Below are 50100 nucleotides of genomic sequence, written 5' to 3' on the forward strand. Positions count from 1 at the left end.
AGTAAAAAACGCATCATGGCAATTTTATATTGTGCCTTCCAATTATTGAGCATTGTGTACTGGATATGCAATCCACTTGACAGCTTCCGCCCGCGGCGGTACTTAGTCAAATTTTTCTGCAGTTTGACTCTACAACTGCCTCAGAGTAATCGGAATCGACTGGTATGGAACGCATCGATTTTCGATTGATCTGGAGTATTTCCGCTTTGTAAATAGACTTTTTGCGGAGTTGGTCGTCTTGAAGCTTTTGGCCCAATTCAGCACTGATGGTTGGATCTGACGCGGAAATGAACTTCGATTCTTGGAAGGCCGAAATCAATATTCTTCCTTCGAGCCGCCATGTGCCTCGTGCAGAGTCAATTAGTGTTATCGCCGGCTTACCACTAGGCGTGATCACAGAAGTGCTGGTGGATACGAAGGTCCGATCAGCCGCACGCTTAGTAACAGTAACAACTGTCATCACAAGTTGAGGTCCTTTCATAGACGTAGGACCACATTCCCAAGTCCCAGTCAGCAAATCCTGCGAGGGCGCTAAAGGTCCGGCACTAGCTGGGGAGACCCCGGCGAACAGAACTGCAATAAGCCAATAGTAAATGCATGTGACTTCTCCTTGACGTAATTGGATAATGAACAGCGCAGCCAGCTCAAGGATAGCCTGCAGTTATCAAACCCCGCCCTGGCAGCTTCCTTGAGCGGCTGATCACCGATCACCCACGTGCGCAAACCCAACACTTCTATCATATATTCCAATCGAATTCCTTGTCGGAATTGACACTGGACGCTCTTGCTACGGATGGCGATATGATGGGAATGCTACTGCAGTGCTATTCCCATCCAAGCGCGCAAGACAGGCGTCAATATCAGCAATGGATACCTCTGGGGGGATATCCAGCGCGTAACAACCAAGCTCAGGCAGTTCCGCGATTTGGCAGCCTAAAGCACGTAGTTCGGGGAGCATTGTTGCAATATTATTTCCTGACCCCGTTCTCAGTATCCACGCAGTAGTCCTACCTGACTGGGAAATTGGCTGCCATGATGCTACCTCATTCTCCAAGCCAAATGCTACCTCAATAATGTCGCCCACAGAAAGACCCTTTACAAAAAACGGAGGCGATTCTATGCGATATCCTCTTTCGACGGCCGTGCACAACACACCCTCAACAGCGACTGGAGGCCATTCATCGACAACATTGAGCCTGAAATGCAGTTCGATCGGCAAGCCATCTTTAGAAGCGATCATTTTTCCTCCCTATGACGTCCCTGATGACATGACGGACAAAGTATGACTGGCTGGCTCGTCTCCCGGGTACCCCCAATCCACCCAAGTTAAGCCATTGCAGCAATTTTTCTGAGTCATTGCCTTGTGCGGTTTGGGGCCTTGCTTGCGTGGTTTCGAGAGGTTTCCCCGATGTCGATAGGTCCGTCCAGCGACCAAGCCAAGCACGCCCCGTAGCAGTGCTCCGATCTTCCGTCCGATCACTCTTCCAAGCAGCAGGATGGGCATCAACGGCTTGAGCGCGGTATGGGCGTAGGCATGATTGATGCGTTTGTTCGCGGGCAATTCGGCGTCGACATGGGCGGTCAGCGCAACCAAGGCCTGCAGATTGTCGCAGACGATTTTGGCGGCAACATCCTGGGCTACGGCTTGCTGGGTCAATCCTGTGACGTGTTCCAAATTGAGGCGATGCTTGAGCCGTTTGAATGCTTCCTCGATGCCCCAGTGCCGGTGGTAAAGCTTGCCGAAGCAATCAGCCGGGTAGAGCTTGTCGTCGAACAGGTTGGTCATCAGAACGCGCTGCTCGCCAGTCGGCGAGACATTGCGCACCAGAAGCACGCGCTGCGGCTTGCGCGGGCACTCATAGTCGATCGCGTCCTGCTTGTCTGGCGCGCGCAGTATGACGATCCGCTCGTTCGCGCTTGAGCGCATGAAATCGCGTACGCAGGCGAAGCCGCTGCAGTTGTCGACACGCATGCAGAACTTGATGGCGCGCTGGTTCAACACTGCCACCAGCCAGCGGCAGGGATAGCCGCGATCGAGCAGCAGCAAATCGTCCGGGGAAAGCCGGTCGAGATGTTCAAACAGAAACTGCCGTTCGCCGCGCTCGTGGATGCTGTGCAGGGAGGCGGCGAGCATCAGGTCGGGACCCGGCAGAAACAGGCCGAACAGGATTTGATCGGCAAGGGCGGTGCGTTGGACATGTCTGGCGCGCAGACCGAAGCGTAGCGTCCAGGCATCGGCGACCAGGCGCAGAGCGCGCCAGCGCGGCACAAACTGATCCCGCTCGGCGCGCGCGATCAGCCAGTCGTTGAGCCGGGGGATAGCCGTCAGTGACAGCTTGGCGCGTGCTTGAGAGAACGCCTGTTCGGACACCTCGTGGACCAACTGAGCTTGGTGGCGCAGATGCGCGAAGAAGGTGTCCATCTCGGCTTGGATGCTCATGCGCATGCCCGTCAGCATGATGGCGACCAGCGTGGGCAACGGCAATTTGCGACAGCGTGAAAACGCAGTCGGATGATCGGAATGGCGTGCGTCGTTTAGAAATTCTGTCGAGCATAGTCGGGCGGCGAAGTCTTGAAACAAGGTGGTCAGAATGGACATGGCGAGCAGTGGAAGCAAAAATTCACACTGCCAACCGCGCTTCTGAACTGATGTCAAGTGTTTTTATGTCCATATGGAATATAAATCATCTAATTGCCCATTAAATGCTAACTTGAGTGGATTGGTACCTTATCCGGACGTCTTGGCAAAGTACACCGCGGCTTTTTCAGTATGACGATCCGCTCGTTCGCGCTTGAGCGATATGTCGCGCTCCTCAGTGACGCGCTTTAATTCTGCCTTCAATCGCCGCATCTCGTCGCTGGGCATCGACTATCTTGCGCTCCTCCTCTGGAACGCCGTAGTGCTTCACCCAGGCGTACAGGCTATGAATGCTCACGCCAAGCCACTCGGCCACTTCGCTGACCGGATGTCCTCGTTCCGGTTGGGCCACTTGCTTGACCGCCGCGATCTTGAATTCCTCTGTGTACCGCTTTCCACTCATATTTTCTCCTTGTGCCCAGAATCATGGCTCAGGAGTGTCTACAATAATCGTGGCGATTCAACCACACTAACCATCCTAACCTCATCGAGACTGGTGGCCACATTGGCTACGGCATCTGCCCAAGCGAAAGGCGCAAGGGTTATGCGACAAGAATGCTGGCCCTCGCTATTCCTGAAGCGAAGAAAATCGGACTTTCTCATCTCGTTCTCACCTGTAAGACGCGAATGTTGGATCCCGGAAAGTCATTGAATCGAATGGTGGCGTTTTTGAACGCACTACCTTCGATGAAGAGCAACTGGCGCGTCGCTATTGGATTAAGATTGGTGAGCTGTCAAGTCTCAACGGCCGAGAGCACGCTCGCGGCGGGGCATGTGCGCAAGGCAGGTCCCTCGTCCTCTCGGTTCAAGGACATTTTCAAGGAGCAGACCGGCGGGATCGGGCATGGCGGATCTATTTGCCGTACCAATAACGCGCATGCGCGATCCGATATTCTACCGGCGCGAAGCCGCTGGCCGAGTCAAGCGTGATCGCCCCCGATTCGTCCGTGCGCAAGCGGTCGACGCCGAGTTTTTCGTAGCGCTCCACCACCTCCGTCTTGGGATGATGGTAGCGGTTGCGATAGCCAACCTGGAACAGCACCAGGCGTGGCTGCACGGCGGCCAGGAAGGCCGGCGTGGACGAGGTACCGCTGCCATGGTGCGGCGCCAGCAACACCTCGGCACGCAGCAGTTGCGCCGACCCGGCGACCAGCTTCGCTTCCTGCGCAGCTTCGATATCGGCCGCCAGCAGGATCGAATGCGCGCCGGCCGTGATCCGCAGCACGCAGCCACGCGCGTTCGGTTTCAGGCTGGTGTCCGCATAGCTTTCCACGGCCGGATGCAGCATCTCGAAGCGCACCCCGTCCCACATCCACTGCTGCCCGCCGCTGCAGCGGATGTGGCGTGGCGCGGCCTTGACGATCGGATGATCGGGCCACAGCGACGACGACACCCACCCCACCCTGAGCGCGCCGAGCAGCGTGCGTCCGCCGCCGGCGTGGTCGATGTCGCTGTGACTGACGACGACGCCATCGAGAAAGCCGATGCCGCGCGCCTTGAGGTAAGGCAGGATCACCCGGTTGGCACCATTCGACTCGGGCGTGTAGGCCGGCCCGGTGTCGTACAGCAGCCGGTGGGTGCCGGTTTCGATCAGCAGCGCCATGCCCTGCCCCACATCGAACGCGGTCACATTCACCTCGCCCGACGCCGGCGAGGTGGGCTGGGCGGTCAGCAGCGGCAGCCATGCGGCCAGGCCGGTCCAGCGCAGCGGCCAGCCGCGCGGAGCGAGCATCCACAAGGTGCCGGTGACCGCGAACACGAACAGCCACGGCTCGGGAGCCGGTGCGCTCCACACCGCAAAGCGCAGTCCCGAGCACCATGCGAGCACCCAGGCCAGCGCCTGCACGGCGTAGTGCGCGACATTGAGCAGCAAGGTGGACACCGGCGCCGGCAGCATGCTGCCCGCCAGCGCGAGCGGCGTGACGACGAAGCTGACAACCGGGATCGCCAGCGCGTTCGCCAGCGGGCTGATGATGGACACCTGCGCGAACAGCAGCATCGTCAGCGGCACCAGCGCGAGCGTGACCACATATTGCGTATGCGCGCCCACCAGCAGCATGCCGCGCCAGCGCGACCGCCTGACGACGGTGCGCCCGCTGGTCGCGAACAGGATCGCCGCCACGGCCCCGAACGACAGCCAGAAGCCGGGCGCGGCGATCGCCCACGGGTCGAGCACGACGACCACGCCGAGCGCCACGCACAGCACATGCGACACCTGCGTGAGGCGTCCAAACCAGAGTGCGGCGGCGACCACGGTCAACATATATAAGGTGCGCTGCGCCGGCACGCCGAAGCCGGCCAGCAGCACGTACAACAGCGCGACCGTGGCGCCAGTCAGGGCGGCCACCTTCGGCGCCGGCAGCAGCAAAGGCAGTTGCGCACGGGTGAAGAACGAGTGCCGCCACAACGCCGAGGCAAGCGACGCAAACATTCCCGCCACCATCGTGATGTGCAGGCCGGAGATCGAAATGAGGTGACCGATGCCGGTGCGGTTAAATACGTCCCAGTCGGCCTGGCCGATGGAACGCTGGTCGCCGACCACCAGCGCGACGATCACGCCGCCGTATTCCTTGTCCGGCAGCGCGCGCAGGATACGCTCGCGCAGCGTGGCCCGGCAATGTTCGACGACGTTCGACAAGCTGAAAACGAAGCCGTCCAGGCGCCGGTTGCTGCCGCCTTCCGGCCGTACATAGCCGGTGGCGCGCACGCCCTGCTCCAGCAGCCATGCCTCGTAATCGAAGCCATGCGGGTTCGCGTTGCCATGCGGGCGTTGCAGGCGCACGACCAGCTGCCAGCGTTCGCCGGGCTGCACGTCTCCAATCGCCTGCGCCGTATAGCCGGCATACCACGCCAGCGACACGCGCGGCGGCACCGCTACCGGCTCGCCGAGCACGCGTTCCACCTTGAAATTGAAGCGCACGCCGTCACTGAAGCGGTACGGCAGGCTGTCGACGATGCCGACGAGCGTGATGTCGCGGCCCTCATCGGCCTTGGCCAGCGTCGGCGCCAAGGCCAGATGGGCGGCCAGCGCGGCCCAGCAGAACCCGGCGAGTGCGCCGGCCATGGCCAAGCGCGCAACACCGCGCAGAAAGCAAAGCAGGACCGCGATGGCGGCGCAGGCCGCGATGGTCGATGGCGTCGGCAGCGCCGCCTGGATTTGCAGCACGGCGGCGCCACAGGCAAATCCCAGGATGGCGGCGCGCATGGCTCCCCGGTGGCGTGGACAAAACCCCCAGCATGCCACCGGGCGCCACGCCATACTTTGGCGCGCGTCAGTCTTTTGCCACCTTGTGCAGGAATCCTGCGATGGCGGGCACCAGGGCTGGCGCCAGCGGCAACGTGGGGTCGGTGTAGGCTCCGGTCTGGCGCTCCTTTTCAGGCGGCGCTTCCTTCAACCCCAGGCACACGCAGAGCAGAAGGCAGGCACTCCACTTCAACAGGATCAGAGGATTCACGGATGGCTCCCAGGTCGATCAGCCGACCAACCAGAAATAACAATCATGCAATGATGACATTCGAGCCACCTTGGCACATTGCGCGTCTACCCCGGCGCGCGCGTGCGCTGCCCCATCGCTTCCGCATCCTTCATCGGCGGCAAGCCGAACATGCGGCCATATTCGCGCGTGAACTGCGACACGCTCTCGTAGCCGACCGCAAACGCCGCGCTGCTGGCCGACACGCCGTCCGACATCATCAGGCGGCGCGCTTCGATCAGCCGCAAGTGCTTCTGGAATTGCAGCGGCGAGAGCGAGGTCGCGGCGCGAAAGTGATGGTGGAACGACGATGGGCTCATCCCGGCGCTGGCGGCCAGGCGTTCGACCGGCAGCGCTTGCGCAAATTCTGCCCGCAGCAGCGTGACCGCGCGCGCCACCCGCTGCGCATGGCCGTCCGGACCGGCGAGCCGGCGGATGGCCGTCCCGTGCCGTCCCGCCAGCAGCCAATAGTGCAGTTCGCGCACCAGTTGGGCATGCAGGACCGGCACCGACGCCGGCCGTTCAAGGAGGCGCATCAGCCGCAGCGCCGCGTCGGCCACCTCGGCATCGGTCGGCTCGACCACTGCGCCATCGGTGCGCGGCAGCGCCATCATCTGCGCGGTCAGTTCGGACAGCACGGCCGGGTCCAGGTCCAGCACCAGCGAGATATAGGGTGCTTGCGCGCTCGCGCGCGTGACCTGGCTGATGGTCGGCACGTCCGCTGTAATCAGCAAGGAGTCGCCGGGATGGTAGGTCACGCACGCGTTCCCCATGGCGACCTCCTTGCTTCCCTGTAGTACCAGGCAAACCAGCGGGCGCGCGATCGCGTGCAGCAAGCCGGTAGGCGCGGTGGCGCGGATGGTTGTCAGGCCGGCGATGGGCGTTTGCGCCAGGCCGTCGGCGTTGGCGTGCGCGTCCACGTAGCGGCGCACGGTATTGAGCAGGGTCTCGGTCATGCCGCAATCCTAACCGATTCCGAACCGGTTCCCGAGCGTCGCCGGCGCGGCCTGGAGGAATAGGCAAACAACCGGGAGGTTCCGGCTACGTGGCCCGGGCCTTCGCGTCCTAAGATGAACTTCCCCCACACAGCAGGAGTTCAGCATGACCAAGATTGCCATCGTTACCGGCGCCAGCCGCGGCCTGGGCCGCAACACCGCCTTGAGCATCGCCCGTGGCGGCCAGGATGTGATCATTACCTATCAGTCGCGTGAGGACGAGGCGCGCGCCGTGGTGGCCGAAATCGAGGCGATGGGACGCAAGGCCGTCGCCTTCCAGCTCGACATGGGCAGCGTCAACGCCTTTGCACCCTTCGCCGCCAAGCTGCGCACCACCCTGCGCGACACCTGGCAGCGCGACAGCTTCGACCACCTTGTCAATAATGCCGGCCATGGCGAGTTTGCGCTGATCGAACAGACCACCGAAGCGCAATTCGACAGCCTGGTCGACGTGCATTTCAAGGGCGTCTTTTTCCTCACCCAGGCGCTGCTGCCGCTGATCGCCGACGGCGGGCGCATCGTCAACCTGTCGTCGGGCCTGACGCGCATTACCTTGCCCGGCTATGCGGCCTACGCGGCGGTGAAGGCGGCAATCGAAAGGCTCAGCGTGTACATGGCAAAGGAGCTCGGGGGCCGTGGCATTGCCGTCAACACGGTGGCGCCGGGTGCGATCGAGACCGATTTCGGCGGCGGCGCGGTGCGCGACAACCCGGAGCTTAACCGGGACGTGGCCGGCATGACGGCGCTGGGCCGCGTGGGCCTGCCGGACGACATTGGGCCGATGATCGCCAGCCTGCTGTCGGAAAATAACCGCTGGGTCAACGCCCAGCGCATCGAAGTGTCGGGCGGCCAGGGCATCTGAAGCAGCGGCCGCCAACGGCTACCGGAGCGGCAGGCGGGGAAGCGCGGCCAGCGCATTGGCGCAGGTCGCGGCCCGCACTTCATCGACCGGCAAGCCGCGCAGCTCCGCCAGCACGGCGCCAATGGCGGGCAGTTGCTCGGGGCTGTTGCGGCCCGGGTCAATCCAGGCCGGTGAAATATCCGGCGCATCCGTTTCGAGAACGATCGATGCGAGCGGCAGCGTGGCAGCCAGGCGCCGGATCTGCAAGGCGCGCGTGAAGGTCATGGCGCCGCCAAACCCCAGTTTGAATCCCAGGTCGATGTAGACCTGCGCCTGTTGGAAGCTGCCGTTGAACGCGTGCGCGATGCCGCCGGCCGGGCGAATCTGGCGCACATGCTTGAGCACCTGGTCCTGCGAGCGGCGCACGTGCATCAGCACCGGCAGGCCCATGTCGCGCGCGATGCGCAACTGCTCGCGCAAGAAATGCTCCTGCTTCTCGCGCATGGCCGGTTCGCACAGCATCGGGATGAAGAAATCGAGTCCGATCTCGCCGATGGCCACGAAGTTCGGGTCGGCCATCGCCCCTTCCACCGCCGCGCGCAAGGCCAGCAGGTCATCTTCCGTCGCGTTGGGCACATAGATCGGATGAATGCCGAGCGCGTAGCTGGCATTCGGCGCGCTGGCGGCCATCTGGCGCACGGTGTCGAAATTACCCCGCTCGACCGCCGGAATGACGATCATCGACACCCCTGCCTCGCCCGCGCGGCGTGCCACGTCCAGCGATTCGGTGCCGAATTCGTGCGCGTCCAGATGGCAGTGGGTGTCGATCCACATGGTCACAGTTCGGCCGGTTGCAGTCCGTGTTCGGTCAGGCGCAGCACGCGGTCGCAGCGGCGCGCCAGCTCGATATCGTGGGTGACGATGACGAACGCGGTGCCCAGCGTTTTGGACAGTTCCAGCATCAGGTCGAAAATCTGCTGCGCGGTGGCGTGATCGAGGTTCCCGGTCGGCTCGTCGGCCAGCACGCAGCCAGGCTGGGTGACCAGCGCGCGCGCAAGAGCGACGCGCTGGCGCTCGCCGCCGGACAGCTCGCCCGGCACGTGCACCACGCGCTTGGCCAGGCCCACGCGTTCGAGCACGGCACGCGCCTTGTCGATGGCGGCCGCACGCTTTTCACGGCGGATCAGCAGCGGCATGGCGACGTTATCGAGCGCCGAAAACTCCGGCAGCAAATGGTGGAACTGGTACACGAAACCGAGCGCCGCGTTGCGCAGGTCGCCGCGCGCGGTTTCCGACAAACTGGCGAAGTCCTTGCCCAGCAAGGTCACCGAGCCGGTGGTCGGCGTATCGAGGCCGCCCAGCAGGTGCAGCAGGGTCGATTTGCCCGAGCCGGATGCGCCGACAATGGCCACGCGTTCGCCGCGATAGATACTGAAGTCGACATTGGTCAGCACCGGCACCGAGTAAGTGCCCTGGGTGAAGGTCTTGCCCAGTCCCCGGCAGGCCAGGACCGGCGTGTCGCCCGATTTGTTCAGATCACTCATAGCGCAGCGCCTCCGCAGGTTTCACGCGCGACGCCGTGTAGCTCGGGTAGAGCGTGGCGACAAACGCCAGGACGACGGCCACGCCGCCGATCTTGGCCACGTCGGGCCAGCGCAAATCGGATGGCAAGGCGCTGATCAGGTAGATATCCTTGGGCAAAAACTGTACTCCTAATATAGATTCAATAAACGGGACGATGACATCGATGTTCAGCGCCACCAGCACGCCCAGCCCCATGCCGGCCAGGGTTCCCATCAGCCCCACCAGGGCACCCTGGATCATGAAGATCTTCATGATCGAGCGCGGCGACGACCCGAGCGTGCGCAGGATGGCGATGTCGGCCTGCTTCTCGGTCACCGTCATCACCAGCGTGGCGATCAGGTTGAAGGCGGCGACCGCGATGATCAGGGTCAGCACGACGAACATCATTTTTTTCTCGGTCTGCACGGCGGCGAACCAGGTGGCATTTTGCTCGGACCAGTCGCGGATGCGCAAGCCGCCCGCCATGCTGGCCTTGAGTTCCAGCGCCACCGCGGGTGCGGCGTGCATGTCGGCGATGCGCAGGCGCAGGCCCGATGGCGCGTCGAGCCGTTCCATCTTCTGCGCGTCTTCCAGGTGCACGAAGGCGAAGCTGGCGTCGTATTCGTAATGGCCGGCTTCAAAAATGCCGACCAGCGTGAACGTGCGCGTGCGCGGCAGCATGCCGGCCGGCGTGGTCTGGGCCTGCGCCAGCAGCATGGTCACCTTGTCGCCAATGCCGATGCCGAGCGAGCGCGCCAGCGCGTAGCCCATGACGATGTTGAACTGGCCCGGCACCAGTGCCGCCAGGCTGCCCTGGCGCACCTGGCCGGCGGCATCGGATACCTTGTGTTCTTCCAATGGCAGGATGCCGCGGATGACGGCCGGGCGCATCACGCCATCGCGCAGCAGCATGCCCTGGGTTTCGACGAACGGCGCGGCACCCTTGACGGCCGGGTTCTTGAACGCGTCCTGCATCGCCGCCTGCCAGTTGGGCATGGTACCGCGCGGGTCGAACACTTCGATATGGGCCAGCACCGACAGCATGCGGTCGGTGACTTCTTTCTGGAAGCCGTTCATCACCGACAGCACGACGATCAGCGCTGCCACGCCAAGGGCGATGCCGGAGACGGAAATAAGGGAAATAAACGAGATAAAGCTGTTGCGGCCACTACGCTTGCCGGCACGCGTGTAGCGCAGGCCGACCAGCCATTCGTACGGTAAGTTGTGGATGATGCTCATGTGCCCCGGCAGTGATTGATTGCAAGTGCGCAGTTTGCCACACAAAGCGCATCCCGGGCAGGGTTGCCACAATTGAATCACGCGTTGCCGCCGTGGTTTTTACAAAAAATCGTGGAACCTGCCGCCCGCGCCGCACTCCAACTCACTATTGGAGAACAACGGGAGGGACATCATGGCATTCAGTCTTTTCGATTCAAAAGGCGTGGACATCGACAGGCAGCGTTTCACCTGGCGCGAGCTGGTGCAAAAACCGATCAGCAAGCTCGACGACGATGCATTCACGCGCATCCGGGTCATCCTCGTCAACGGGCTCGAGACCGAGGCGCTGCGTTTCGGTCACCTCGCGGCGCGCTTCAACCGCGAGCTGCGCCTGCCGCTGGCCAAGGTGCGGCGGTCCGAACAACACCAGGCCACCCTGGTCAACTGGCTCATCGCGGCCGACCATTCGCCGCTGGAAACCACAGTCGCCTACGAGCAGGTGGCCATCGAAGTCACGGCGGCCATCGCGCAGAGCGAGCCAGACCCGTACCTGGCGCAAGTCTACCGCTTCGGCCTGCTGGAAGACTTCGACCACCTGTACCGCTATGCGGCGCTGCTCGACCGGCTGGAGGGCAAGGATGCCAACAATATCCTGCAAAGCTACACCGACATCCTGCCCGGCCGTCCAACCGCCGAGCAGCACCGCGCACCCGCGGACGACTTGCGCGAGCCCTACAACGCCGGCACGGCCGCCTTCCAGACCAAGGTGAACGCGCTGACCATCGTGGCGAGCGAATACCAGACCCACGACTACTACATGAACATCGGCCCGCTGTTTTCCGACCCGCTGGCGCGCCAGCTGTATGCCGAAATCGCCTCGGTCGAAGAACAGCACGTGACCCAGTACGAATCCATGCTCGACCCGGGCGAATCGTGGATCGCGCAATGGCTGCTGCACGAAGCGGCCGAATGCTACACCTATTACAGCTGCGTCGAGCAGGAAAGCAATCACCACATCCGGGGGATCTGGGAGCGTTTTCTCGACTACGAACTGGGGCATTTCCACATGGCGTGCGAGGCCTTCAAGCAGTTCGAGCGGCGCGATCCGGCCGAAATCGTCACGAGCGACTTTGCCGCCCCGCTCGCCCTGCGCAGCCAGCGTGATTTCGTGCGCAAGGTATTGGTCAGCGAAGTCGACGTGCGTACCGACGGCCCCCGCTTCGTCACCAGGGAGCTTGAAAGCCCGCTCTCGCTCAGCTACCGCGCCATGCTCAACGCCGACGGCTCACCGAGCGACATGGTCGCCGCCGGCTACATCTGGCGGCCCGGGACCGAGCTCACTCGCAGGGGCATGCTGGCTGCCGCCGGCGTCACCGCGCCCTGAGCGCTTTTGGGAACAGGAGACAAGCCATGAGTCATATACAGACCGAAATACAGACTGAACACGTAGGAATGAACCGCACGGGCATCCAGATGTCGCCCATCGACAGCAAGGCCATGCAGGATGTCGAGCCGGCCGTGACCGACAGCGATGGCGTCGACGAAATGGCGCTGGCCGAGCTACGCAGCGAGTACATCGCCAACGCCGACACGCTGGGATCGGTGCCGCTCCCGGGCACCATTACCGGCGCCATGACGATGGGGGTGTCGATGCTCAAGGGCGACAGTCCGCAGATCCTGCTCGACAAGCTGGGCGAGCGGCTCGCCTTCGAGCGGACCGGCGCGCGCTTGTACGATGCCCTGATTACCAAGTGCGAGGTGATGCTGGCCAGCGACATCAGCATGACCATCGAAGACCTGGAGCAGATCCGCGCCGATGAAGCACGCCATTTCCTGATGCTGGCCGATGCCATCGAATCGCTGGGGGGCGACCCCACATCGCAGACACCAAGTGCCGCCCTGGTCGGGGTGGAGTCGCTCGGGCTGGTGCAGGTATTGAACGACCCGCGCACCAGCATTGCACAGTCGCTGCATGCCATCGTCACCGCCGAGCTAAGTGACAAGGCCGGCTGGGAAACCCTGGTGGCGCTGGCGGACGAGCACGATCTCTCGGACATGGTCGAGCGCTTCACGCAGGCGCTGAACGAGGAACGCGAGCATCTGGCGCTGACACAAACCTGGTACGAAGAGGCGATCGGGCTGACGTACGGCGATGTGGAGGTCGACGAACTGTCGGTGCAGCCGCAGTCGCAGCCGCCGCCTTGAGCCGCGGCGCGGCTGGAGGCTGCCACCGCTATGTTCGGCGCGAACTGCCAGATCGGCGCGACTGTGGGAAACAGTCTTGCCGGAGCGCATGGGCGCGCCACGGCGCCCTGCCCTGTAGCGCTGGCGCGAGCGCAGCGCTACGGCTGTCTAGCCTTTGCCCGACATCTTGACGACCTTGTTGTTCACGCCGGAGATATTCTTCTTGGGTTCCGCGGTGGATTGCCAGCGCACGCTGTTATCCACGCCTTCCACGGTCAGTGGCGCTTTCGGAGCCAGTTGAATCGTGACGGAGTTGCCCGAGCCCGATACTTCCAGCGCTGAGCACACGCCTGTGAACGTAATCACGTTGTCCGTGCCTTCGATGATCGCGCGGCGGCCCTCGCACGGGAACGAGCGTTGATGTCCATTGCCGCTGACCTGAATCTGGTCCTTGCCGGACGCGATGGCGCCGACGCTGTCTTCTTCGTCAGCCATGGCGGCACCGGCGCCGCCAAAGGCAGCCATTGCCGCGACACCCACTGCAATCAGAGTACGTAATGACATAGCAATCCTTTTCATCAAAAATGTTTGCATAAATACTAAACCATCAATATGCATTTGGCAATATTAATGCATTTTGCATGGCACGCCAGGATTTTCGGGTTTGCCGTTTTGTCCTACAATGCTGGATGACCCAAATTTCGCTTGTCCTGCCGTTCGCCCTGCCCCCTCCCGAGCTCGCCCCCGATTTGATCCGCGCATTGCAGGCGCCCGCCCTGGCCGCACTCGTCAGCCGCACCGCGTCGCGCCAGCAACTGCCCGTCGATGAAGACCTGCGCGCCCTGCCCCACGAAGCCTGGCTGGCGCGCGCGCTGGCCGTGTCCACCGACGGCACACCGGCCTTCGCCGGCGCCGTCATGGCCGGCTACGGCCTGGCGCCGGCGCAAGGCAGCTGGTTCATCGTCAACCCGGCCCACACCCAGATTGCCCGCAGCCACCTGCTGTTGGCCGATATGCGCCGCCTGCAACTGTCCGAAGCGCACGGGCGCGCCCTGTTCGACATCGCCAAGCCCTGGTTCGACGAATCCGGCATGACGCTGCTGTACGGCGACGCCGGCACCTGGTTCCTGCGCGCCGACGACTGGGCCGGCCTGGAGACATCGACGCCCGATTCTGCCGTCGGCCTGAACCTGACCGACTGGATGCCCAAGGGTGCGCCGTCGCGCGCATTCCGCAAGCTGCAAAATGAAGTCCAGATGCTGTGGTTCGAGCATCCCGTCAACGCCGAACGCGAAGCGCGCGGCCTGATGGCGATCAACTCGTTCTGGCCATGGGGCGCCGCCCCGGCCAGCGCCAGCGTGGACACCTCCATCCTCGCCACCAGCGAAGCCCTGCCGTGGATGACGGCGCTGGCCGGCCATCCCCAGGCTACCCCCGCCACCCCGCTCGACACCATGAGCGGCGAGTCGATCCTGGTCTGCGACGCCCTCACCGAAGCGGCCATGGCCACCGACTGGGCAGGCTGGCTGCAGCACATGCACCGCCTGGAGCAGTCCACTTTCGCACCCGCGCTGGCCGCGCTCAAGGATGGCCGCCTCAAGCAGCTGCAACTGCTCCTGAGCCACCGCACCAGCCAGAGCGCCTTTACCACCACCGGTTTTTCGCAACGCGCCTTCTGGCGCCGCCCGACCTTAGACAGACTGCTGCCATGACCCGTATCACCACTCGCCCCTGCTCCTTCCGTACGTCCGAAATGCTGCGCCAGACCGGCGTGCATCCCGTGCTCGCGCGCCTGTACGCCGCGCGCGGCCTGACCGACGCACGCGAACTATCGAGTGAACTGGGCAGCCTGATGGCGCCGGCCGGCCTGCTGCACATCGATGCCGCCGCCGTGTTCCTGGCCGACGCCATCAAGGCCGGCAAGAAAATGACCATCGTGGCCGACTACGATTGCGACGGCGCCACCGCCTGCGCGGTCGCCCTGCGCGGCCTGCGCGCCATGGGCGCCACGGTCGACTACATCGTCCCCAACCGCTTCGAGTACGGCTACGGCCTCACGCCCGAAATCGTGGAACTGACCGCGCGCGAAAAGGCGCCGGACATCATCATCACCGTCGACAATGGCATCGCCAGCATCGACGGCGTGCTGGAAGCGAAGCGGCGCGGCATCGACGTAGTCGTCACCGACCACCACCTGCCCGGCGACACGCTGCCGGAGGCGCGCGTGATCGTCAATCCGAACCAGCCCGAATGCGGCTTTCCCAGCAAGCACCTCGCTGGCGTGGGCGTGGTGTTCTACGTGCTGCTCGCCCTGCGCGCCGAACTGCGCAAGCGCGGCGTGTTCGATGCCCAGACCCAGCCCAAGCTCGACAGCCTGCTCGATCTGGTCGCCCTGGGCACCGTGGCCGACGTGGTGCGGCTCGACTCGAACAACCGCATCCTGGTGGCGCAAGGACTCAAGCGCATGCGCGCCGGCCGCATGCACGCTGGCGTGGCCGCGCTGTTCCGGGTGGCCGGACGCGAAGCGCGTAGCGCCTCGCCGTTCGACCTGGGTTTCGCGCTCGGTCCGCGCCTCAATGCCGCCGGGCGCCTGGAAGACATGTCGCTCGGGATCGAGTGCCTGGTCACCGACGACGACGGGCGCGCCTGGGCCATCGCCCAGCAGCTCAACGAGATCAACCTGAAACGCCGCGAAATCGAGGCCGACATGCAGGACACAGCCCTGCTGCACCTCGACGCCTACCAGCCGGCCGACAGCAACACGATCAGCGTGTTCGACGAATCCTGGCACCAGGGCGTGATCGGAATTGTCGCTTCGCGCCTGAAAGAAAAATTCTTCCGCCCGACGATTACCTTCGCGCCCGGCGCGGAAGGCTGGATCAAGGGTTCGGGGCGGTCGATTCCGGGCTTCCACCTGCGCGACGCGCTCGACCTGGTGTCGAAGCGCGCACCGAGCCTGATCGACAAATTCGGCGGCCATGCGATGGCGGCCGGCCTGACGATTCGCGCCGACGCGTTCGAGGCGTTTTCCGCCGCGTTCGAGGAAGTCGGGCGTGCCTGGCTCAACACGCAGCAGCTCGAACGCATCATCGAAACCGACGGTCCGCTGGAAGACGCTTACTACACGACCGAATTCATCGGCCTGATGGATGGCCAGGTGTGGGGCCAGGGATTTGCGCCGCCGGTGTTTTGCGACGAGTTCCGGGTGGTCAGCCAGCGCATTTTGAAGGAGCGCCATCTCAAGCTCCAGCTCGAGCGCAACGGCCAGCGTTACGATGCGATCTGGTTCGGCCACACCGCCTCGGTCGGCGAGCGCGCGCGCGTCGCGTTCCGCCTCGACGCCAACGAATATAACGGCGTCACGCGCGTGCAGCTCCTGGTCGAACACGCCGAGCCGGCTTAAGCGCGCCTGTGCGCCTGGACCGGCCGAGCCAGTCCAAGGCCGCCGGTCCATCGCGAGCGTTGATCAACAGCGCAACGCGCGACGGTACGCAGATCCCGGCCCAATCCAGGCGCGGCAGCGTCGGGCCGGCGAGCGCATGTGCCGTACATCGGTGCGTGCGCCCTCAGGACAGCCGGGTCAAGCACGTACCCGTGTCGCTCAGCCGGTTCCAGTCGAGTTTCCAGCATGTGATGCCGGTACGCCGCGCTATTGCGGCGGCAAAATCGTGGCTCGCTTGCTCGTTGCGAAACCGCCTGAGCAAGCTCAGCTCTGGCGGCGCGCGCCGCTTTTGCTTCTCTTTCACATCCCATGCATGGCACAAGGCGACCGAGTAATAATGGACCTCGTCCGGCACTTCGCCGTAGATATGGTCATCACAAATCAGTGCCAGATCCGCGAACGCCAGCCTGGTTTCCTGGTTCGGCATGCTTGCGTCGGTGTAGCGGATGTACTTGTTCCAGCTGCGATCATCGAAATCGAGCCATGTCATCGTTTCCCACACAGATCCCTCTTTGAAGCGGGCCACCACGTAAGCCCAACTACCCACGCCCACAACGCAGGCAAGGTACAGCGAAAACAGAATATCCTTTTGCCAGATGATCTTGGATAGCCCGCCGAAGGGAACAAGCAACAGGACGGCGCCCGCCACCGCGTAAATCACGGCACCCAACATCGCATCGCCTGCGTGTTCCTTGAGTGTCCATTGCTTCGATTCAAGTTCCCAGCGCTGGCCTTCACTGGGGTCCGCAAACGCTTCGCCGGCACACGCTTCCTCACTGGCGGCATTGTCGCTGCGCTCGATCGGCCCGTTTCTGCTCACTGGCGCGTCGTTCAAGACAGCTTGTCCAGCAGCGCCGCGCCGCCTTCAAGCTCGGTCTCCCTGAACTGCCAGCACGCAATTCCACAGCGCGCCGCCATGGCGCGGGTGAAGGCAAGGCACTCCTGCTCGCTGTCGAAGTGCTCCACCTGCGTCAACGGCCAGGGGTGCCGATTACGGACCAGATCGCTCACCCTACTCAGCACGCTGGTGTAGCCCATCTCGTCCTCGTACATTTTCGCAACGCAAACCGCCGCCACGCCACTGAGCGGAATCGTTCTCGATTTCAGCGGCTCGCTGCCGTCGGCACACTGCCTGCGTGTATTCCACGTGCGGTTCCCGAAATCGATCCATTCGCGCGATGTCCAGACCTGGCCCGGCTTCGACTTTTGCTTCACGAAACCCCACACGGCAGCCGCTGGAACGGCGACCAACCAGATGGCCTGCGTGACGCTATTTTCCCCGACGATGAGTTCCAGGAACCACGTCAGGAGTTTCGCCAGCGCAAGGGCAACAACGCCGTGAATAAAGGCCGCCGCCCTCGCCATCACCAAACGGTCTTGTTCCGTCGCTTCCCGCGATGCGAAGACCCAGTGATCCGGTTCATCGTGGCCAGGCGCACCCCGGCCATCGGCGAATGCGTGATTGACGGCGCGGGGAGTACGCACTTCAGGGATATAACGGGGAATGTTGGACACGTCTGCCTGGCACTACGCATGGTTGAATTGTCTATATTATGAGGCTTCGCCAATCCGGAACAAAAACAATCTGGGCTCCCGCCGCAGTGCTACGGCCCTGGTGTTGCCTGTCAGGGCGGCCGCGCTAGCGCGAACCAGCGAGCTGAAAAGGGTCGAATCATGCTTTGCGCGGCCTCATCAACAGTTTGATGGCGATTGGCTTGCATGCGACACGAATATAGAGTATAAATACTCCATAACCGGAGCCCATCATGAATCTTGCCTTCGCATATCCAAAAAGTCGCTTCGAGCCGGCCGTGCTCATCGACCTGAACGCGCGCACGGAGCGGGAGCGCTTGTCCAAATCCGCCCTCAAGGGTTTTTTTGCCCTCATGACCGCCTGGAAGCTGCGCGACGAAGATGCCCGCGAACTGCTCGGCGGCATGTCATCCTCCACCTTCTACGAGTGGAAAAAGAACCCCGACCGGGTCCTCGAAGTCGACCGCATCACCCGCATTTCCTATCTGCTCGGCATCTACAAAGCCCTTCACATTCTGTACGGCGACAAGCTGGCCGACGAATGGGTCACCCTCCCGAATACCAATCCCATCTTTGCCGGACGCACGCCGCTGTCGCAAATGCTGGCGGGCGGCTTGCTGTCCATGCAAACGGTGCGCAAGCTGCTCGACGCACGCCGCGGAGGCCTCTGACTTGACGGTCATTCCCAAACTTACCAATTTGCGGCAGTTCGATACCTGCCGCCTGATCCCGTCGCGTTTTGCCGATGTGGAAGATTCTGTGCTCAGCCCACTGGCCGAGGATCGCGACGTCTTGCGCGACCTGTTCGACATCGACAACGCCACCAATGAACGCCTGCGCGGCGAATATGGCAGCCTGCCCGGCATCGGTGTCGATGAACTGGTCTTCGGCGTGCCGAATTTCCGCATCATCAACGCGGCGTACACCTATCCGCGTCCGGAAGGCAGCCGTTTCAACGATGGCGAGCGCGGCGCGTGGTATTGCGCCTTCGAGGCCGAAACCGCCCTTGCTGAAATCACTTTCCACAAGACCGTGGAATACCAGGAAATCGGCCGCTTCGATGACAGCGTGACGTATCAGGCGCTGATCGCCGACTTTACCAGCACCTTCCACGACATCCGCGGCGTCGATGCATTCACAAAATATCTCGATCCGGGCAGCTACATCGACTCCCAGGACCTGGCCACGCAACTGCTCGACAGCGGTTCGATGGGCGTGATCTACCCCAGCGTGCGGCGTCCCGAGGGCACCTGCCTCGCATGTTTCCGCCCAGCGCTGGTTGGCAATGTACGCAAGGGACAGGTTTACCGCCTCACCTGGTCCGGCTCGCCTACCCCCGTCATCGACATCATCTGAACCATCATCCCCACCTGAACTATTGAGTAACTGTATGAATACCAAGCCTGAAAACGACACCGAACTGCGCGCCAAGATCAACCTCGAAACCGCGCGCATGCCCTGGTCCGAACTGCTGCGCCACTTTGCCCAAGGCAATGTGGTGTTCGTCAGTGCCGATCTCGACCTGGTCGATGTCGCCGTGCGCATTTCGCACGACGACAAGGACAGCATCGGCCGCTGGATGGGCGACGGCAAGGTCGGCAAGGTGTCGGATGCGCAGGCGCAAGCCTGGACCGACAGCGACGCCATGTTATGGACCTCGGTCGTCCATCCTTTTATCCTGGTGCAGCCGGAAAAAACCGTGCTGCACTGAGCGCCTAGCGCCGCTTCAGGATCGATCCCAGCACACCGCGAATAATTTCCCGCCCGACCTGGGAGCCGATGCTGCGCGCGGCCGACTTCACCATCGCCTCCACCGGCGATTGCCGTTTGCCGCTGCTGCCGCCGAACAGGCCGCCGAGCATGCCGCCCAAGGACGTGTCGGGCGCGCGCTCGGGCACCTCGCTGCGGGCGCCGCCGGCCGGGGTCCTGGCACGCGGCGCAGGCGTGTGCGCCTGTTCCGCAGCCGCCGCGCGGGCGGCAATCAATTCGTGCGCCGATTCGCGGTCGATGCCTTGCTCATACACGCCGGCCACCACCGACTGCGCCATCGCGCGCTGGCGTTCGGCCTCGTCAATCGGTCCGATCTGCGATGCCGGCGGCAGGATGTAGGCGCGCTCGACCATATTCGGCCGCCCTTTCTCGTCGAGGAAAGAAACCAGCGCTTCGCCCAGCGCCAGTTCGGTGATGACCTGGGCGGTATCGAGCGCCGGATTGGGGCGGAATGTTTCCGCAGCGGCCTTGACGGCTTTCTGGTCGCGCGGCGTGTACGCGCGCAAGGCGTGCTGGACACGGTTGCCAAGCTGGCCGAGCACGGTATCGGGAATATCGAGCGGATTCTGGGTGATGAAAAACACGCCGACGCCTTTTGACCTGATCAGCCGCACCACTTGCTCGATCTTTTGCAGCAAGGGCTTGGGCGCTTCACTGAACAGCAGGTGCGCCTCGTCGAAGAAAAACACCAGTTTCGGCTTGTCCAGGTCGCCAACCTCGGGCAGGTTCTCGAACAATTCCGACAGCAACCACAGCAAGAAAACCGCATACAGGCGCGGCGCATTCATCAGCTTGTCCGCAGCGAGGATGTTGACGACGCCCTTGCCCTGGGCGTCGGTTTGCAGCAAGTCATCGATATTGAGCATCGGCTCGCCGAAAAAGCGGTCACCGCCCTGCTGCTCGAGCGCCACCAGGCCGCGCTGGATGGCGCCAATGCTGGCCGCCGAGATATTACCGTACGTCGTGCGGAAATCGGCCGCGTGGTCGCCCACGTGCTGCAGCATGCTGCGCAAGTCCTTGGTATCGAGCAGCAGCAAGCCATTGTCATCGGCGATCTTGAATACCAGTTGCAGCACGCCTTCCTGGGTATCGTTCAGGTTCAACATGCGCGCCAGCAACAGCGGGCCGAGGTCGGAAATCGTGGCGCGCACCGGATGGCCGGCTTCGCCAAACACATCCCACAAGGTCACCGGGCACGCGGCCCACGCAGGCGCGTCGACGCCCAGTGCGCCCAGCCGCTTTGTCATCTTTTCCGACGCGCTGCCAGCCTTGGCCATGCCGGACAGGTCGCCCTTCACGTCCGCCATGAACACCGGCACCCCGATCCCGGACAGCGCCTCGGCAATCACCTGCAAGGTCACGGTCTTGCCGGTGCCAGTTGCGCCCGTGATGCAGCCGTGGCGGTTGACCAGCGCCGACAGCAAGTCGAGCACCAGCGGCGGTTCGGATGCATTGTTTCTGGCAATGGGCAGCAGCATGGACATGGTGGCAATCTCCTCGGCGCGGTCGGAAATCAATAGTACATCATGCCATCGGCGGGATTGTCAGCCGTTTCCCGGCAACGTTCCGAATGTGGTCCAATACGCCTGCGGCGCCTTGCCGCGGCTATTTTTGATGGAGTTCCCTATGCGTTCGATCGCGTTTCTTTTTGCGGCGTGCCTTTGCGCCAGTGGCGTCCAGGCCGCCGCCGGCATGACCGCCGGCGGCGTTGTTTTGCTGCAGCCTGAAAAAGTCATCGGTGCGCGGGTCAGCGTGGATAAGCTCGCCCCCTATCTCAAGCAAGTCGACGCTGTCGCTGGCCGCACCTTGCGTGCGGCGAATGCCGGGCCGGCCAGCGGAGGATTCCTGGTCGTGGCCATCCGCCCGGCCCAGCAATCGAGATTCTGGCTGGATTTCGATCCGCCCTTGCCGCAGGCGGTCGCGGACGCGCTGCTCGCCGCTGCCAAAGACGTGCGGCCGCCGGCGGTGAACGGCGGAACCGTCGTGCTCGCAATGAAATATGGTGTCGCTGGAGGAACTGTTCCGTCGCGTCCGACGCCCTCGCCAGCGGAGTGGGCGACCGAAGCCAAGGCGGCAGGAAAGCCGCTGGACATCGGCGATCTTGTCGACCGCATCTGGAAGTAAGCCGGGAAGCAAGCCAAGGTGACCTTGGCTTGCAATGAATACAAACAAACCGCTCCGGCACGTGACGCAAGCGCGCCACGAGTTCGGCAATCACAGCGGAGTCAGCGATGGACCTGCGCAGGAAAGCTGGCGTTGACGTATTCCAAGGCCGGCGACGCCATGGGCATCGATCGCATTACCGGCTGCATTGATCCGTCAGGTCGTCCTTTCCACGAAACCCATCCCCACGAACACGCGTTCAGCATTGCCGCGTTCGGCCTGGAAGTGATGCATGCGGCGCTCGGATTTGTTCTTGCCCTCCTCCGCCGTCGCCAATTCCCCCAGCTTGCTGAGCAACAGCTGCGCCGCCAGCCGCTTGTTGGCATGCTGGCTGCGCTCGGTCTGCACCTTCACCGACAAGCCCGACGCCACATGGGTTGCCCGGATCGCGCTATCGGTCTTGTTCACATGCTGCCCGCCCGGCCCGGAGGCGCGCGTCGCTTCATACCGGATCTCACCGAACTCGGTCGACACCGCCGGCGGCGCGAACGCAGCGCCGCTCAGGAACCAGTTCTTCCGCTTGTGCATCTTGCGGTAAGGACTTTCGCAAATCCACTGGATGCTGCCACACCAGCGCGCAGCCAGTTCGCCTTCAAGTTCCGCAGGTCCGTCCAGCTCCAGCAGCACCGAGCGCAATGTTCCACCCACGGGTCCGTCCAGCTGCTCCACCACGCTCACCGCCACGCCTGCCTTGCGCGCCTCGCGGTTCAGTTGCGCAAGCGCCTTGGTCACCGCCAGGCAGCACTCCACCGGGCCGGTATTGGCCGTAATTTGTAACCAGATCATCAGCAGCACTCCCCACGCGTTTTGTAGGTCAGCACTGGCTTGCTTCTGGATACCACCCTCGCCAGTCCTGCGCCCACAAGCGAGCCGAGCACGCTGTCGACATTCTTGTACGCCTGCGGCGCCTCCTCGTAAATCAGGGCACGGTCATTGCAGATGACGCGCCCGCCCATCGACGTACGGCTCAACTGCGCCGGCGTCGCCAGTTTGTCCAGGCGGCCCTTGCAATCGGTCCGCTGCCACTTGCGCCCTGCTCCGTGCGCCAGCGAATGCAGGCTCAACTCACCGGCCGACAGCACCGGTTCGATCAGATAGCTGTAGTCGTCGCGCGAACCGGGCAGCATGACCAGCCCCTGGTCGCTCGGCGTGGCACCTTTGCGGTGCAGCCAGCCTGCCTGCCCATCAATACATGCCGGCGTCACCGTGTTGTGGTGAACGTCGAGCACGCGCACGGCCTCGCAACGCAGACGCTGAAAAATCCGCGCCGCGATCAGCGAGCGGTTGACCTCGGCGTATTGCAGCGCCGCGTCGTGCTCGCGCAAATAGGCCAACGCTTCCGCGCTGCCATCGACCAGGCCGGCGTGACTGTGCACGTCAACGTGGGCACGCAAAATCACCTGGCCCAAGCCGCGCGAACCGCTGTGCACCAGCAGTTGCAGGCATTTTCGGGTCAGCGCCGTGCGCCCCAGGACCTCTTCATCTTCGACAGCATCCATGACCTGGAGTTCCGCGAAGTGATTGCCACGGCCAATGGTACCGAGCGAGCGCAGCGGTGCCAGGTCCAGGCCGGCCGCTGCCAGCGCTGCCGACAGCGCATCCATGCGCGCCGGCCAGGACGGATCGAGGCGTTCCAGGGCGGCCCATTCTTCCTCGTCGATCACATCGTCGAGGTTGCCGATCTGCTTGTCGATCTTGTCGAGCTTGGCCTTGCCGGCCAGGATATCGGTTTGCCACAGCGCCATGCCGCAGCCGATGTCATTGCCGACCAGTGCCGGATACAGGCGTCCGGTGGAAAAGAATGCGGCCCCGACGGGATAGCCGCGGCCCGGATGCAGGTCGGGCAAGCCGACCACGCGCTGCATGCCGGCCAGTGCGGCCGTGGTTTTGGTTTGTTGTATTGCTGCGTCTTCGAGCCACAGACGGTCGGACGCGATGATCGAAATACGATCAGAAATTTGCTGAACAAAATTGCCCATGTGATGCCAATCCAAAAAAATTCGATACGGGATTGGGCGCTGGCGGAGCGCTGACGATTAACTCGTCAAGAGAGGGCTAAAACGATGCGACAGACGGGCGAATGCCGTCGGTTCAGTGCAGGATGTAGCCAGCCAGACCCAGAAAAAGAGCGTTTATGTTCAGTTTTTGCATGATCGATCTCCTTTTCTAACATGGTTGGCCTGCTTGGGAGTGCGATAGTAGGTGATTTTTTGCGGCGATGCAAGTGCTAATTTGCCATGATTGATACATGGGCGGCCGTTGTTCCCTAACCGGGGTCTGACCCCGGTCAGGACCCCGGTTAGGGAATACTGCGCGGCCGTTGCTTAACCGAGGTCAGACCCCGGTTAAGCCACATGCCGGCTTAGCGCACGGCGCAGAAGCCGAACGATTGCGTGCCCTTCGGCTGCACAGTCGCGTTGTACGCCTGGCCCGATGCCGTCAAAACCGCACCGGTCTGGGTGTAGACCGCGTTCCACAGGTTATTGATCTTGCCTTGCACCGGTACCTGGATCTTCCACACCACCGGCGTCGTGCCGTTGTTGGTCACCGCAACATCGGCGCAATAGCCAGCCGTCCAGTCGGACGAGATCTTCACCACTGCCGTGACCGATGGTGTCGGCGTCGGCGTCGGCGTCGGCGTCGGCGTCGGCGTTGGCGTTGGGGTTGGCGTTGGCGTTGGGGTTGGCGTTGGCGTTGGCGTTGGCGTTGGCGTCGGCGTCGGTGTAGGCGTTGGCGTCGGTGTTGGCGTTGGCGTTGGTGTTGGCGTTGGCGTTGGCGTTGGGGTTGGTGTCGGCGTCGGTGTCGGCGTCGCACCCGCCCACAAGTTTTTCAGCAATGCCATCTTGTCCGGCCAGACAGTATTCCAGTCATCCTGCAAGATGCCGCCGGTGTCGCCGCTGTTCGGATTGAGGGTCCAGTAGAACGAGCTGATCATGCCACGTTCTTTCAGGTATTTCACCAGCGCGTCCTGCCAGACCTTGTCTTTCGGATGGCCGCCGCCGTGGCCGTACTTGCCGCCCCACTCGCCCAGCACCACGGGATAATCCTTGGCGAACTTGCCCCACTGCTGATCCCAGATCGCAGGCATGTTAGCCGGGAAATTGGCGGCCCTGAAGTAATCCATCTCGAACACGTCCGGACCGTACACGTGCGGCGACAGCACCAGCTTGTTGCGCGGGATGTCCAGCGGCTTGCAGTTCATCGGCTCCAGGTTGCCGCCCCAGAAATGGCCGAACTGGCCCTGGCAACCGCCCGGATTGCTGCCGATGCCTTCGACGAAGATCAGCAGGTTCGGATTGACCGCCAGGATACGCTTCGATGCGCGCTCGGCCGCGAGATTCCAGTCGGTCTTGATGTTGCCCGTACCCCAGCTGGCCTGGCCGTGCGGCTCATTCTTGATGTCGAGCGCAATCAGGTTGCGCAGGCCGGAGTAGTGCTGGGCCAGGTATTCGAGGTCGGTCAGCCACTGTTCTTCGGTGTACTGCGGCGTCGTCCACAGTTCCGAAATCGCGTTGCAATCCGGACGATGGTGGTCGAGCAGGATGTAGATGCCGCGACGGTCGACTTCTTTCAGGAACACGTCGAGCCACTGGCGCGAGTTCAGTCCCACCAGGTCGGGATTGGCCAGCGCGTCGATATTCGGCTTGACCGACGATGCGCGGAAGGTGGCCGGGCACACCGGAATACGCAGGGCGTTGAAGCCGTTCGCTTGCACCTGGTCGAGCATGCTCTTCCAGTTGCGCGTCCACAGGCCGTGCACCGTGCCGTCAAAGGTCTCGAAACCGAACCAGTTCACGCCCTTGAGCACGACCGGACGGTTGGCATCGTCCAGGATCTTGTTGCCGGATACGGTAAAGGCCTGGCCGGCCGTGGCCGCGAAGGCCAGGGCCAGCGACAGTGCTAACTTGCTTACAACTTTCGGGGTAATCATCGTGCGTCTCCAATATAAGTGAGATGACTTGAAGCGGGCCGGTTACAGCCCGGCTGGTAGCGGCCGGAAACCGGTCACCACTGCGACCGCGGCACCCGGGAAGGTGCCGACGAGGGCGTTGTAGCCTTCGGCCGACTTTCCGTAACGGTTGCGGGCAACGGCCAGCGCAAGCTCGTCTTGCGGCAATTTGCCGCGCAGTTCTTTGAGTGAAGACACTGTTTCCAGCTCGGGCGCGCCGCGCGTTCCCGCCAGGCGGTACAGCACGCCGGTCAACTCACCCTGGTAACGCTTGTAGGTATCGACCGCTTCCAGGTCGTTCAGCACATCGCTGTTGGTCGGCAGCGCACTGGCGCGCACCAGGCTGGTCCGGGCCTGGTCGATAAAGGCTTGATCGAGTCCGCCCGCGCGCGCCGCGCCTTCGAGCGCGCTACTGGCCAGGCGCGCGCGTTCGGCGTGGATCTGGGTCAGGTCGCGCCAGGCGTCGGTGCCGCCCGCGCGCGCGGCGCTGAGCGTGTTGTAACTGATGCCGGCGCCTACCCCGGCGACGGCGAGTACCACCGCGAGCCCTGCGAACCCGGCTTGTGTTGAACGAATCGTCATGGTCGTCCTCCTCTGTTTTCAACTGCCTGTTTCAAACGCAAAAAATCCGCGCGGGCCAAGCATGGCCCGCGCGGACGACTAACAATTACTTCACAGCGATGGTGCAGCTACGGCCAGCCCAGCTCACGGCGGTCGGCAGCACTTTGGCGCCGCTGTATGCCAGTTGCATGCCGAACTCGACATTGCCGCCAGCGGCGATGGTCGCATTCCAGGCCGCTGGGGTAGCGCTGAACGCACGGCCGCTCTGGGTCACGGTGGCGCCCCACGAGTTGCTCAGGGTCACGTCGTTGGACGCGGTCCAGTTCAGTGTCCAGCCGGTGATCGGCGCGGCACCGGTGTTACGCAGGACAACCCGTGGCACCTGGCCAGCACCCCAGTCGTTGGTGGTGTCGAAATCGACAGCGCAACCGCCGGTCGCCACATCCTTGTCCGCTTCGGTGGCCACGGCGTTGACGGCGGCTGCCGTCGGCGCGGTGACTGCGAAGGTGGCGCTGCCGTTCAGGCTATCCGCGTCAACTGCGGCGGCAACCGTCACTGCCTGGGTCACGTTCCAGTTTGCTGGCGTGAAGGTCAGCGTGGCACCACCGGCAACCGACAGGTCGGTGTCGCCGGTCAGGCGGGCTACGCTGACCGTGACGTTGGCTTTCGGAGCGGCACCCAGGCGGACCTGGAAGTTGCGCGATGCGCCTTCCGGTACGCTCAAAGGCGCGCCGCTGACAACCAGGGTCACTGGAACCACCACGTCGCGGTCCGCTTCGGTGGCCACCGTGGTGGCGCTCAGGTAGCCAGGCGCCGTGAAGCTGAAGTTGGCGCTGCCGTTGACAGCATCGGCATCCACCGCACCGTTGATCGACACTGCTTGCAGCACGTTGTAGTTAGCAGGCGTGAACAGCAGGGTGGTCTGTGGCGTGGTCAGGTCGACGTCGCCGCCGGCTGCCTTGGCGACCGCTACCGTGACGTTGGCGGCAGGCGCCTTCGACAGGCTGATACGCACGCTGTTCGAGCCGCCTTCAGGTACGCTCAGCGCATTGGTGCTGGTGACGATCGACGGCGAGTCGGTACCGCCGACAATGTTGGCGTAATCGGCCAGCGCATTGGCGATATCGGCCTGGGCCCAGAAGCGGTGGTAGCGCCAGGTTGGTGCAGGACCGCCGTCCAGGTAGGCTTTCAGCTTGGGCCACTGTGGATCGTCCTTGTATTTCGGACGGATGCTCAGGAACGTTGCGCTCGAATCGATGGTCGCGCCCTGGCCGTTGGTGCCGGTCCAGCCCTGTGGAATGTAGACGCCCGAACCGGTAGCCGGATCGTATGCCTGGGTGAAGCGCTTGTAGTCGGCGCGCGTTTCGTCAACCACCAGGCCAGCCGTATCCTGATGCTTGGCCCACATGCGGTCCAGCAGTTGCTTGGCCAGCACTTTGGCAGCTTCGTTGTTGGCTTTGGCACCGTAGTAGATCAGGGTGCGGGCCAGGGCGGCGGCGATACCGACGTCATTGGTGCTGTCGACGATTTTCACGCGCAGGCCGGCATTCGCGCCAGGGGTTGCCGCGTTCCAGGTGTCAGGCGCGCCGCTCCATGCCAGGGTGTTCGGGATGGTGTAGGTGCCGTCCGCTTTCAGGACCGTGTTGGCCGATGCCCAGGCAACCCATTTGTCCAGGACTGCCTTGGCGCGGGCGTCGCCGCTGGCGTAGTAGTACTCGGCGACGCGCTGCATCGACCAGGCCTGGAAGCCGAACCAGGTGTTCGACGCCGGATCGTGGTAGACCGGTTTTTCATCGTAGAACATGCCGTGGAAGGTCGGGGTGCCTGCCGGTGGGGTCAGGTAATCGCCGCCCCAGCTGTTGGTCGCGCCGCCGGCGATCGCGCCGTCAGCCGATTGCAGCCAGCGGTAGAATTCCATCTGGCGGGTCAGGCTCTTGCCCCAGTCGCCAGCGGCGGTCGGCGACAGTGGCTTGAAGTCGGCCTGGGTCGACAGTGCCCATGCTGCCAGCGGATTCTGGTAACCGAAGTGGTTGTGGCTCGAACCGATGCGCCATGCCCAGCCGGCGTTGGAATCGGTGGCGCCGCCCCATGCGTAGTACCAGCTCATCAGATAGTGCTGATTGTCGCGTTCGCCTTGTGCATCCTGCTGCCCATTGCCGCCTGGGCACGAATTGGCGTTGGTGCAATTGCCGATCTTTTTGAAGTACTTGTCGAACATGGCGTAACGCAGGAAGTCGCCCATCTTGGCCGCTTTGGTGACCAGGTCGGCCACTTGCGCGCTCTTGCCTTGCTGCTTGGCCCAGACCGAGGCCCAGTACACGGCTTGCACGGCGCGTGCATCGGCGTCAGGTGCATTGGTGTAGCGGAATTGCTTGGCGCGGTTGTTGTCGCCGATGAACAGGCCGAGGAAGCCTTCGCCGCCGCCGTTTTTACCCCATTTGAAGGTTTCGCACGATGGATGCGGCACGGTTTCCCATACCGATTCCTGCGAGCCGCGCTGGAAGGTGTTGATGTACGAAGGACGCGTGGTGCCGTCGCCGCACTTGCCATAGCCGTACCAGTTATCGACGTCGACCAGCCAGTGCATGCCGTAGATATTGCTGGTGCCGTAAGCCGATTTCAGTTCGTTGGCGATCGGATCCTGGCCGACCGGTACGCCGCCGTTCAGGGGCGCTGGGTAGCTTTTCGGCAGGTCGTATTCGGCGGCGTAGGTCGCAGGTTTGCCCGGATTGTAGAAGCTGTTGGTCGGCTGGTCGGACTGCGATGGAATGATGTACTTTTCCATGTTGGCCCAGGCCGCGTTCAGCGGGCCCCAGTCGCCGCTGGCGCGGCCGTACTGCGCTTCCATCCACAGCCAGTAGCTGTAGGCTTCCGACGTGGTTTCGTGGCCGTGGTCCGGTGCTTCGACCATCAGCGTTTCAACCGAGTGATACGGTACGCCTTCCTTGCTGAAGTAACCGTTCGCAGGATCTTTGATCTTCTTGTACTGGGCCAGGAAGCGCTGGGTGTATTCCGCATCGGCGGCGGCGTGCGCCGTTGCCATCATCGGCAGGCTGATCGCGGCGGCGGTGGCGGCCGTGATCGACAGGGCCAGCAGGCCGCGCATCGCGCTGCGCGCCAGGCTGCGGCCGCTGCCGCTGTTGCGCAGGGCATCGGTAACGGCGTTCAGTTTAATTTTGGACATCGAATTCATTCAGGAGTCTCCTCGCAATTGTCGTACTTTATGGCGTCCGTGAGTCACGTACGCCGGCATGGTTGCCGCCCTCTTCCCGGTTGCACCGGTGCCGATGGCGGTGGTTTCAGTTTCTGGCCCGTGTCCCGGTCCGTGGCGGGCGGCCACGGCGCGGAACCCGTTGCGCCGGCCGCTGCCTGCCGGAGCAGGAATCGACTTGCGCCCGAAGGCAGGTGGATGCCTTCGCTGTCTGCATGTGCCGCACCTTCCACTGCCCAGAGCAAGGCTGCGGCGCATACAGGGCCTGCACAGAGGAGCCGGCCATGCCGTCCCCGCTTTACACAGGCTTGAAAACGTTTTCAACTGTTTTTCAAAAAAAACGATCAAGTGACCGTTTTTTATCCAGATTCCCTGGCGGCGGACATGTCCGGGCCAAGGCTATACATCGGGTAACGAAACCAGCAGTTACTGAGGTATGGACGCAATGTATCCGCTGCAAAGGTTAAATGTCAAGAACACAAAAATGGGTGTTTTTGCATTGCACATATAGCAATTGCTGAGCGAAAACAGGTGTGTTCCGGGCGGAGCATTTGTGAGCCGTTTCCAGGAAAAAGAACAAGTATCTCCCTCAACAGCGGGGCTTTCATGTGTTTCATGGAAAATACATAGAGAAAATGCGCCGAAATAAGCACAAAATTAAGATGCTTGGTGTTCAAGATCTCCTGCAAGAAGGAAATGTAAAATTCCGTAACGTGCATGTGCCGGACAGTGCGCTGAACAGCTTCCTGGCCTACTCAGCACGCGTGGTGAAAAACTGACGCGCGAAATTTCATCACTCTTGAAATCGCTTTCATGCTAAGTATCTTTTTTGATAGGCGTTACCTGCCGCAGGCCGGCCCCGATGCCGGTTTTTTGACGTTCCGTGGTGCTAGAATGTTGTGTCTTTCATATTCAAACCACGTCGGAACACGCCCGCATGCCGCCCTGCCAGCTCGACCACATTAGCGTCACCGCCTGCACGCTCGACCAGGGCGCAGCCTGGGTCCGCGATGTTCTCGGCGTCGTTGCCGCTGCGGGTGGAAAACATCCCGCCATGGGCACCCACAACCTGCCGCCGCGCGCGAACGCGATGCCCGCCGCGATCGGCATGCACGCGCCGGTGACGGTGGTGCGGCTCGATGCAGGCGCCCGGCCTTATCTGCGCGCCCATATCAACACGCCGGGCGGACTGCGCATGCTCTGAACGTCCTGGCGACACACATCAACGAGGAAAAAACCGATGAAATTTCTGAACATCGCCGTGGCCGTTGGCGCCGCGCTAGGCTGCACATTGGCGTACGCCGCCAAGGTGACCGAACTCAAACCGGCTGAAGTGGATGCCTTCCTGTCGCGGCCCGGATACGTGGTCTTGCAACTCACCTCGCCGGACCGCGGATGCAAATACTGCATCGGCGCCGACCAGACCTTCGACCAGGCGGCGGCCACGTCCACCGACCGCAACACCGTGTTCGCGCGCGTGCAGTGACCCGTGTGGTACAAGTTTCCGAAGATGGGAGCACGGCTGGAAAACGGCGGAATACCGCGCCAGATCGTGTTCAAGGATGGCAAGGAGCAGCGCAGCGCGGGCGGCAGGCCCGAAAGCGCCACCGCGCTGCTGGCCCATATCGAAAAAATCCGCAGCCTGCCGCCCGCGCCGGGCAAGGATGTGACCTACGAGGCGCAGGAGTCCGCGCCAGTGCCCGCACCAGCACCGCAAGCCCCGCTGACGGCTGCGCAGCAGGACGCGCTGCGCCTGTACACGCGCAAGGACCTGTTGAAAGAACTGGTGGCGGCATGCGGCAAAGTCGCGCCGCCCAAAGCGGCCGCTTACGAACGTGCCCTCCAGACCTGGACAGTGGCCCATGCCGGCGCGCTTAACGAAGCGGCCATGCTCAAGCTGTCGCGCACCAGCCGCGACGACGCCCGCGAAGAAGCCACGCTGGCGCAGCGCGAAATGCGCGATGTCGAAACATGGATGGCGAAGGATCTGAACATCACGCGGACCAAAGGGCCGGGCGAGGAAAGCTGCAACGGCCTGGCGGCCTACCTGGAGGCCGGCAAGCGCTAACTTAATGATCCTGCGCGCGATGCGTCATCGCGTGCGCCGCTTCACGCAGCAGCTGGGCGGCGCGCTGCTGGTCGGGCGCGAACCCCAGCGCGCCTTCCTGCACGTACATGGCCATTTGCTGCAGGGCCTCGGGATGCTCCAGTTCCGCGGCCGCCTCCAGCCAGCGCCGCGCCGCCGGCAAGTCCGCCGCACAGCCCTCGCCCGCCGCCAGCATGGCCGACAAGGTGAACATGGCCGGCGCATGGCCGCGCCGGGCGCTCGATTCGATCAGCGCAAGGGCGCGCAGCGGTTCGCGCGCGGTGCCGATGCCGTTGCGGACCATGCGGCCCAGGTCATACGCGGCGGCCGCATCGTGCCCCGCCGCGTCCTGCAAACGCGCCAGGCCGGCCGGATCGAGCGGCTGCGCGCGCGCCGCAGCGCAGCCGCACAGCAGCGCCGCCAGCAGCAGGCGCCGCATCATTTCGACAGGTCGAGCGCGTACAGCGCGAAACCCTTGCCCAGGCCATCGTCGGCGCGCAGCAGCGACACATTGCCAAGGCCGGCCTGCTGCGCCAGCGGCAGCATCGCCGGCGCCGAATGGAACACCACCGGCCCGGCGGTGCGCGTTTTGGCGAAACGCCAGCTGCGCTGCTGGCCGTGCTGCGCGCGCGTAAGGTTCTTCACGTCCTTGATGTAGGCGATCAGTACATCACGGTTGGCGTCCGGCGCGGCAATTGCGGTCTTGCTGCCGTCCAGGCCCGGAAAGCCGCCACCGCCGCTGGCGCGGTAGTTATTGGTCGCCACCAAAAACTCGTTCGAGGCGTTGACCGGCTTGTCGCGGAAGCGCAGGTTCTTGATGCGCTGGCCCGGTGTTTTGGTGACATCGATTTCGTAACTGACTTCCTTCGACGTGAGCGCATCGAAGTTATAGGTCGGGAACGCGGTGTTGATCAGCTCCTGCGGCGCCGCCAGTTCCGGATCGATGGTGTTGAAGCGCTCCGCCGCCCGCTCCAGCCAGTCCTTCAGTTCCCCGCCATTGACCTTCACCGCGTACAGCGAATTCGGATACAGGTACAGGTCGGCCGCATTGTTGAGCGCCAGGTTGCCCGCCTTTACGTCGGTGTAGTCGGTCACGCCGGCCGTGCCGCCCTTGAACGGCGAGGCCATCGACAGCACTGGCAAAGCCGCGTACTGCGGCATATTGGCCTTCACATACTTCATCACATAATCGGTCTGTGCCTGGTTGACCACGGTAACAGCCGACACGTCGCCCACGTCGGCAAAATAAGTCGACATGCGGAAGTCGGTCGCGCCGACCGGCGTCTTGACGTAGCGGATGGTCGCTTCGTGCTCGCTTGCGACCATCGCGGCGATGGCGGGATCGGGCGCGATGAACGATTTATCGGCCTGCTGGGCGGCGCGCGCCTCCACCGTTGTCTTGCTTGCGTCGACCACCCAGCGCTGGCCGTCGTACGACAGGTGCAGGCCGATCACGCCGAGGTGCTTGCCCCACAGGTTGGCCATCACCGTCGGCACGCCGTTGACCAGGCCCTTGACCTTGTCCACCCCGGGCAGGTTGAATTGCGGGACCGTGCTGGCCGCATTCGGAAATGGCAGGTGCGAGTGCCCGATCAGCATGGCGTCGATGCCGGGCACCTTGGACAGATGCCAGTTCCCGTTTTCCATCGACGGCGCGTAGGTGCTGTCGTCCAGGCCACCGTGTGAAATCGCCACCACCAGATCGGCGCCCTTGGCGCGCATCTCGGGGATGAATTTGGCGGCGGTTTCACGCAGGCCCTCGGTATACACCTTCCCGTCCAGCCAGCGCTTGTCCCACGACAGGATGGTCGGCGGCGCGAAGCCGATGATGCCGACTTTGAGCGTGGCCGTCACCGGCTTGCCGTCGGCGTCCAGCGCCGCGATCTGTTTTTCGATGATGCGGTAAGGTGTAAACAGCGGCTGGCGCGTCTTGAGGCTATAGACGTTGGCCAGCACCTGCGGAAAGGCCGGCCCGGCGCAGCGCGGCCGGGACGCATCGACGCCATCGACCTCGAAGCGGTTGCCGGTCACCTGGCTCAGATAAGCCAGGCCGTAATTGAATTCGTGGTTGCCGATGCCGCCGCCGTCGTAACCGAGCTTGTTCATGACCTTGTAGATCGCCAGCGTCTGGTCGCACTTGAGCGGATTCGCCAGTGCCTGGTAGTCGGCCAGCGCCGTGCCCTGGATGGTGTCGCCGTTATCGAACAGCAGATTGTTCGGGAACTGCTGGCGCGCCTGGGCAATCAGCGAGGCGGTGCGGTCCAGGCCCAGCGACGGTTCGGGCGCGAGCTTGAAGTAATCGTAGCCGACCACGTTCGAATGCAGGTCGGTGGTTTCCATCACCCCGACCAGCGCGGTCGAACCGGTGGGCGGCGTGGCGGCGCCGGCGACGGCGCACAACATCAGGGGCACGGCGGGAATGCAAATTTGATAACGCATAGGGGCGATTTCGGCGGGTGGCAGGGGAATATTCGCTGCATGATACGGCAGCGCCGCCACGCCGATCAAGCCAGGTGCGCCGGGGCGACCGGAAATGTGGCGCGCTGGGGTATAATCGAAGGTTCGATTTAACCAATTCAATAAGACCGGAAACGCCATGGAAGCCGAACGCATTAACGCCCTCTCCGCCCTGCTCAACGACCTGACGGATCGTGAAGCCGAACTTCGGAGGTATCTTTGACTTCGATAAAAAGTCAGAGAAGCTCGAACAAGTCAACGAAGAACTAGAAGATCCGACCGTCTGGAACGATCCGAAACGCGCCCAGGATCTCGGTAAAGAGAAAAAGGCGCTGGAAGGCGTCGTGCATACGCTGATCAAGGCCGACGCCGACCTGAAAGACGCGAACGACCTGTTCGCAATGGCGCGCGAAGAAAACGACGACGACACGCTCGAAGCGGTCATCGTCGACGCCGACGCCATCAAGGCCGTGGTCGAAGCGATGGAGTTCCGCCGCATGTTCGGCAACCCGATGGACGCCAACAACTGCTTCATCGACATCCAGGCCGGCGCCGGCGGTACCGAAGCCCAGGACTGGGCCTCGATGCTGCTGCGTCAATACCTGCGCTATTGCGAACGCAAGGGCTTCAAGGTCGAGATTCTCGAACAGTCCGACGGCGAGGTGGCCGGCATCAAGACCGCCACCCTCAAGGTCGAAGGCGAGTACGCCTACGGCCACCTGCGCACCGAAACCGGCGTGCATCGCCTGGTGCGCAAGTCGCCGTTCGACTCGGCCAACGGCCGCCATACGTCGTTCACCAGCCTGTTCGTGTACCCGGAAGTGGATGACTCGATCCAGATCGACGTCAACCCGGCCGACATCCGCGTCGATACCTACCGCGCGTCCGGCGCCGGTGGCCAGCACATTAACAAGACCGACTCCGCAGTCCGCATGACGCACGGCCCGACCGGCATCGTGGTCCAGTGCCAGAACGACCGCAGCCAGCACCGCAACCGCGCCGAAGCGATGGAAATGCTCAAGGCGAAGCTGTACGAGCACGAACTGCGCAAGCGCATGAGCGAGCAGCAAAAGCTCGAAGACTCCAAGACCGATGTGGGCTGGGGTCACCAGATCCGTTCCTACGTGCTCGATCAGTCGCGCATCAAGGATTTGCGTACCAACTTCGAAACGGGTAACACCAAGGGCGTGCTGGACGGCGACCTGGACGACTTCATTTCGGCCTCCCTCAAGCAAGGCGTGTAATTCATGACCGCTACCCGACGCGCATTCATCTTCGACATGGACGGCACCATCGTCGACAACATGTCCTTTCACACCGAGTCCTGGATTGCCTTTTTCCAGCGCCGTGGCAAGGACATCGACGCCGACGAATTTTTCCGCGCCACGGCCGGCCGCCAGGGCAAGGAAATCATCCGTTCGGAGATGGGCGAACACCTCAATGACGACGAGGTGCGGGTCCTGAACGACGAAAAGGAAGTGGTCTACCGCGAGCTGTACGAGCCGCACCGCAAAACGGTGGCCGGCTTCGACGGCCTGATCGCGCTGGCCAAGGAGATGAACGTGGCGCTGGCCGTGGCGACCGCCGCGCCCAACGCCAACATCACCTTCACGCTCGATGGCCTGGACCTGCGCCGCCACTTCGACACCGTGGTCGGCGCCGCCGATGTCGCGCGCGGCAAGCCGCATCCTGACGTGTTCCTGCTCGCGGCGGAGCGCTGCGGCGTCGCGCCCGAGCACTGCATCGTGTTCGAGGACGCGCCGCTGGGCGTGGAAGCGGCGCGCCGCGCCGGCATGCGCGCCGTGGTGCTGACCACCACCCTGCCCGCCGACGCCTTTGCCGAATTCGACAACGTCATCCACATCGCCAGCGATTTTTCCGAACTGACGATCGACGCCCTGTTTTCCTCCTGATTTACATTCGCATCAACCCACAAAGCGACACTCACCATGACTACGGACATCCAAGACCAAGCCCCCGCCCCGGCAGATGAAAACAAACTGATCGCCGAACGCCGCGCCAAGCTGGCTACGCTGCGCGAAGGCGGTATCGCCTTTCCTAACGATTTCCGTCCGCAGCACAAGGCGGCGCAACTGGTCGAGGAATTCGGCGGCAAGACGCGCGAAGAACTCGAAGCGACCGAGGTGCCCGTGGTCCTGGCCGGGCGCATGATGCTCAAGCGCGAAGCCGGTAAAAAAGCCGTATTCGCAACCCTGCAGGATTCGTCCGGCGCGCGCGCCGACGGCCGCATCCAGATCTACGTCACGCTCGACAAAACCGGCGAAGCCGCCATGGAAGCGCTGAGCCACTACGACCTGGGCGACATCCTGGGTGTCGAAGGCACGCTGTTCAAGACCAAGACCGACGAACTGACGGTCAAGGTGTCGACCCTGCGCCTGATCACCAAGTCGCTGCGTCCTTTGCCAAGCAAATTCCATGGCCTGTCGGACCAGGAAACCAAGTATCGCCAGCGTTATGTGGACCTGATTACCAACGACGAAACGCGCCGCACGTTCAAGGCCCGTACCGCCGCCATGTCGTCGATCCGCCGCTTCATGGAAAAGAACGACTTCATGGAAGTCGAAACGCCGATGCTGCATTCGATTCCTGGTGGCGCCGCCGCGAAGCCGTTCACTACCCACCACAATGCGCTGGACATGGAAATGTTCCTGCGCATCGCGCCGGAACTGTACCTCAAGCGCCTGGTGGTCGGCGGTTTTGACCGCGTGTTCGAAGTGAACCGCAACTTCCGCAATGAAGGCGTCTCGCCGCGCCACAATCCTGAATTCACGATGATGGAATTCTACGCGGCCTACACCGACTACCAGTGGATCATGGACTTCACCGAAGCGGTGATCCGCCAGGCCGCCATCGATGCGCACGGTACCGCCGAACTGACCTACGGCGGCAAGCCGCTGGACTTGTCCAAGCCATTCCGCCGCATGACCATCGTCGGCGCCATCAACGCCTACGCTCCGCACTACACCGCGGAGCAGTTGCAGGACGCGGAATTCATCAAGGCCGAACTGCTCAAATTCGGCGTGAAGCCGTTTTCGACCGCCGGCCTGGGCGCGCTGCAACTGGCGCTGTTCGAGGAAACCGCCGAAGCGCAGCTGTGGGAGCCGACCTTCATCGTCGACTACCCGGCCGAAGTATCGCCACTGGCGCGCGCGTCGGACACGGTAGCCGGCATCACCGAGCGTTTCGAGCTGTTCATCGTCGGGCGCGAGCTGGCTAATGGCTTCTCGGAGCTGAACGACTCCGAAGACCAGGCGGCGCGCTTCCTGGCACAGGTCGCGGCCAAGGACGCGGGCGACGACGAGGCGATGTTCTACGACGCCGACTACATCCGCGCGCTGGAATACGGCATGCCGCCGGCCGGTGGCTGCGGGATCGGCATCGATCGCCTGATCATGCTGATCACCGATTCGCCGAACATCCGTGACGTGATTCTCTTCCCGCACTTGCGCCGCGAAGAGTAAAAAACAAAAGCGGGCGCCATGCCCGCTTTTTTCATTGGCGCAGGCCACCATCACCGCGCCCTGGAATACACAAGCGTGCGCGCCTTCGCTGCGCTCGCCAAACCACCTCAACCCCAGCATCCGCCCGACACCCAAGGGGAAGCCGCGACGTGCTGGAGCGCACTGCGCGATCTCGCACTCGCTTGCCGCAACAGTGATGCAAGCGCGCCCACCACAACCGCAATCGCCGGCATCGCCGCGCAAGTGAGCACCTTCGCCAGTGCGGCTGTCATGATGGCGCTATTGTCGACTTGGGTTGGCTGTCGGGAACGCCAAACGCGTCGCCCTCCTGTTGCCGCGCAGGGGCCGCGTCGGCGGTGAGAGAAGCCGCGTCGGGATAGGCAAGCAGGCGCAACGCATTGATCACGACCAGCAGCGTTGAGCCTTCATGGAATATCACGGCAGTACCGATGTTCAAGCCCAGGATGGTCGCCGGTATCAAGACCGCGACCACGCCCAGGCTCACCCACAGGTTTTGCTTGATGATGCGGCTGGTGCGCCGGGACAGGCCGACCGCGAATGGCAACTGCGCCAGGTCATCGGCCATCAACGCGACATCGGCGGTCTCCAATGCGACATCGGATCCAGCGGCTCCCATGGCGATGCCGACCGTGGCATTGGCCATTGCCGGCGCGTCGTTGACGCCGTCACCGACCATCGCCACTTTGCCGTGCTTTTCAGCCAGGTCCTTGATGGCAGCCACTTTTTGCTCCGGCATCAGGTCGCCGTGCGCTTGCGTCAGTCCGACAGTCTTGGCGACGGCGTCGGCCACTTGCTGGTTATCGCCGGAAATCATGATGAGCCGCTCGATGCCCAGCCTGCGCAGGGCCGCCATGACGTCCGCTGCCGCAGGCCGCGACGTGTCCATTACGCCAATCACACCAAGGAAGCGTGCACCCTTTCGCACGATCATGGTGGTGCGGCCTTCGGCTACCAGCTTGTTGTTGGCCGCGTCGAGTGGGCCGGGAAGGGCCGCCCCTTCCAGCTCTGAAAACAGGACCGGTTTTCCAATGTAAACCAGCTCCCCGTCGACACTGGCCTGCACACCGCGCCCGGTGATGCTCTTGATGTCGGTGACTGTCATGGTGGCAGCCTTGCCCCCGAGCCGCTCCTTGGCGCCGGCCACCACGGCCGATGCCAGCGGATGGTCGCTATGTTCTTCCACGGCCAGCGCCACCGCGAGCAGTTCGTCCTCGGTCGCCCCTTCGGCGGCAAGCGCATCGGTCAAGGCCGGCTTTCCTTCGGTCAGGGTACCGGTCTTATCGAAGGCGATGGACGTGAGCGTTCCCAGGTTCTCCAGCGGCGCGCCACCCTTGATCAGCACGCCGCCGCGCGCTGCCCGTGCGATACCGCTCAGTACCGCGCTCGGCACGGAGATCGCCAGCGCACATGGGCTGGCGGCCACCAGCACCGCCATCGCGCGGTAAAAACTGTCGGCAAAAGGCTCATCGATGACCAGGAAGGCGAACATCAACAGACCTACCAATCCCAGTACGGCAGGCACGAACATACGCTCGAAGCGTTCTGTGAAATTCTGGGTCGGCGAGCGCTGCGCTTCTGCATCGGTGACCATCTTGACCACGCGCGCCATAGTCGACTCGCTTGCGGGGCGGGCCACCATCACGTCAACGGCGCCGCTACCGTTGATGGTGCCGGCAAACACCCGGTTTTCGGCAGGAGCCCGATCGAACGCCTCCACCATTTGGCTTGGATCGGCCGACGGCTGCTTATCGACCGGAACGCTTTCGCCCGTCACAGGCGCCTGGTTGACGCTGGTGGTACCGGTCACCACCACGCCGTCGGCCGGCATGCGCTCGTTGGGGCGGACGGCGACGATATCGCCGCGCTTGAGCTCGGCAACTGGAACGCTCACGAGCGCCCCCTCGCGGCGCAGATTCGCCGTCTCCGGCGCGATCTTGGCCAGCGCCTCGATGGCGCGTCGGGCGCGTCCCATCGCATAGTGTTCAAGTGAATGACCCAGGCTAAACAGGAACAACAGCAGCGAACCCTCCGCCCATTTTCCCAGCGCAGCGGCGCCAACGGCGGCCACCAGCATCAGCGTATCGATTTCAAAGCGGCGCGCACGCAGATTCCCGATCGCCTCCATGACCGTGAAATAGCCTCCGAAGCCATACGCGGCGACATACAGCGCGATCGGCAGCCACTCCGGGCCGGCCCCACTGCGTCCGCTTAGCCAGCCTGCGATGAGCATGACGCCGGCGAACAGCGCAAAAATCAATTCGGATTTCTCGCCGAAGGGTCCGTTGCCAGCGTGATCGTGGCCGGCATGCGCCGCCCCATCGGCGTCAGCATGTCCGTGCGCCGCGTGGTCTTCGTGCGCAACATCGGCGCCAGGCCGATGCGCATCTTCGTTGCCGGGTGCGGCGCCGGCTGCTTGCGGTGGCGCTGCGGGACTGCCGATCTTTTGCCGCAACAGCAGCTCGGAGACCAGGGCGCGGTCGTACTCGATTGAAACGGCGCCCGACGCGGCCACGTGAGCCTCGAACACGCCTGGAAGACGCCGCAGGCCAGCCTCAAGGGTGCGCGCGGCGCGCGCGTGCAGGGGCACTGCGGCACGCACGACAAGATGCGAGTACGCCGACGTCAGCTGGGCTCCCGCCGCATCGATCAGTTCTCGCAAACGCTGGATGGTCAATGCTTGAGGATCATAATGCACGCATAAATTGGCCTTGCCGTGCTCCGGATCGGTGATATGGACGCGCTCGATCCCAGGGCGCCCGGTCAGCAAATCAATCAATCGGAAAATGCATCGATCCGCAGTGTCGTACACGTCGGGAAGGATCAGTTGCAGGTCGACCTGTGTTTTCTTTGACAGCGTCATGTTGATAGTGTCTTTCTTTTAGTTTTGGCCGGGTCGTGCTTGAAAAGCCTGTCGAGGGCGGATATTGGCAAAAATCAATTCCGCCTGAACAGGCTCCCATGGTTAACAAGGGATTACCGTGCGCAGGCGCACCGAGCATGGTTCCATCACACTTGCCATCTTCCCGGACCAACGCAAGCGTGCTCAGATATTTGGCGCGGCGGATATTTCTGAAGCACTGTTCGAGCGTTTCCGGGCGATCATCCCGTAGTCACAAGGTGCTTGCAGCAGGCACTGACCAAATAATCGAACGATCTTAGGCGCGCATGGTCCACTTGTCAGCGCGCATCCGCCTCGCACCTCACCATACTCCACCGTTCGAGCAAACATTCTATCGAACGCCACCGCACCATCGGTACACTCCTTGGCTCCATTGCAATATTACAAACAAGCGAGGAAGCCCCATGTCCACCACCACGTACGTCCCTTACAACGACAACCTGGAACAAAAGCAGGTAAACGAAGACCAGATTATCGACAGCGTGGTCGAATCGATGATGCGCGTAAACACCCGCGTGTTCGACAAACACCGCCACGCCAAGCGCGATGCCCACGCCAAGTGCCACGGGGTACTGGTCGGCCACGTCACCGTGTATGACAACCTGGCCCCGCACTTGGCCCAGGGCGTATTCGCCCGCCCCGCCACCTATCCGGTCGTGATCCGCCTCTCCACCGCGCCCGGCGACATCCACAGCGACAAGCTGCCGTCCCCGCGCGGCATGGCGATCAAGATGCTGGGCGTGGACGGCCCGCAGTTCCTGCCCAAGCGCCAGGACGCGACCACGCAAGACCTGCTGCTGGTGAACCACCCGGTGATCGCCTTCGGCCACGCCGCCGCCTACCTCAAGACCCAGAAGCTGCTGGAAAAGCACGCCGACGACCCGGACATGGTACGCCGCATCGTGGCCGCCCTCGCCCGTGGCGGCAGCAAGGCCATGCACGCGCTGGGCATCGAGAACCCGGTCGTCGATACGCTCGGCGCCCCCAACAACCACATCCTCGGCGAGACCTTCTTCAGCATGGCAGCGGTGCGCTACGGCGACTACGTGGCCAAGCTGTGCGCGGCACCGCTGTCGGACAACGTGCGCGCCCTCACCGGCCAGCCGCTCGGCGACGATGCCGACGACTCGGCCCTGCGCAACCTGGTGGTCGACTTCTTCGCCGGCCAGGGCGCCGAGTACGAGCTGCGCGCGCAGCTGTGCACCGACATCGCCACCATGCCGATCGAAGACGCCTCGATCGAGTGGCCGCAGGAAGCGTCGCCCTATCTGCCGGTCGCCAAGCTGACCATCCCGCCGCAGCAGGCGTTCAGCCCGGCGCGCCGCGTGTTCGCCGACGACATCCTCTCGTTCAACCCGTGGCACTGCATCGAGGCGCACCGCCCGCTCGGCTCCATCATGCGCGCGCGCATCAAGGCCTACGAGGCGTCGTCCATGTTCCGCCACGAGATGAATGCGCAGCCGCGCATCGAGATCGACAGCATCGGCCAGGTACCAGATTAAGTAGTCAAGCAGTCCAGGCAGTACCATTTTTTAAAGACTTAAGGAGCAATCATGAGCGATACCACCCCACAAAATACATCTTCCAATGACCTCGCGGACATCAAGCGCAAGGTCCAGGAGGTCCTGGGAGACGCCCCCGACCTGCTCAAGCTCGCGCTCGAAAACATGCTGCGCGAGCAGGACCCGAATACCGAAGGCCACGCGGGATCGGCCGGCCGCATCGGCCGCCAGTCCGGCAAGATCTCCGAACTGACCGCCATGGCCAACCTGAAGCCGGGCGGCGCCGACCGCCTGCGCCGCATCTTCAAGCTCGTCAACGGCAACTTCAACGGCGCGCAGAAGGTCTCGACCCTGCACGACATGCGCTTCGTGTTTTTTGAAAACGATACCAAGATCCTCTTCGCCACCACCTACGACGGCGACTGGGATACCTACATCGAAGACTTCGCAACCAAGATTCCCGACCTGATGGATTTGCTGTTTTCGTCCGTCGAAGGCTGGCCGGGCATCACCGATCCGGGCGTAAAGGACTTCATCGCCGGCCATCAGATCACCGCCGACGGCTGGTACGTCGCCAATCCGAACCTGTCGGTGGTCGAAACGCGCCGCCTGCAAAAGCAGAACGACGCGCTCCAGGAATTCCTGGACAAGATTGCCTGAGGTTTCCATGACGATCATCGACACCCTCAAGAACCTGGTCCACTCCTCGCCAACGCTGGAGCTGGACGACATCCAGGCCACCATCCTCTTCAAGCGTCCCGACCCTTACTTCGGCACCCACGTGCTGCTGAAAATCGACGAGGCCGCGGGCGGGCGCGCGCTGCTCTCGCGCCTGGCGCCGCACGTGCGCAGCGCGGCCGACGCGCGCACCAATACCACCGCATGGATCGCCGTGGCCGTGAGCCACGCCGGCCTGGTGGCGCTCGACATCCCCGAGGAGTCGCTGGCCAGTTTCCCGGCCGCCTTCCGCGCCGGGATGGCGGCGCGTGCCGACCGCCTGCAAGACATCGGCGCGAGCGCGCCGGCCAACTGGGAAGCGCCGTACGGCAGCGGCGACGTGCACGTGACGATCTCGATCTTCGCGCCCGATGAAGCATCGTGGAAGCACGCGCTGGCCACCGCGCAGAACGAATTCAAGGATGTCCAGGGCGTCACCTTGCTGGGCATGCACGACTTCGGCGCGCAGCCGGACAGCCTGAACCCGTTCGGCTACCGCGACAACATCAGCAACCCGGCCATCGATGGCGGCATCGAAGACCTGCTGCCGGGCCAGGGCGCCGCGATCAAGGCGGGCGAACTGATACTCGGCTATCCGGGCGAATCGGGCGTGCCGATGGCGATGCCGCAACCGCAAGCGCTGGGGCGCAACGGCACCTTCGTCGTGATCCGCAAGTACCAGGCCGACGCCGCCGCGTTCAACCGCTTCCTGCGCGACAACGCCGACGACGAAGCCGGCCAGGAACTGCTGGCGGCCAAGCTGGTGGGCCGCTGGCGCAGCGGCGCGCCGCTGACGCTGGCGCCGGAAAAGGACGATCCGGCCCTCGGCGCGGACCCGAAGCGCAACAACGACTTCACGTACAAGGACGACCAGGCCGGCCTGCAAGCGCCGCACGGCTGCCACATGCGCCGCATGAATCCGCGCGACAGCAAGCTGGCCGTACTGACCGACGTGAACATCCACCGCATCATCCGCCGCAGCACCACTTTCGGTGCGCCGTGGCGCGCCGACCTGCTGGAGGACGACGGCCAGGAACGCGGCCTGTTCTTTATCGGGATCAGCGCCAAGGCGCCGGAAACGGTGGAGTTCATGCAGGCCGAGTGGGTCGACCATGGCAACTTCATGGACCTGGGCAAGGAGCGCGATCCGATCCTCGGCCAGCAGGATGAGGACAGCACCTTCACCATCCAGAAACGCCCGGTGCGCCAGCGCATCCACGGCATCCAGACCTTCTGCACGGTGCGCGGCGGTGAATACCTGTTCATGCCCAGCCTGACGGCATTGCGCTGGCTGGCCGGCGAAGGCCGCGAAACGGCCTGACCGCAGCGCTACCCCATACCCGGCGCCGTGCCATGGCGGCGCCGGTTGCAGGCGCGTATCCTCTTTATAATGGAGGCTCTCTTTTTCAGGACGAGCCTACATTGTGAATACCGACGCCAGTTCGACGCCCTTGGCACGCCTGCGCAGCATGGTCGCCGCGCGCGCCGTGAGCGAAGGCCGCACCGATTCCATCTGGCCAGGCCTGCGCTACTACCGCTTTTCCACTCCTCTCCGTTACGACAAAATCCAGACACTCGCGCCGGGCATCGTCGTCGTCCTTCAGGGCCGCAAGTGCGCCCGTCTCGGCGCCAGCACCCTCGCCTACGACGAAATGAGCTGCCTCGTGCTCGGTGCCGAAACACGCTGCGAAGGCACCGTGGTCGAGGCCAGCCCCGGCCTGCCCTATCTCGCGATCCACATGGACCTGCCTCCCGACCTGCTGGTGAAGACCTTCATCACGCTGGCCGACGCCGCACCCTCGTCAACTGCGGACGTCACGCTGAACTACGTCGCACCGGTCGACGAGCGCGTGCTCGACGCGTTTACGCGGTTGCTGCCGGCGACGGACCTGGCGATCGACCGCGTTCTATCAATCTTACTAACAAGGCAGCCATGTCACCCCATAATACCCGTCAGGCGCGCACATTCAATGCCGCCGCGATCACTGCGCTCGTTTGCATAACGGGCCTGAGCGCCTGCGGGGGCGGCAGCGACGGAGGTACTCCAACCCCGACACCGCCGGTGGCCGTGCCAGTGGCGCAAGCGCCCGTATTCACATCGCAGCCACAGAACCAGTCGGTGCAGCTTGGCCAGGGCGTGACATTCAGCGCCGCAGCCAGCGGCACCGATTCGCTCAGCTACCAGTGGAGCCGCAATGGCGTGGCCATCCCCGGCGCTACCGCGTCGACCTGCACCCTGGCGGCAGCCCAGTCGAGCGACAATGCCGCCGTGTTCAGCGTCGCCGTGCGCAACGCTGCCGGCAGCGCCGATAGCGCAAAGGCAGCGCTCACCGTCACCAGCACCGGCCTGATAGCATTCGCCGGCGCCATCGCGGAAAAATCCGGACCGGACCCGCCTCCCGCCTTCGACATGATGGGCGGCCTGTCCATCGACGCCACCGGCAAGCTGTTCGTCGCGGGCGGCTATAACGTCACCAAGGTCACCAGCGCCGGCGCCGTCAGCCGCCTCCCGGTCGACCCGGTATGCAATACCTGGGCGGCGCGACACGACCAGGCAGGCAACGTCTACGTGTCCTGCTGGGCAGCCATCTACAAGGTATCGCCGGCAGGCGTCGTCAGTCTGGTCGCCGGCAACCGCGACGCGCGCGGCAGCACCGATGGCCAGGGCGCGGCAGCCCGCTTCGACAACCCGCAAGACATCGCGGTCGATGCCAATGGCATCGTCTACATCAGCGACCAGGGCCGCGAGACGGCCAGCTTGCGCCGCATCGACGCCGCCGGCAACGTGAGCACCATGGCCCTCCACACCTTCCGCGACGGCACCGGTGGCGGCAAGCCGATCACCCTGCGCACGCCTTCGGCGCTGGCGATTGACGCCGCGGGCAACCTACTGCTCATCGAAGGAAACCTGATCTACAAGATCACGGCGGACGGCACGGCCACCATCATCGCCGGCAGTGCGGACGGCGGATGGGCCGATGGCGACGCCTTCAACGCGCGCTTTTCGTCCCCCTCCGGCCTGGCCATCGATGCCGCAGGCACGCTGTACGTCAGCGATACCGGCAACGCCAGCATTCGCAAGATCACTTCCGACGGCAAAGTGCTGACGATCGCCGGGCGCTTCGAGCAGATTGGTTCGGCCGACGGCCAGGGCAACAAGGCCTCGTTCAACCTGCCACGCGGGATCGACGTGGACGCTGCCGGCAATGTGTTTGTCAACGATGCCGGCAACAAGACCGTGCGCAAGATCACGCAGGCAGGTGTCGTCACGACCGTGGCCGGCACCCCGGTTCTGCCACGTTCGAGCGGGTCGATCGACGGCCTCGCCCAGGACGCGCGCTTTTACGCGCCCAAGGGCATTGGCGCCGACGCGGCCGGCAACGTCCATATTGCCGATTCGCTCAACCACGCCATCCGCAGAATCACCCCGGATGGCGCCGTGAGCACCCTGGCCGGCTCCGCACGCGTGAGCGGCACGGCCGATGGCATCGCCGGACAGGCCAGCTTCCGCCTGCCGACCGAACTTTCCATCGACGCCAGGGGCAATCTGTTCGTGTTCGACGTGGCCAGCAGCCAGGCGCCGGGTATCAGCCTGGTACGTAAAGTCAGCCCGGCTGGCGTGGTGACGACGGTGCAGGTACCGGTCGACCCGCGCGATGTGACACCGGCCGGCAAACCGGCCACAGTCACGCTGCCGACGATGAGCACCGACGCGGCAGGCAATATTTACCTCGTGAGCACTGCCACCAACGCCAATAATTATTGCCCGACGCCGAAAGATCCGGGATTTTGCGACAGCCTGCGACGCGTCGCGCTGCGTCGCATCGCAGCCGACGGCAACGTCACCACCCTGGCGGACAACTACAACGGTACCGCACCGGGCGTATTGATGCTGGGGTACCGCTACGGCGGCATCGCGGTCGACAATGCCGGAGCCGTGTATCTGTCGGACCTGGAAGGTAACGTCATCTGGAAGGTCAGCGGCGGCGCGATGACCATCTTCGCCGGCGTCCCCGGCAAGGGTGGCGCGAGCGACGGCAAGGAAGAAGCGCGCTTCTCCACGCTTGGCCGCATGGCATTCGACAAGGCCGGCAACCTGTTTGTCGCCGACACCGGTAATTTCACGATCCGCAAAATCACGCCGGCCGGCCTGGCAAGCACCCCGGTCGGCACGCCTGGCAAGAACGAACTGGCGCTGGGCAGCCTGCCAGCAGTCAGCGGTATCGCCTTCGACACCCAAGGCGCACTGTATCTCACCGTGGCCAATGGTGTCATCAAGGTGGTGCTGCCGTAAGCAGTATCGCCGGGGCCGCAAGTGTGCGCGCCGGGGCGTGGTCGCGGTCAGCTATTCCGGCATGTTGGCAAATCCCACGGCAAGCCGGTTCCAGCCATTGATGGTCGAGATCAGCAGCGTGAGATCGACCATCTCCTCGGCGCTGAACTGCTCGGCCAGCGCCGCGTAGCTCTCGCCGGTATCGGGCTGCTGCGCGAGGCGCGTCATGGTTTCGGTCCACCTCAGCGCGGCCCGTTCGCGCGGCGTGAAAAATGGCGTTTCACGCCATACCGACACCGCATGCAGGCGCCGTTCAGTCTCGCCGCCATTGCGCGCATCGGTCGCGTGCATGTCCACGCAAAAAGCGCAGCCATTGATCTGCGAACTGCGCAGCCGCACCAGTTCCGCCAGCGGCTTGTCGATACTCGACGTGGCGATATACTGTTCGAGTGCTATCCATGCCTTGATGGCCTTCGGCGAAGCGGTCTGAAAATTGATGCGTTCCATGCTGGTTCCTTTTTGGTGAGATTGATTGGTTGGCCTTACAATCATTAGACGGGCCCGTCGCACCGTTTGTGACAGCTTCCCTCAAAAAAGAATGAACGACACTTTCACCCATCACTTCCACCAGCTGCGTCCACGCCTGTTCGGCATCGCCTACCGCATGCTCGGCTCGCGCGCCGACGCCGACGATGCCGTGCAGGACGCGTGGCTGCGCTGGAACGCGAATGACGCGCGCGCCGCGCTGGCCAGCGCCGACGCCTGGCTGGTCACCGTCGTCACGCGCCTGTGCATCGACCGCCTGCGCAGCGCCATCGCCGAACGCGACGCCTACATCGGCCCATGGCTGGCAGAACCGATCGTCACGCGCGCGAGCGACCTGCCGGAATCGCGCCTGGAGCTGGCGGGCGACGTCTCGATGGCCTTCATGCTCATGCTGGAGCGTCTCGGCCCCGAAGAGCGCGCGGTATTTTTGCTGCACGAGGTATTCGACTGCGACTACGCCGACATCGCCGCCGCCGTCGACAAAACCGAAGCGGCATGCCGCCAGTTGCTGCACCGCGCGCGCGAACGGGTGCGCGCCGGACGGCCGCGCTTTGCCGTCAGTGATGCAACGCACATGGATTTATTGGGGCGTTTCGTCACGGCCGCGCAAAGCGGCGAGCGCGCGCAACTGGCGCAGCTGTTCGCACCGGACGCCACATTCACGGCCGATGGCGGCGGCAAGGTCTCAGCCACCATCAACGTGGTGCGCGGTGCCGACAAGATCGCCCGCTTCTACGAGAGCATGGCGCGCAAGTACGGCGCCGCCACCACGTTCGAGCACGCGACCATCAATGGCGAGGCGGGTCTGCTGCGCCTTGTCGATGGCAGGCTCGATTCGACCATGTCGTTCGATATGGAAGATGGCAGGATCAGCGCGATCTATGTGGTGCGCAATCCCGACAAACTGGTGCGCGCGCTCTGATGCGCAACTCCCATGACGGATTTCCTTTTCCGGACAGGTCGGCACAATGGAGCCGGGTGCGTCAACACCGATGACCCGCCGCAGCACGTGCTCAGGCGCTGAAAATCGCCCTGCCGGCGGCGATCAAAATCCGCCCATTTACCTATCGAGACGTTACAATGACGGCATGTATTTCTTTCAACATTCCTCACCGCACAGGTGCAAGAAAATCATCTCCGCCAACCCATATCTGTGTGCCGTACTCAGGACGACATTCTCCCTGACCCTGTTCACGCTCGTCGGGCTGCCATTGACGACGCGCGCTGAAGATCCGGCAGTCGCGACAGTGACCGTGACAGGCAAGAAAGCGCCGGTCGTCAAAAAGATCGACAAGACCGTCCATGACGTGTCCAGCATGCCAAGGGCGGCCAACGGTAGCGCCCAGGACGTGTTGCAGTCGACGCCCGAGGTCGCGGTGACGGCCGACGGGCACATCTCGGTCAAGGGAAATACCCAGGTCACGGTCCTGGTCGACGGCAAGCCGACGGCGATGATGGCGGGCGATGAGCGGGCGCTGGCGCTGCAAACCATGAGCGGCGCCGACATCGCCAGCATCGAAGTGATCACCAATCCATCCGCCGCCTACAACGCCAATGGCGGGGCGATCGTCAATATCGTCTTGAAGCGCAACCGCAAACCGGGTGCGCGCGCGCAGATGCAGGCCAGCGCCGCCGACCACGGCCTGTGGAATGTCGGTACATCGGGCGACCTGACCAGCAAGGATATCAGCGTGCACGGCAACCTGGCGTATCGCCGCGACGGCACGCAAAAATTCCGCCGGTCGGCGGTCGAGTGGAATAATCCTCTCAGCGGGCAAGCCGGGACGACCGTGCAGACGTCGGAGATATTCGTGCGCCGCAAAGTCCACAGCGCGGCACTGGGCGTCGATGTCGCCCTCAGCGACACCGATAGCCTGAGCCTGTCGGCGAAATATAATGACCGCGGTTCGCGTCCGCTGCACGACACGCTGAACGTGGTCCGCGACGCTGCCGGCCCGACCATCTTTCATCGCATCTCCTACGGCCCCAATGAGCAGGCCGACGCCAGCGCCAGCCTCAATTACAGCCACCAGGACCAGGGGAGCGCGCTGAAGGCGATGGTCCAGCGCAGCCATACGAAAGGCTTGATCGACAAGTCATTCAGCGATGTATTCGTCGAACCGGCGCGCGCCACGGGCTACAGTCGCGGTGCCACCAGGTCGGCGCGCCACCTCAACCAGGCTACCGTCGACTGGAGCCGCGCGTCCGCTCACGGCCAGTGGGGCATGGGCCTCGATATCCAGGACCAGGTCAACGACCTCCATAACTATCAGGCGTCGGTCGACCGTGCGACGGGAGCGGAGACGCCCGATCCCGAGACGACCAATGGCTATGCCGTGGCCACCACGCTCAGTGCCGCCTATCTCACCGACCAGATCAGGCATGGGAAATGGGAAGCGCTTTTGGGCGGACGGATGGAGCGCATGGCGCTTCGGGTCAGACCGGCAGACGGCGCCATGCAGACAGGACGCTGGCAGGCATTCAATCCCAGCCTGCACCTGAAGTATGCCGCCAGCGACGAAGCCGACCTGACGCTCAGCTATCGGCGCAGCCTGCAGAGGCCCGATCCGCGCGAT

The 50100-nt window shown here is 63.4% G+C and carries 44 protein-coding genes and 1 pseudogene; 23 read left to right on the forward strand and 22 right to left on the reverse strand.

Features of this window, described 5'->3' with window-relative positions:
- Positions 1-787: 787 nt before the first annotated feature.
- The 6 genes and pseudogenes from PO883_RS27230 to PO883_RS27255 all read right to left on the reverse strand — a co-directional run bounded on the left by PO883_RS27230 (position 788) and on the right by PO883_RS27255 (position 7067).
- Positions 788-1240: a DUF4265 domain-containing protein gene (locus PO883_RS27230; RefSeq protein ID WP_289312549.1), complete on the reverse strand. Its 453-nt coding sequence runs from the start codon at positions 1238-1240 to the stop codon at positions 788-790.
- Between the two features lie 9 nt (positions 1241-1249).
- Positions 1250-2599, reverse strand: a complete 1350-nt coding sequence (locus PO883_RS27235) for an IS4 family transposase (RefSeq protein WP_289312550.1) — start codon at positions 2597-2599, stop codon at positions 1250-1252.
- Between the two features lie 124 nt (positions 2600-2723).
- Positions 2724-3041, reverse strand: a pseudogene (locus PO883_RS27240) (transposase); the annotation flags it as partial.
- A gap of 450 nt (positions 3042-3491) precedes the next feature.
- A complete protein-coding gene (locus PO883_RS27245) occupies positions 3492-5843 on the reverse strand; it encodes a DNA internalization-related competence protein ComEC/Rec2 (protein ID WP_289312551.1) in 2352 nt (783 codons plus the stop codon).
- A 67-nt stretch (positions 5844-5910) separates the two neighbouring features.
- Positions 5911-6093, reverse strand: coding sequence for a hypothetical protein (locus PO883_RS27250; RefSeq protein ID WP_167090560.1), 183 nt, complete (start codon positions 6091-6093; stop codon positions 5911-5913).
- 86 nt (positions 6094-6179) lie between these two features.
- Positions 6180-7067: an AraC family transcriptional regulator gene (locus tag PO883_RS27255; protein ID WP_289312552.1), complete on the reverse strand. Its 888-nt coding sequence runs from the start codon at positions 7065-7067 to the stop codon at positions 6180-6182.
- Between the two features lie 145 nt (positions 7068-7212).
- Between PO883_RS27255 and PO883_RS27260 the strand changes: the two genes are divergently transcribed.
- Positions 7213-7968, forward strand: coding sequence for an SDR family oxidoreductase (locus PO883_RS27260; RefSeq protein WP_289312553.1), 756 nt, complete (start codon positions 7213-7215; stop codon positions 7966-7968).
- A gap of 18 nt (positions 7969-7986) precedes the next feature.
- Here the strand turns inward: PO883_RS27260 and PO883_RS27265 are convergent, their stop codons facing one another.
- From PO883_RS27265 to PO883_RS27275, 3 genes are read right to left on the reverse strand one after another with little or no spacing between them, the layout of a single operon-like run.
- On the reverse strand, positions 7987-8781 hold the full coding sequence (locus PO883_RS27265) for a TatD family hydrolase (RefSeq protein ID WP_289312554.1): 795 nt from the start codon (positions 8779-8781) through the stop codon (positions 7987-7989).
- 2 nt (positions 8782-8783) lie between these two features.
- Positions 8784-9491 carry a lipoprotein-releasing ABC transporter ATP-binding protein LolD gene (gene lolD, locus PO883_RS27270; protein ID WP_289312555.1) on the reverse strand — a complete coding sequence of 236 codons (708 nt, stop codon included), beginning with the start codon at positions 9489-9491 and terminating at the stop codon, positions 8784-8786.
- On the reverse strand, positions 9484-10749 hold the full coding sequence (locus PO883_RS27275; RefSeq protein ID WP_289312556.1) for a lipoprotein-releasing ABC transporter permease subunit: 1266 nt from the start codon (positions 10747-10749) through the stop codon (positions 9484-9486). The genes lolD and PO883_RS27275 overlap by 8 nt, the downstream gene beginning before the upstream one ends.
- A 172-nt stretch (positions 10750-10921) precedes the next feature.
- Here PO883_RS27275 and PO883_RS27280 point away from each other — a divergent pair, with 172 nt between their 5' ends.
- Together PO883_RS27280 and PO883_RS27285 are read left to right on the forward strand one after the other, a co-directional pair.
- Complete coding sequence (locus PO883_RS27280; protein WP_289312557.1) at positions 10922-12112, forward strand: hypothetical protein; 1191 nt, start codon at positions 10922-10924, stop codon at positions 12110-12112.
- A 26-nt stretch (positions 12113-12138) separates the two neighbouring features.
- Positions 12139-12933 (forward strand): ferritin Dps family protein, encoded by a 795-nt coding sequence (locus PO883_RS27285; RefSeq protein WP_289312558.1) that lies wholly within the window; start codon positions 12139-12141, stop codon positions 12931-12933.
- A gap of 147 nt (positions 12934-13080) precedes the next feature.
- Here the strand turns inward: PO883_RS27285 and PO883_RS27290 are convergent, their stop codons facing one another.
- Positions 13081-13506, reverse strand: a complete 426-nt coding sequence (locus PO883_RS27290; RefSeq protein ID WP_289312559.1) for a DUF3060 domain-containing protein — start codon at positions 13504-13506, stop codon at positions 13081-13083.
- A 95-nt stretch (positions 13507-13601) separates the two neighbouring features.
- Here PO883_RS27290 and PO883_RS27295 point away from each other — a divergent pair, with 95 nt between their 5' ends.
- Both PO883_RS27295 and recJ read left to right on the forward strand, forming a co-directional pair.
- Complete coding sequence (locus tag PO883_RS27295; protein WP_289312560.1) at positions 13602-14624, forward strand: hypothetical protein; 1023 nt, start codon at positions 13602-13604, stop codon at positions 14622-14624.
- Positions 14621-16315, forward strand: a complete 1695-nt coding sequence (gene recJ, locus PO883_RS27300; RefSeq protein ID WP_289312561.1) for a single-stranded-DNA-specific exonuclease RecJ — start codon at positions 14621-14623, stop codon at positions 16313-16315. The genes PO883_RS27295 and recJ overlap by 4 nt, the downstream gene beginning before the upstream one ends.
- Positions 16316-16478: 163 nt before the next feature.
- Here recJ and PO883_RS27305 read toward each other — a convergent pair whose 3' ends face one another.
- Both PO883_RS27305 and PO883_RS27310 read right to left on the reverse strand, forming a co-directional pair.
- Positions 16479-17189: a hypothetical protein gene (locus PO883_RS27305; RefSeq protein WP_289312562.1), complete on the reverse strand. Its 711-nt coding sequence runs from the start codon at positions 17187-17189 to the stop codon at positions 16479-16481.
- A complete protein-coding gene (locus PO883_RS27310) occupies positions 17186-17869 on the reverse strand; it encodes a hypothetical protein (RefSeq protein WP_289312563.1) in 684 nt (227 codons plus the stop codon). The genes PO883_RS27305 and PO883_RS27310 overlap by 4 nt, the downstream gene beginning before the upstream one ends.
- A gap of 251 nt (positions 17870-18120) precedes the next feature.
- Between PO883_RS27310 and PO883_RS27315 the strand changes: the two genes are divergently transcribed.
- The 3 genes from PO883_RS27315 to PO883_RS27325 are packed head-to-tail and all read left to right on the forward strand — an operon-like array spanning position 18121 to position 19598.
- Complete coding sequence (locus tag PO883_RS27315) at positions 18121-18558, forward strand: MbcA/ParS/Xre antitoxin family protein (protein WP_167090583.1); 438 nt, start codon at positions 18121-18123, stop codon at positions 18556-18558.
- Between the two features lies 1 nt (position 18559).
- Positions 18560-19243, forward strand: coding sequence for an RES family NAD+ phosphorylase (locus tag PO883_RS27320; protein WP_289312564.1), 684 nt, complete (start codon positions 18560-18562; stop codon positions 19241-19243).
- Positions 19244-19277: 34 nt separating this feature from the next.
- Positions 19278-19598 (forward strand): DUF2288 domain-containing protein, encoded by a 321-nt coding sequence (locus tag PO883_RS27325; protein ID WP_289312565.1) that lies wholly within the window; start codon positions 19278-19280, stop codon positions 19596-19598.
- 4 nt (positions 19599-19602) lie between these two features.
- Here the strand turns inward: PO883_RS27325 and PO883_RS27330 are convergent, their stop codons facing one another.
- Positions 19603-21141 carry a helicase HerA-like C-terminal domain-containing protein gene (locus tag PO883_RS27330; RefSeq protein WP_289312588.1) on the reverse strand — a complete coding sequence of 513 codons (1539 nt, stop codon included), beginning with the start codon at positions 21139-21141 and terminating at the stop codon, positions 19603-19605.
- Between the two features lie 142 nt (positions 21142-21283).
- On the opposite strand from PO883_RS27330, the gene PO883_RS27335 reads away from it, so the two are divergent.
- Entirely contained in the window at positions 21284-21781 is a 498-nt protein-coding gene (locus tag PO883_RS27335) for a hypothetical protein (RefSeq protein ID WP_289312566.1), read from the forward strand.
- 195 nt (positions 21782-21976) lie between these two features.
- On the opposite strand, the gene prfH is transcribed toward PO883_RS27335, so the two are convergent.
- The 5 genes from prfH to PO883_RS27360 form a co-directional block, all read right to left on the reverse strand.
- Positions 21977-22606 (reverse strand): peptide chain release factor H, encoded by a 630-nt coding sequence (gene prfH, locus PO883_RS27340; protein ID WP_167087483.1) that lies wholly within the window; start codon positions 22604-22606, stop codon positions 21977-21979.
- On the reverse strand, positions 22606-23799 hold the full coding sequence (locus PO883_RS27345; protein WP_289312567.1) for an RNA ligase RtcB family protein: 1194 nt from the start codon (positions 23797-23799) through the stop codon (positions 22606-22608). Before PO883_RS27345 ends, prfH begins: the two co-directional genes overlap by 1 nt.
- Positions 23800-24182: 383 nt before the next feature.
- On the reverse strand, positions 24183-25751 hold the full coding sequence (locus tag PO883_RS27350) for a cellulase family glycosylhydrolase (RefSeq protein WP_289312568.1): 1569 nt from the start codon (positions 25749-25751) through the stop codon (positions 24183-24185).
- Positions 25752-25793: 42 nt separating this feature from the next.
- On the reverse strand, positions 25794-26351 hold the full coding sequence (locus tag PO883_RS27355; RefSeq protein ID WP_289312569.1) for a LemA family protein: 558 nt from the start codon (positions 26349-26351) through the stop codon (positions 25794-25796).
- Between the two features lie 85 nt (positions 26352-26436).
- The gene (locus tag PO883_RS27360; RefSeq protein WP_289312570.1) at positions 26437-29514 is read right to left on the reverse strand and encodes a glycoside hydrolase family 48 protein; all 3078 of its coding nucleotides are present in this window, start codon (positions 29512-29514) and stop codon (positions 26437-26439) included.
- A gap of 964 nt (positions 29515-30478) precedes the next feature.
- Here PO883_RS27360 and PO883_RS27365 point away from each other — a divergent pair.
- The 3 genes from PO883_RS27365 to PO883_RS27375 are packed head-to-tail and all read left to right on the forward strand — an operon-like array spanning position 30479 to position 31609.
- Positions 30479-30745 (forward strand): VOC family protein, encoded by a 267-nt coding sequence (locus PO883_RS27365; RefSeq protein WP_289312571.1) that lies wholly within the window; start codon positions 30479-30481, stop codon positions 30743-30745.
- 36 nt (positions 30746-30781) lie between these two features.
- Entirely contained in the window at positions 30782-31027 is a 246-nt protein-coding gene (locus PO883_RS27370; RefSeq protein ID WP_289312572.1) for a hypothetical protein, read from the forward strand.
- A 3-nt stretch (positions 31028-31030) separates the two neighbouring features.
- Positions 31031-31609, forward strand: a complete 579-nt coding sequence (locus PO883_RS27375) for a hypothetical protein (protein WP_289312573.1) — start codon at positions 31031-31033, stop codon at positions 31607-31609.
- 1 nt (position 31610) lies between these two features.
- Here PO883_RS27375 and PO883_RS27380 read toward each other — a convergent pair whose 3' ends face one another.
- Both PO883_RS27380 and PO883_RS27385 read right to left on the reverse strand, forming a co-directional pair.
- Positions 31611-32069 (reverse strand): tetratricopeptide repeat protein, encoded by a 459-nt coding sequence (locus PO883_RS27380; RefSeq protein ID WP_289312574.1) that lies wholly within the window; start codon positions 32067-32069, stop codon positions 31611-31613.
- The gene (locus tag PO883_RS27385) at positions 32066-34066 is read right to left on the reverse strand and encodes a bifunctional 2',3'-cyclic-nucleotide 2'-phosphodiesterase/3'-nucleotidase (RefSeq protein ID WP_289312575.1); all 2001 of its coding nucleotides are present in this window, start codon (positions 34064-34066) and stop codon (positions 32066-32068) included. Before PO883_RS27385 ends, PO883_RS27380 begins: the two co-directional genes overlap by 4 nt.
- Before the next feature lie 157 nt (positions 34067-34223).
- Between PO883_RS27385 and prfB the strand changes: the two genes are divergently transcribed.
- The 3 genes from prfB to lysS all read left to right on the forward strand — a co-directional run bounded on the left by prfB (position 34224) and on the right by lysS (position 37566).
- A protein-coding gene (prfB, locus tag PO883_RS27390) for a peptide chain release factor 2 (protein WP_206087921.1) occupies positions 34224-35328 on the forward strand; the annotation gives its coding sequence in 2 pieces (ribosomal slippage) (positions 34224-34304 and positions 34306-35328; 1104 coding nt in all).
- 3 nt (positions 35329-35331) lie between these two features.
- A complete protein-coding gene (locus PO883_RS27395; RefSeq protein WP_289312576.1) occupies positions 35332-35997 on the forward strand; it encodes an HAD family phosphatase in 666 nt (221 codons plus the stop codon).
- Between the two features lie 36 nt (positions 35998-36033).
- Positions 36034-37566 (forward strand): lysine--tRNA ligase, encoded by a 1533-nt coding sequence (lysS, locus tag PO883_RS27400; RefSeq protein ID WP_289312577.1) that lies wholly within the window; start codon positions 36034-36036, stop codon positions 37564-37566.
- Positions 37567-37834: 268 nt separating this feature from the next.
- Here the strand turns inward: lysS and PO883_RS27405 are convergent, their stop codons facing one another.
- Entirely contained in the window at positions 37835-40447 is a 2613-nt protein-coding gene (locus PO883_RS27405; protein WP_289312578.1) for a heavy metal translocating P-type ATPase, read from the reverse strand.
- Positions 40448-40565: 118 nt separating this feature from the next.
- Here PO883_RS27405 and PO883_RS27410 point away from each other — a divergent pair, with 118 nt between their 5' ends.
- The 6 genes from PO883_RS27410 (at position 40566) to PO883_RS27435 (ending at position 46999) form a co-directional block, all read left to right on the forward strand.
- Positions 40566-40697: a hypothetical protein gene (locus PO883_RS27410; protein WP_289312579.1), complete on the forward strand. Its 132-nt coding sequence runs from the start codon at positions 40566-40568 to the stop codon at positions 40695-40697.
- A 193-nt stretch (positions 40698-40890) separates the two neighbouring features.
- Positions 40891-41988, forward strand: coding sequence for a catalase family protein (locus tag PO883_RS27415; RefSeq protein ID WP_289312580.1), 1098 nt, complete (start codon positions 40891-40893; stop codon positions 41986-41988).
- A gap of 51 nt (positions 41989-42039) precedes the next feature.
- On the forward strand, positions 42040-42648 hold the full coding sequence (locus PO883_RS27420; protein WP_289312581.1) for a hypothetical protein: 609 nt from the start codon (positions 42040-42042) through the stop codon (positions 42646-42648).
- Positions 42649-42655: 7 nt separating this feature from the next.
- Positions 42656-44026 carry a Dyp-type peroxidase gene (locus tag PO883_RS27425; protein WP_289312582.1) on the forward strand — a complete coding sequence of 457 codons (1371 nt, stop codon included), beginning with the start codon at positions 42656-42658 and terminating at the stop codon, positions 44024-44026.
- A gap of 103 nt (positions 44027-44129) precedes the next feature.
- A complete protein-coding gene (locus PO883_RS27430; protein WP_289312583.1) occupies positions 44130-44708 on the forward strand; it encodes an AraC family transcriptional regulator in 579 nt (192 codons plus the stop codon).
- The gene (locus PO883_RS27435) at positions 44639-46999 is read left to right on the forward strand and encodes a hypothetical protein (RefSeq protein WP_289312584.1); all 2361 of its coding nucleotides are present in this window, start codon (positions 44639-44641) and stop codon (positions 46997-46999) included. The genes PO883_RS27430 and PO883_RS27435 overlap by 70 nt, the downstream gene beginning before the upstream one ends.
- Positions 47000-47050: 51 nt before the next feature.
- On the opposite strand, the gene PO883_RS27440 is transcribed toward PO883_RS27435, so the two are convergent.
- On the reverse strand, positions 47051-47485 hold the full coding sequence (locus tag PO883_RS27440) for a carboxymuconolactone decarboxylase family protein (RefSeq protein ID WP_289312585.1): 435 nt from the start codon (positions 47483-47485) through the stop codon (positions 47051-47053).
- Between the two features lie 91 nt (positions 47486-47576).
- Between PO883_RS27440 and sigJ the strand changes: the two genes are divergently transcribed.
- Together sigJ and PO883_RS27450 are read left to right on the forward strand one after the other, a co-directional pair.
- Positions 47577-48446, forward strand: coding sequence for an RNA polymerase sigma factor SigJ (sigJ, locus tag PO883_RS27445; protein ID WP_289312586.1), 870 nt, complete (start codon positions 47577-47579; stop codon positions 48444-48446).
- A gap of 331 nt (positions 48447-48777) precedes the next feature.
- On the forward strand, positions 48778-50100 hold a 1323-nt coding region (locus PO883_RS27450), incomplete at its 3' end, for a TonB-dependent receptor domain-containing protein (protein WP_289312587.1).

It is taken from the genome of Massilia sp. DJPM01, assembly GCF_030348125.1.
Lineage (GTDB): Bacteria > Pseudomonadota > Gammaproteobacteria > Burkholderiales > Burkholderiaceae_D > Telluria_A > Telluria_A frigida.

Excerpts from the sequence above, each read along its gene's own strand:
- PO883_RS27230 (WP_289312549.1), bottom strand. The coding sequence starts at position 1,240 with ATGATCGCTTCTAAAGATGGCTTGCCGATCGAACTGCATTTCAGGCTC.
- PO883_RS27235 (WP_289312550.1), bottom strand. The coding sequence starts at position 2,599 with ATGTCCATTCTGACCACCTTGTTTCAAGACTTCGCCGCCCGACTATGC.
- PO883_RS27245 (WP_289312551.1), bottom strand. The coding sequence starts at position 5,843 with ATGCGCGCCGCCATCCTGGGATTTGCCTGTGGCGCCGCCGTGCTGCAA.
- PO883_RS27255 (WP_289312552.1), bottom strand. The coding sequence starts at position 7,067 with ATGACCGAGACCCTGCTCAATACCGTGCGCCGCTACGTGGACGCGCAC.
- PO883_RS27260 (WP_289312553.1), top strand. The coding sequence starts at position 7,213 with ATGACCAAGATTGCCATCGTTACCGGCGCCAGCCGCGGCCTGGGCCGC.
- PO883_RS27265 (WP_289312554.1), bottom strand. The coding sequence starts at position 8,781 with ATGTGGATCGACACCCACTGCCATCTGGACGCGCACGAATTCGGCACC.
- lolD (WP_289312555.1), bottom strand. The coding sequence starts at position 9,491 with ATGAGTGATCTGAACAAATCGGGCGACACGCCGGTCCTGGCCTGCCGG.
- PO883_RS27275 (WP_289312556.1), bottom strand. The coding sequence starts at position 10,749 with ATGAGCATCATCCACAACTTACCGTACGAATGGCTGGTCGGCCTGCGC.
- PO883_RS27280 (WP_289312557.1), top strand. The coding sequence starts at position 10,922 with ATGGCATTCAGTCTTTTCGATTCAAAAGGCGTGGACATCGACAGGCAG.
- PO883_RS27285 (WP_289312558.1), top strand. The coding sequence starts at position 12,139 with ATGAGTCATATACAGACCGAAATACAGACTGAACACGTAGGAATGAAC.
- PO883_RS27290 (WP_289312559.1), bottom strand. The coding sequence starts at position 13,506 with ATGCAAACATTTTTGATGAAAAGGATTGCTATGTCATTACGTACTCTG.
- PO883_RS27295 (WP_289312560.1), top strand. The coding sequence starts at position 13,602 with ATGACCCAAATTTCGCTTGTCCTGCCGTTCGCCCTGCCCCCTCCCGAG.
- recJ (WP_289312561.1), top strand. The coding sequence starts at position 14,621 with ATGACCCGTATCACCACTCGCCCCTGCTCCTTCCGTACGTCCGAAATG.
- PO883_RS27315 (WP_167090583.1), top strand. The coding sequence starts at position 18,121 with ATGAATCTTGCCTTCGCATATCCAAAAAGTCGCTTCGAGCCGGCCGTG.
- PO883_RS27325 (WP_289312565.1), top strand. The coding sequence starts at position 19,278 with ATGAATACCAAGCCTGAAAACGACACCGAACTGCGCGCCAAGATCAAC.
- PO883_RS27330 (WP_289312588.1), bottom strand. The coding sequence starts at position 21,141 with ATGTCCATGCTGCTGCCCATTGCCAGAAACAATGCATCCGAACCGCCG.
- PO883_RS27335 (WP_289312566.1), top strand. The coding sequence starts at position 21,284 with ATGCGTTCGATCGCGTTTCTTTTTGCGGCGTGCCTTTGCGCCAGTGGC.
- prfH (WP_167087483.1), bottom strand. The coding sequence starts at position 22,606 with ATGATCTGGTTACAAATTACGGCCAATACCGGCCCGGTGGAGTGCTGC.
- PO883_RS27345 (WP_289312567.1), bottom strand. The coding sequence starts at position 23,799 with ATGGGCAATTTTGTTCAGCAAATTTCTGATCGTATTTCGATCATCGCG.
- PO883_RS27350 (WP_289312568.1), bottom strand. The coding sequence starts at position 25,751 with ATGATTACCCCGAAAGTTGTAAGCAAGTTAGCACTGTCGCTGGCCCTG.
- PO883_RS27355 (WP_289312569.1), bottom strand. The coding sequence starts at position 26,351 with ATGACGATTCGTTCAACACAAGCCGGGTTCGCAGGGCTCGCGGTGGTA.
- PO883_RS27360 (WP_289312570.1), bottom strand. The coding sequence starts at position 29,514 with ATGTCCAAAATTAAACTGAACGCCGTTACCGATGCCCTGCGCAACAGC.
- PO883_RS27365 (WP_289312571.1), top strand. The coding sequence starts at position 30,479 with ATGCCGCCCTGCCAGCTCGACCACATTAGCGTCACCGCCTGCACGCTC.
- PO883_RS27370 (WP_289312572.1), top strand. The coding sequence starts at position 30,782 with ATGAAATTTCTGAACATCGCCGTGGCCGTTGGCGCCGCGCTAGGCTGC.
- PO883_RS27380 (WP_289312574.1), bottom strand. The coding sequence starts at position 32,069 with ATGATGCGGCGCCTGCTGCTGGCGGCGCTGCTGTGCGGCTGCGCTGCG.
- PO883_RS27385 (WP_289312575.1), bottom strand. The coding sequence starts at position 34,066 with ATGCGTTATCAAATTTGCATTCCCGCCGTGCCCCTGATGTTGTGCGCC.
- PO883_RS27395 (WP_289312576.1), top strand. The coding sequence starts at position 35,332 with ATGACCGCTACCCGACGCGCATTCATCTTCGACATGGACGGCACCATC.
- lysS (WP_289312577.1), top strand. The coding sequence starts at position 36,034 with ATGACTACGGACATCCAAGACCAAGCCCCCGCCCCGGCAGATGAAAAC.
- PO883_RS27405 (WP_289312578.1), bottom strand. The coding sequence starts at position 40,447 with ATGACGCTGTCAAAGAAAACACAGGTCGACCTGCAACTGATCCTTCCC.
- PO883_RS27415 (WP_289312580.1), top strand. The coding sequence starts at position 40,891 with ATGTCCACCACCACGTACGTCCCTTACAACGACAACCTGGAACAAAAG.
- PO883_RS27420 (WP_289312581.1), top strand. The coding sequence starts at position 42,040 with ATGAGCGATACCACCCCACAAAATACATCTTCCAATGACCTCGCGGAC.
- PO883_RS27425 (WP_289312582.1), top strand. The coding sequence starts at position 42,656 with ATGACGATCATCGACACCCTCAAGAACCTGGTCCACTCCTCGCCAACG.
- PO883_RS27435 (WP_289312584.1), top strand. The coding sequence starts at position 44,639 with ATGTCACCCCATAATACCCGTCAGGCGCGCACATTCAATGCCGCCGCG.
- PO883_RS27440 (WP_289312585.1), bottom strand. The coding sequence starts at position 47,485 with ATGGAACGCATCAATTTTCAGACCGCTTCGCCGAAGGCCATCAAGGCA.
- sigJ (WP_289312586.1), top strand. The coding sequence starts at position 47,577 with ATGAACGACACTTTCACCCATCACTTCCACCAGCTGCGTCCACGCCTG.